The 54,652-nt window shown below is 66.5% G+C and carries 55 protein-coding genes and 2 tRNA genes (1 of these 57 cut by a window edge); 31 read left to right on the top strand and 26 right to left on the bottom strand.

From position 1 onward, the window contains the following. Nucleotides 1–607: 607 nt before the first annotated feature. Nucleotides 608–2,713 carry a phosphoglycerol transferase I gene (locus ACM2ZB_RS16940; RefSeq protein ID WP_416056316.1) on the bottom strand — a complete coding sequence of 702 codons (2,106 nt, stop codon included), beginning with the start codon at nt 2,711–2,713 and terminating at the stop codon, nt 608–610. A gap of 232 nt (nt 2,714–2,945) precedes the next feature. Further along, nucleotides 2,946–4,589, bottom strand: coding sequence for an ABC1 kinase family protein (locus ACM2ZB_RS16945; protein ID WP_416058571.1), 1,644 nt, complete (start codon nt 4,587–4,589; stop codon nt 2,946–2,948). A gap of 225 nt (nt 4,590–4,814) precedes the next feature. Between ACM2ZB_RS16945 and ACM2ZB_RS16950 the strand changes: the two genes are divergently transcribed. Beyond that, nucleotides 4,815–5,744, top strand: coding sequence for a DUF808 domain-containing protein (locus tag ACM2ZB_RS16950; protein WP_416056317.1), 930 nt, complete (start codon nt 4,815–4,817; stop codon nt 5,742–5,744). A gap of 183 nt (nt 5,745–5,927) precedes the next feature. Here ACM2ZB_RS16950 and ACM2ZB_RS16955 read toward each other — a convergent pair whose 3' ends face one another. Further along, on the bottom strand, nt 5,928–7,466 hold the full coding sequence (locus ACM2ZB_RS16955; RefSeq protein WP_416056318.1) for a diguanylate cyclase domain-containing protein: 1,539 nt from the start codon (nt 7,464–7,466) through the stop codon (nt 5,928–5,930). A 104-nt stretch (nt 7,467–7,570) separates the two neighbouring features. Here ACM2ZB_RS16955 and ACM2ZB_RS16960 point away from each other — a divergent pair, with 104 nt between their 5' ends. The 3 genes from ACM2ZB_RS16960 to ACM2ZB_RS16970 all read left to right on the top strand — a co-directional run bounded on the left by ACM2ZB_RS16960 (nt 7,571) and on the right by ACM2ZB_RS16970 (nt 9,466). Further along, a complete protein-coding gene (locus tag ACM2ZB_RS16960; RefSeq protein ID WP_416056319.1) occupies nt 7,571–8,206 on the top strand; it encodes an NAD-dependent dehydratase in 636 nt (211 codons plus the stop codon). Then, nucleotides 8,206–8,919 carry a helix-turn-helix transcriptional regulator gene (locus ACM2ZB_RS16965; protein WP_416056320.1) on the top strand — a complete coding sequence of 238 codons (714 nt, stop codon included), beginning with the start codon at nt 8,206–8,208 and terminating at the stop codon, nt 8,917–8,919. Before ACM2ZB_RS16960 ends, ACM2ZB_RS16965 begins: the two co-directional genes overlap by 1 nt. A 160-nt stretch (nt 8,920–9,079) precedes the next feature. Next, a complete protein-coding gene (locus tag ACM2ZB_RS16970; RefSeq protein ID WP_416056321.1) occupies nt 9,080–9,466 on the top strand; it encodes a VOC family protein in 387 nt (128 codons plus the stop codon). A gap of 36 nt (nt 9,467–9,502) precedes the next feature. On the opposite strand, the gene ACM2ZB_RS16975 is transcribed toward ACM2ZB_RS16970, so the two are convergent. The 5 genes from ACM2ZB_RS16975 to pdhA form a co-directional block, all read right to left on the bottom strand. Then, entirely contained in the window at nt 9,503–10,453 is a 951-nt protein-coding gene (locus tag ACM2ZB_RS16975; RefSeq protein WP_416058572.1) for a hypothetical protein, read from the bottom strand. A gap of 264 nt (nt 10,454–10,717) precedes the next feature. After that, nucleotides 10,718–12,097 carry a dihydrolipoamide acetyltransferase family protein gene (locus ACM2ZB_RS16980; RefSeq protein WP_416056322.1) on the bottom strand — a complete coding sequence of 460 codons (1,380 nt, stop codon included), beginning with the start codon at nt 12,095–12,097 and terminating at the stop codon, nt 10,718–10,720. After that, nucleotides 12,094–12,447, bottom strand: a complete 354-nt coding sequence (locus tag ACM2ZB_RS16985; RefSeq protein ID WP_313440943.1) for an SH3 domain-containing protein — start codon at nt 12,445–12,447, stop codon at nt 12,094–12,096. Before ACM2ZB_RS16985 ends, ACM2ZB_RS16980 begins: the two co-directional genes overlap by 4 nt. A 1-nt stretch (nt 12,448) precedes the next feature. After that, nucleotides 12,449–13,516 (bottom strand): alpha-ketoacid dehydrogenase subunit beta, encoded by a 1,068-nt coding sequence (locus ACM2ZB_RS16990; protein ID WP_079223931.1) that lies wholly within the window; start codon nt 13,514–13,516, stop codon nt 12,449–12,451. Continuing rightward, nucleotides 13,509–14,591 carry a pyruvate dehydrogenase (acetyl-transferring) E1 component subunit alpha gene (pdhA, locus tag ACM2ZB_RS16995; RefSeq protein WP_416056323.1) on the bottom strand — a complete coding sequence of 361 codons (1,083 nt, stop codon included), beginning with the start codon at nt 14,589–14,591 and terminating at the stop codon, nt 13,509–13,511. The genes ACM2ZB_RS16990 and pdhA overlap by 8 nt, the downstream gene beginning before the upstream one ends. Before the next feature lie 324 nt (nt 14,592–14,915). Here pdhA and ACM2ZB_RS17000 point away from each other — a divergent pair, with 324 nt between their 5' ends. The 4 genes from ACM2ZB_RS17000 to ACM2ZB_RS17015 all read left to right on the top strand — a co-directional run bounded on the left by ACM2ZB_RS17000 (nt 14,916) and on the right by ACM2ZB_RS17015 (nt 19,978). Continuing rightward, the gene (locus ACM2ZB_RS17000; RefSeq protein ID WP_416056324.1) at nt 14,916–15,791 is read left to right on the top strand and encodes a tryptophan 2,3-dioxygenase; all 876 of its coding nucleotides are present in this window, start codon (nt 14,916–14,918) and stop codon (nt 15,789–15,791) included. 180 nt (nt 15,792–15,971) lie between these two features. Next, the gene (locus ACM2ZB_RS17005; RefSeq protein ID WP_416056325.1) at nt 15,972–17,471 is read left to right on the top strand and encodes a peptide MFS transporter; all 1,500 of its coding nucleotides are present in this window, start codon (nt 15,972–15,974) and stop codon (nt 17,469–17,471) included. Between the two features lie 17 nt (nt 17,472–17,488). Continuing rightward, the gene (locus tag ACM2ZB_RS17010) at nt 17,489–18,088 is read left to right on the top strand and encodes a thioredoxin family protein (RefSeq protein WP_416056326.1); all 600 of its coding nucleotides are present in this window, start codon (nt 17,489–17,491) and stop codon (nt 18,086–18,088) included. 750 nt (nt 18,089–18,838) lie between these two features. Then, on the top strand, nt 18,839–19,978 hold the full coding sequence (locus ACM2ZB_RS17015; RefSeq protein ID WP_416056327.1) for a hypothetical protein: 1,140 nt from the start codon (nt 18,839–18,841) through the stop codon (nt 19,976–19,978). Between the two features lie 45 nt (nt 19,979–20,023). On the opposite strand, the gene ACM2ZB_RS17020 is transcribed toward ACM2ZB_RS17015, so the two are convergent. Next, nucleotides 20,024–20,263 carry a hypothetical protein gene (locus ACM2ZB_RS17020; protein ID WP_313440931.1) on the bottom strand — a complete coding sequence of 80 codons (240 nt, stop codon included), beginning with the start codon at nt 20,261–20,263 and terminating at the stop codon, nt 20,024–20,026. Between the two features lie 573 nt (nt 20,264–20,836). Then, nucleotides 20,837–21,331, bottom strand: coding sequence for a MarR family winged helix-turn-helix transcriptional regulator (locus ACM2ZB_RS17025; RefSeq protein ID WP_313440930.1), 495 nt, complete (start codon nt 21,329–21,331; stop codon nt 20,837–20,839). A 129-nt stretch (nt 21,332–21,460) separates the two neighbouring features. Between ACM2ZB_RS17025 and hppD the strand changes: the two genes are divergently transcribed. After that, complete coding sequence (gene hppD / locus ACM2ZB_RS17030; RefSeq protein ID WP_416056328.1) at nt 21,461–22,573, top strand: 4-hydroxyphenylpyruvate dioxygenase; 1,113 nt, start codon at nt 21,461–21,463, stop codon at nt 22,571–22,573. Nucleotides 22,574–22,674: 101 nt separating this feature from the next. Further along, nucleotides 22,675–23,973 carry a homogentisate 1,2-dioxygenase gene (gene hmgA, locus ACM2ZB_RS17035; RefSeq protein WP_416056329.1) on the top strand — a complete coding sequence of 433 codons (1,299 nt, stop codon included), beginning with the start codon at nt 22,675–22,677 and terminating at the stop codon, nt 23,971–23,973. 272 nt (nt 23,974–24,245) lie between these two features. Here the strand turns inward: hmgA and ACM2ZB_RS17040 are convergent, their stop codons facing one another. Next, a complete protein-coding gene (locus tag ACM2ZB_RS17040; protein ID WP_416056330.1) occupies nt 24,246–24,797 on the bottom strand; it encodes a hypothetical protein in 552 nt (183 codons plus the stop codon). A gap of 124 nt (nt 24,798–24,921) precedes the next feature. On the opposite strand from ACM2ZB_RS17040, the gene ACM2ZB_RS17045 reads away from it, so the two are divergent. Together ACM2ZB_RS17045 and ACM2ZB_RS17050 are read left to right on the top strand one after the other, a co-directional pair. Continuing rightward, the gene (locus ACM2ZB_RS17045; protein WP_313440923.1) at nt 24,922–25,560 is read left to right on the top strand and encodes a hypothetical protein; all 639 of its coding nucleotides are present in this window, start codon (nt 24,922–24,924) and stop codon (nt 25,558–25,560) included. Nucleotides 25,561–25,634: 74 nt separating this feature from the next. Beyond that, nucleotides 25,635–26,588, top strand: coding sequence for a sodium:calcium antiporter (locus ACM2ZB_RS17050; RefSeq protein WP_416056331.1), 954 nt, complete (start codon nt 25,635–25,637; stop codon nt 26,586–26,588). Between the two features lie 48 nt (nt 26,589–26,636). On the opposite strand, the gene ACM2ZB_RS17055 is transcribed toward ACM2ZB_RS17050, so the two are convergent. From ACM2ZB_RS17055 to ACM2ZB_RS17090, 8 genes are all read right to left on the bottom strand, one after another. Continuing rightward, nucleotides 26,637–27,026, bottom strand: a complete 390-nt coding sequence (locus tag ACM2ZB_RS17055; protein WP_164075525.1) for a Na+/H+ antiporter subunit G — start codon at nt 27,024–27,026, stop codon at nt 26,637–26,639. Next, the gene (locus ACM2ZB_RS17060) at nt 27,023–27,307 is read right to left on the bottom strand and encodes a K+/H+ antiporter subunit F (protein ID WP_006399171.1); all 285 of its coding nucleotides are present in this window, start codon (nt 27,305–27,307) and stop codon (nt 27,023–27,025) included. Before ACM2ZB_RS17060 ends, ACM2ZB_RS17055 begins: the two co-directional genes overlap by 4 nt. Beyond that, nucleotides 27,304–27,810: a Na+/H+ antiporter subunit E gene (locus ACM2ZB_RS17065; RefSeq protein ID WP_416056332.1), complete on the bottom strand. Its 507-nt coding sequence runs from the start codon at nt 27,808–27,810 to the stop codon at nt 27,304–27,306. The genes ACM2ZB_RS17060 and ACM2ZB_RS17065 overlap by 4 nt, the downstream gene beginning before the upstream one ends. Continuing rightward, on the bottom strand, nt 27,807–29,342 hold the full coding sequence (locus ACM2ZB_RS17070; RefSeq protein ID WP_416056333.1) for a monovalent cation/H+ antiporter subunit D: 1,536 nt from the start codon (nt 29,340–29,342) through the stop codon (nt 27,807–27,809). Before ACM2ZB_RS17070 ends, ACM2ZB_RS17065 begins: the two co-directional genes overlap by 4 nt. Continuing rightward, nucleotides 29,339–29,716, bottom strand: a complete 378-nt coding sequence (locus tag ACM2ZB_RS17075; RefSeq protein WP_416056334.1) for a Na+/H+ antiporter subunit C — start codon at nt 29,714–29,716, stop codon at nt 29,339–29,341. Before ACM2ZB_RS17075 ends, ACM2ZB_RS17070 begins: the two co-directional genes overlap by 4 nt. After that, a complete protein-coding gene (locus tag ACM2ZB_RS17080) occupies nt 29,716–32,547 on the bottom strand; it encodes a monovalent cation/H+ antiporter subunit A (protein WP_416056335.1) in 2,832 nt (943 codons plus the stop codon). Before ACM2ZB_RS17080 ends, ACM2ZB_RS17075 begins: the two co-directional genes overlap by 1 nt. Before the next feature lie 353 nt (nt 32,548–32,900). Further along, entirely contained in the window at nt 32,901–33,386 is a 486-nt protein-coding gene (locus ACM2ZB_RS17085; protein ID WP_313440914.1) for a DUF962 domain-containing protein, read from the bottom strand. Between the two features lie 208 nt (nt 33,387–33,594). Beyond that, entirely contained in the window at nt 33,595–34,521 is a 927-nt protein-coding gene (locus tag ACM2ZB_RS17090; RefSeq protein ID WP_029379835.1) for a phosphoribosylaminoimidazolesuccinocarboxamide synthase, read from the bottom strand. Between the two features lie 141 nt (nt 34,522–34,662). On the opposite strand from ACM2ZB_RS17090, the gene ACM2ZB_RS17095 reads away from it, so the two are divergent. From ACM2ZB_RS17095 to yegS, 5 genes are all read left to right on the top strand, one after another. Beyond that, nucleotides 34,663–34,992, top strand: coding sequence for a J domain-containing protein (locus ACM2ZB_RS17095; protein WP_079223907.1), 330 nt, complete (start codon nt 34,663–34,665; stop codon nt 34,990–34,992). A gap of 30 nt (nt 34,993–35,022) precedes the next feature. After that, nucleotides 35,023–35,700: a ribulose-phosphate 3-epimerase gene (gene rpe, locus ACM2ZB_RS17100; protein WP_108770252.1), complete on the top strand. Its 678-nt coding sequence runs from the start codon at nt 35,023–35,025 to the stop codon at nt 35,698–35,700. 12 nt (nt 35,701–35,712) lie between these two features. Beyond that, on the top strand, nt 35,713–36,195 hold the full coding sequence (locus tag ACM2ZB_RS17105; protein WP_313440967.1) for a GNAT family N-acetyltransferase: 483 nt from the start codon (nt 35,713–35,715) through the stop codon (nt 36,193–36,195). Between the two features lie 159 nt (nt 36,196–36,354). After that, nucleotides 36,355–36,807 carry a hypothetical protein gene (locus tag ACM2ZB_RS17110; protein ID WP_416056336.1) on the top strand — a complete coding sequence of 151 codons (453 nt, stop codon included), beginning with the start codon at nt 36,355–36,357 and terminating at the stop codon, nt 36,805–36,807. A 74-nt stretch (nt 36,808–36,881) separates the two neighbouring features. Next, nucleotides 36,882–37,814: a lipid kinase YegS gene (gene yegS / locus ACM2ZB_RS17115; RefSeq protein ID WP_416056337.1), complete on the top strand. Its 933-nt coding sequence runs from the start codon at nt 36,882–36,884 to the stop codon at nt 37,812–37,814. Nucleotides 37,815–37,822: 8 nt separating this feature from the next. On the opposite strand, the gene ACM2ZB_RS17120 is transcribed toward yegS, so the two are convergent. Both ACM2ZB_RS17120 and ACM2ZB_RS17125 read right to left on the bottom strand, forming a co-directional pair. Continuing rightward, on the bottom strand, nt 37,823–38,401 hold the full coding sequence (locus ACM2ZB_RS17120) for an ankyrin repeat domain-containing protein (protein ID WP_416056338.1): 579 nt from the start codon (nt 38,399–38,401) through the stop codon (nt 37,823–37,825). Between the two features lie 297 nt (nt 38,402–38,698). Continuing rightward, nucleotides 38,699–39,535 carry an ankyrin repeat domain-containing protein gene (locus ACM2ZB_RS17125; RefSeq protein ID WP_416056339.1) on the bottom strand — a complete coding sequence of 279 codons (837 nt, stop codon included), beginning with the start codon at nt 39,533–39,535 and terminating at the stop codon, nt 38,699–38,701. Nucleotides 39,536–39,660: 125 nt separating this feature from the next. Here ACM2ZB_RS17125 and ACM2ZB_RS17130 point away from each other — a divergent pair, with 125 nt between their 5' ends. From ACM2ZB_RS17130 to ACM2ZB_RS17160, 7 genes are all read left to right on the top strand, one after another. Beyond that, a complete protein-coding gene (locus ACM2ZB_RS17130; protein WP_416056340.1) occupies nt 39,661–42,042 on the top strand; it encodes an XVIPCD domain-containing protein in 2,382 nt (793 codons plus the stop codon). A gap of 168 nt (nt 42,043–42,210) precedes the next feature. Then, nucleotides 42,211–43,686, top strand: a complete 1,476-nt coding sequence (gene trpE, locus ACM2ZB_RS17135; protein ID WP_416056341.1) for an anthranilate synthase component I — start codon at nt 42,211–42,213, stop codon at nt 43,684–43,686. Between the two features lie 70 nt (nt 43,687–43,756). Further along, nucleotides 43,757–44,536, top strand: coding sequence for an SIMPL domain-containing protein (locus tag ACM2ZB_RS17140; RefSeq protein WP_416056342.1), 780 nt, complete (start codon nt 43,757–43,759; stop codon nt 44,534–44,536). Between the two features lie 2 nt (nt 44,537–44,538). Continuing rightward, entirely contained in the window at nt 44,539–45,126 is a 588-nt protein-coding gene (locus ACM2ZB_RS17145) for an anthranilate synthase component II (protein ID WP_014038739.1), read from the top strand. 16 nt (nt 45,127–45,142) lie between these two features. After that, the gene (trpD, locus tag ACM2ZB_RS17150) at nt 45,143–46,174 is read left to right on the top strand and encodes an anthranilate phosphoribosyltransferase (protein WP_313440904.1); all 1,032 of its coding nucleotides are present in this window, start codon (nt 45,143–45,145) and stop codon (nt 46,172–46,174) included. A gap of 74 nt (nt 46,175–46,248) precedes the next feature. Further along, nucleotides 46,249–47,043, top strand: a complete 795-nt coding sequence (gene trpC, locus ACM2ZB_RS17155) for an indole-3-glycerol phosphate synthase TrpC (RefSeq protein WP_416056343.1) — start codon at nt 46,249–46,251, stop codon at nt 47,041–47,043. Further along, nucleotides 47,040–47,756, top strand: a complete 717-nt coding sequence (locus ACM2ZB_RS17160; RefSeq protein WP_416056344.1) for a haloacid dehalogenase-like hydrolase — start codon at nt 47,040–47,042, stop codon at nt 47,754–47,756. The genes trpC and ACM2ZB_RS17160 overlap by 4 nt, the downstream gene beginning before the upstream one ends. 81 nt (nt 47,757–47,837) lie before the next feature. Here the strand turns inward: ACM2ZB_RS17160 and ACM2ZB_RS17165 are convergent, their stop codons facing one another. Further along, nucleotides 47,838–48,599, bottom strand: coding sequence for a sulfite exporter TauE/SafE family protein (locus ACM2ZB_RS17165; protein WP_416056345.1), 762 nt, complete (start codon nt 48,597–48,599; stop codon nt 47,838–47,840). Nucleotides 48,600–48,693: 94 nt separating this feature from the next. Beyond that, entirely contained in the window at nt 48,694–49,383 is a 690-nt protein-coding gene (gene crp, locus ACM2ZB_RS17170; protein ID WP_079225401.1) for a cAMP-activated global transcriptional regulator CRP, read from the bottom strand. A 149-nt stretch (nt 49,384–49,532) separates the two neighbouring features. On the opposite strand from crp, the gene speD reads away from it, so the two are divergent. Beyond that, on the top strand, nt 49,533–50,327 hold the full coding sequence (speD, locus tag ACM2ZB_RS17175) for an adenosylmethionine decarboxylase (RefSeq protein WP_006473908.1): 795 nt from the start codon (nt 49,533–49,535) through the stop codon (nt 50,325–50,327). Nucleotides 50,328–50,495: 168 nt separating this feature from the next. After that, the gene (locus ACM2ZB_RS17180; RefSeq protein ID WP_108747533.1) at nt 50,496–50,816 is read left to right on the top strand and encodes a DMT family transporter; all 321 of its coding nucleotides are present in this window, start codon (nt 50,496–50,498) and stop codon (nt 50,814–50,816) included. 118 nt (nt 50,817–50,934) lie between these two features. On the opposite strand, the gene coq7 is transcribed toward ACM2ZB_RS17180, so the two are convergent. Beyond that, nucleotides 50,935–51,579: a 2-polyprenyl-3-methyl-6-methoxy-1,4-benzoquinone monooxygenase gene (gene coq7, locus ACM2ZB_RS17185; protein ID WP_313440901.1), complete on the bottom strand. Its 645-nt coding sequence runs from the start codon at nt 51,577–51,579 to the stop codon at nt 50,935–50,937. A gap of 196 nt (nt 51,580–51,775) precedes the next feature. Here coq7 and rplM point away from each other — a divergent pair, with 196 nt between their 5' ends. Both rplM and rpsI read left to right on the top strand, forming a co-directional pair. Beyond that, nucleotides 51,776–52,204, top strand: a complete 429-nt coding sequence (gene rplM / locus ACM2ZB_RS17190; protein ID WP_006398837.1) for a 50S ribosomal protein L13 — start codon at nt 51,776–51,778, stop codon at nt 52,202–52,204. A 2-nt stretch (nt 52,205–52,206) separates the two neighbouring features. Beyond that, nucleotides 52,207–52,599, top strand: coding sequence for a 30S ribosomal protein S9 (gene rpsI, locus ACM2ZB_RS17195; RefSeq protein ID WP_005411311.1), 393 nt, complete (start codon nt 52,207–52,209; stop codon nt 52,597–52,599). Between the two features lie 283 nt (nt 52,600–52,882). Here rpsI and ACM2ZB_RS17200 read toward each other — a convergent pair. Then, a tRNA-Gln gene (locus ACM2ZB_RS17200) sits at nt 52,883–52,956 on the bottom strand. Nucleotides 52,957–53,014: 58 nt separating this feature from the next. Continuing rightward, nucleotides 53,015–53,091 (bottom strand) — tRNA-Met (locus ACM2ZB_RS17205). 121 nt (nt 53,092–53,212) lie between these two features. On the opposite strand from ACM2ZB_RS17205, the gene ACM2ZB_RS17210 reads away from it, so the two are divergent. The 3 genes from ACM2ZB_RS17210 to bfr all read left to right on the top strand — a co-directional run. Next, nucleotides 53,213–53,833, top strand: a complete 621-nt coding sequence (locus ACM2ZB_RS17210; RefSeq protein ID WP_313440900.1) for an RNA pyrophosphohydrolase — start codon at nt 53,213–53,215, stop codon at nt 53,831–53,833. A gap of 108 nt (nt 53,834–53,941) precedes the next feature. Continuing rightward, nucleotides 53,942–54,148 carry a bacterioferritin-associated ferredoxin gene (locus ACM2ZB_RS17215; RefSeq protein ID WP_313440899.1) on the top strand — a complete coding sequence of 69 codons (207 nt, stop codon included), beginning with the start codon at nt 53,942–53,944 and terminating at the stop codon, nt 54,146–54,148. A gap of 143 nt (nt 54,149–54,291) precedes the next feature. Beyond that, on the top strand, nt 54,292–54,652 hold the 5' portion of the coding sequence (gene bfr / locus ACM2ZB_RS17220) for a bacterioferritin (RefSeq protein WP_005414691.1). Its footprint extends 110 nt past the window's final position; the window shows 361 of its 471 coding nt (coding positions 1–361); it begins with the start codon at nt 54,292–54,294; its stop codon lies beyond the right edge, outside the window.

Below are 54,652 nucleotides of genomic sequence, written 5' to 3' on the forward strand. Positions count from 1 at the left end.
AACCGGACCCACCCCGCCTTCGACAGACTTCGGCGATCTGTCGGAGAACGGGGTCGGATCCCGTTGCTGCGCAACGGGCTCTGACCCCAATTGAATTTCGATTTCAATTCGAAATATTCGATTCCGATTGAGATTCATCCACGCATGGCGTGGATCTACTGGCCGCCGGCCAACTGTCGAAGGCGGGGCACTGTGGGTTTGCGGGGTGTGAGCGGCATGGATGCGGCGACCAAGCCCCCATGGTGAAGTGACCTCCTCAACCGGACCCACCCCGCCTTCGACAGTTTCCTGCGATCTGTCAGAGCACGGGGTCGGATCCCGTTGCTGCGCAACGGGCTCTGACCCCAATTGAATTTCGATTTCAGTTCGAAATAGTCGATTCCGATTGAGATTCATCCACGCATGGCGTGGATCTACTGGCCGCCGGCCAACTGTCGTAGGCGGGGCACTGTGGGTTTGCGGGGTGTGAGCGACATGGATGCCGCGACCAAGCCCCCATGGACGGGTTTACGGCGTCCCCGCAAACCCACAGTGCCCCGCCATCCCACGGAATGCCCGCTGTTGCTTCTGCAGGTACAGGGCTGCAAGCCCTGCAAAAAAAGAACCTTTACCCCCGCGGTCGGCCGCGCGAGGGCACCAACGCAAACGTATCCACCGCCAGCTTCTCGGCATGGTTCAACCACGCCCGGATCTCCAGATCATCCACCTCGTGGTCCAACCCGAACGACACGTTGATCTTGCCGTCCGCATCCGGCTGCACCCACTGCTGCGCCAACACCACCTTGCGCTGGGACGACACCGCTTCGATCCAGAAACCACGGTCCGGCCGCGTGCTCGCCACCAGCTGCAGCATGTACTGGCCCGCACGCGTGCGGCGGCCCTTCTGGGTGATCATGTGGGCCTGGCGCACGCTCGGGCGCGGGCCCTGGAATGCGTCCAGCGGGGCGTCCACCGCAATGCCACCGCGCAGGTCATCATCGCGGAACAGCTTGATGCCGTTGTCGCGGTTCACCAGCAGGGCGCACCAGTCACCATCGGCCGAGCCATCCTCGAACGCGGTACAGCGGTCCACATAGGCCAGAGTGTTGTCCGGGTCGGCATCGTCGAACTGGCGCGAGGTGTTTTCCAGGTAGACCGATTTCAGGCCCCAGTCCTTGTCGTACTCCAGCAGCACCGGCGGCTGAACGTGCTGCAGGCCGACCACCACCTGGTCATCGCCGTCGATCTTCAGCTCGCGGGTCGGTTCGCCCAGCCACAGCGAGCGGGCGAAGGCCAGGTACTGCGGGTAATCGCGGCCGCCTTCGCGCTGGGTGGCGACGCTGGCACTGGGCGCGCGCTGCGGGTCGACCAGCGAGCGGCCGAAGCCCATGGTCTTCAGGTTCGGGTCCAGCAGGCTGAGCAGGGTTGCGCCGGAATCCAGCGTGGTGCCGGCGTCGGCGGCAAGCTGGCGCGGGGCGATGCCGTCGCCCAGGAACAGCAGCAGGTTCTCGCGCTTCTGCTTGGTCAGGATGTGGGTCAGATCGTTGGGCATCGCCAGGTGGTCCGAGGCGATCACGATCAGCGTGTCCTTGCCGTACGGGCTGGCCTGGATGCGCTGCACCAGCTGCGAGATCAGGCGGTCGCTGCACTTGAGTGCATTGAGCATGTTGATGTTGCCGTACTGGCTATCGTAGCGCTGGCCCTTGCAGGCCACCGGCAGGTGGCCGGCCGGGTGGTGGGTGTCCATGGTCAGCGTGGTCAGCATGAACGGCTCGCCCTTGCGCGAAAGCTGTTCGAAGCGCTGGTAGGCGGTGTCCAGCAGCACATCGTCGTGCACGCCCCACGGCGAGTAATGCACGCGGCCGATCTTCTTCTGCTGCTTGAACCAGTCCAGGTCGTGCACTTCATCAAAGCCGTGGCTTTCCAGGAACTGGCCCTTGCCGGCGAAACGGCCGCTGGCGCCGCCCAGGTAATGGTTGGTGTAGCCCTGCTGCTTCAGGTAGTCGCCCAGGCACACGGCCTTGGGCAGGAAGCTGCCCATGCGGTCCATGCTGTTCTCATCACCCTGGGACGTGGTCAGCGGTACGCCGCACATCGACGACACCAGGCCGGCGATGGTCCAGCCACTGCCTTCGGCCGAGGCCAGCCCGCGCACATCCAGCGATTGCGAGGCCAGGCGGTTGAGGTTGGGCATCAGGCCGGGAAAGACGTTCTCGTCCAGGTAGGTGCGTTCCAGGCTTTCGCCATAGATCCAGACGATGTTGCGCGGGCGCTGCAGCGCGTCGGTGGGCACCTGGTACTCGGGGGCGATACGGGCGAAATCGACCGGGCGCAGCTGCTGGTACAGGCGCTGCCCATCGCGTGCCAGCGGGCTGACCATGATCGTGGTGATCCACACCACCGCAAAGCCTGCAAACCAGGCGCCGCCACGGCCGGGGCGGCGCCAGCGCTTCACCCGCGTGGCGAACAGCGGCAGCAGCGAAACCACGATGAGCGCGATGTAGCCGGCGATATAGCCCTTGAAATCGGCGATGCCGGCGCCTTCCATGTCGGCGCCCAGATGATAGAGCGTTGCTGCGTTCAGACCATCGCCGGACAGCTTGTCGATCAACCACCACGTACTGAGCAGGAGCAGCAGCAGCGAGAACGTGCTCGCCTTCCACCACACCCATTTATCGGAGGCGAGGAACAGCCAGGCCAACAGCAACAGCGACAGCAGCAGGATCCAGAGCATAAGCAGCTTCGGCAGTGACGGGAGGTGGTGATGGACGTCGTACCGACGCGTGTCCATCCGACCAGCGCTGCCACAAGCACACGTGCATGACAGGCTGATGACCCGATAGTGCATGCACGAACCTGACTGAAATGTTTGTTCGTTACATGAGGTGAAAACGCGCTCCGCAGGTAAATCCAGCGTGAAAAACACTGCGCGATTTCATTAAGAAACCGCGCGATCTCCCGCTTCTTCAACGATGCCCGCGTTCCTCACGCGCACGTGCACGCCTGTCGAACAGCAATGCACTGGTGACGATGCCCAGGCCCAGCACCACGCCGATCAGCATCAGGAACAGGGCGATGGCGGGATAGCCGAAGAGGTGCCAGCCGGTCTCCAGCTTCATCATCAACGACGCGGCCATGATCAGCGCGGCGCTGATGATGCCGGCGGCGACGCGGTTGGCGATCTTCTGCAGGTTTTCCATCAGCCGCGATTCTTCCAGGCCGGTCACCTTCATCTGCAGGCGGTTTTCGGCCAGCAGCGCCATGATGTCCGACAGCTTGCGCGGTCCGTCGCGCAGCAGCTGCTGCAGCTCCATCGCTTCGCTGGCCAGGTTGGCCGCCGACAGCGATTTCTTCAGGCGCGCACGCATCACGTGCTGCAGCTGGCGTTCGACGATGCGTCGCGTATCCAGGTCCGGCGCCAGCAGGCGGCAGACGGTTTCCAGGTTCAGCAGCGCCTTGCCCAGCAGGCTCAGCTCCGGTGGCGTGCGCAGCCCGCAGGAGGTGGCGATGCGCACCAGGTCCAGCACCACGCGGCCTTCGGAGAAACTGCCATTGGCGGCATAGCGCGCGATCAGCTGGCCGGTCTCGCGCAGATAGCGCTCTTCGTCGAAGGCCTCCAGCCGCGTGCTGATGCTGATCAGGTCGTCGGCCACTTCTTCGCCGCGGCCATCGACGGCAGCGAACAGGATCTTCAACAGGCGCTCGCGCAGGCGCGGTGGCATGTGCGCGACCATGCCCAGATCGAAGATCGCCAGGCGGCCCTCGGGCGTGACCCGCAGGTTGCCCGGATGGGGATCGGCATGGATTTCGCCATGCACGAAGATCTGGTCCAGGTAGCCGCGGATCAGCGCCGCGGCCAAGGGATCCATGGCCTGCTCGGTACGGCGTACCTCGGGAATCGCATCCACGCGCACGCCGCTGGCCAGTTCCATGGTCAGCACGCGGTGGCTGCTGAAATCCCACACCGGCTGCGGCACCCACAGCCGGCGGAACGGCTTGAGGTGGCGGCCGAAGCGGGCCAGGTTCTCGGCCTCGGCGTGGTAGTCCAGCTCCTGCATGAGGGTCTTGGCGAATTCATTGAGCCAGTCGCGCAGGCGCACGCGGCGGCCGATCTGGGTCAGATGGTCCGCGGCCAGGGCGAAGCTGCGCAGCACTTCCAGATCCGAGCGCAGCTGGGCGGCCACTTCGGGCTTCTGCACCTTCACCGCCACCTGGCGGCCGTCGTGCAGCACCGCACGATGCACCTGGGCGATGGACGCGCAGCCCAGCGGTTCGGGGTCGAAGGAGGCGAACAGCTTGTTCACCCCGGCGCCCAGCTCCTGTTCGATGATGGCGTGGATGCGCGCGACCGGAATCGGCGCCACGTTTTCCTGCATGCGCTCCAGCGCGGTGGCGAATTCGGCCGGCACCATGTCCGGCCGGGTGGACAGCATCTGCCCCAGCTTGACGAAGGTGGGCCCCAAGGCCTCCAGGTCGCTGACGAACTGTTCCGGATTGCCATCGGCGGGCACATCGGTATGGCTGCCGGCGGCGTCCAGGTTCATGCCGGAAAACACGCCGGAATGACGGTAGCGCATCAGCAGGCGCAGGATCTGGCTGCGCCGGTTCATGCCCTTGACCAGCGGGGGATTGGCCGGGGCGGTGGACGGATTGCTCAAGCGGAACTCCTTGGGCGGTGCGCTGCTCTGGTAGCGCCGGGCCATGCCCGGCGGACGTGCCCGGCAGAAGGGGGGACCGTGCCAGTGTCCCTGCTGTGCGGTAGGCACACGGTGAACCCGCTTCCGCAGCAGGCACCGGATCAGTCAGAATCCGTCCATTCCCTCTTTGGATCCCCCATGGCCGGTGCCAGCCTGTTCGCCCTGCTCGACGATATCGCCACCCTGCTGGACGATGTCTCGATCCTCACCAAGGTCGCTGCGAAGAAGACCGCCGGCGTGCTGGGCGACGATCTGGCGCTGAACGCGCAGCAGGTGACCGGCGTCAATGCCAACCGCGAACTGCCGGTGGTGTGGGCGGTGGCCAAGGGCTCGCTGGTGAACAAGGTGATCCTGGTGCCGGCGGCGTTGGCGATCAGTGCGCTGGAAGCCTGGCTGCACAGCCGCGGCTGGAACGTGCCGCTGATCGTGCCGCTGATGATGCTCGGCGGTGCTTTCCTGTGCTTTGAGGGCGTGGAGAAGCTGGCCCACCGCTTCCTGCATTCGTCCGACGAGGATGCCGAGCACCAGGCCGAGCGGCGCAAGGCGCTGGCCGATGCGCAGGTGGACATGGTCGCGTGGGAAAAGGACAAGGTGAAGGGCGCCATCCGCACCGACTTCATCCTGTCGGCCGAGATCATCGTGCTGACCCTGGGCGTGGTCGCGGCGGCCGCTTTCACCCAGCAGCTGCTGACCCTGACCGTGGTGGCGCTGGCGATGACGGTGTTCGTCTACGGGCTGGTGGCCGGCATCGTGAAGCTGGATGACGTGGGCCTGTACCTGTCGCGCAAGGGCGGCGCCTTGGCGGCATTCGGTCGTGGGCTGGTGGTGTCGGCGCCGTGGCTGATGAAGTTCCTGTCGGTGGCCGGCACCATCGCCATGTTCCTGGTCGGCGGCGGCATCCTGGTGCACAACGTGCCGGTGCTGCACCACGCCGTGCAGGGCATGGGAGGCGAAGGGCAGTGGGGTTGGCTGATCAGCGCCGCGGCCAACATGGGGGTGGGCATTGTTGCCGGCGCCATCGTGCTGGCGGCAGTGACCGGATTCCAGAAGCTGCGAGGGAAGCTGTAGAGCCGGGCCCACGCTCGGCTGCCGTTCGGCGCTGCGCGCCGCCGCCCGAGCATCGGCTCGGGCGCTACAGCTGGGGCGCCCTGGTTCTTGTAGAGCCGAGCCCACGCTCGGCTGCCGCTCGGCGCTGCGCGCCGCCGCCCGAGCATCGGCTCGGGCGCTACGGTGGTCCGGCGTGCTGCGGGATCACCCCGCCTGCACCCGGTTCTTGCCCTGGCGCTTGGCCGCGTACAACGCATCATCGGCGCGCCGCAGCAGGGCCTCGGCGTCATCGCCGGCTTGCCATTGCGCCAGGCCCGCACTGAAATGCACCGGCACGCGCTGGTCCTGCACGGTCAGTACGCGGTGCGCCAGCGAGCGCTGCAGGCGCTGCACCGTGGCCATGCTGTCCGCGCCCGGGGTTTCGGGCAGCACCAGAACAAACTCATCACCGCCCAGGCGGGCGATGCCATCGGTGGCGCGCAGCAGCAGGCGGCACACCGATACCAGGTGCTGCAGCAGCGCATCACCGCCGGCATGGCCATGCACGTCGTTGGTCTGGTGGAAATCATCCAGGTCGATCACCGCCAGCCCCAGCGGCGTGTTGTTGCGTGAGGCACGGGCCAGTTCGCGTTGCAGCAGTTCATCCAGCCCACGCCGGTTCAGCGCCTGTGTGAGTGGGTCGATGCGGGCCAGGTCACCGGCTTCACGCAGTTCCTGTTCCAGTTCGGTGATGCGCTGTTCGGCGCGCTCCACTTCCTGCCGCGCGCTGGCCAGGTGGTCACGCGCCTGCGCGGCCTGCTGCTGCACCTTGCCGGTGTCATGCATCACTTCCTGCAGCAGGTGGTTGAGGTCGGCAATGCTGCGTGCTTCGCGCAGCTGCAACGCGTAGCTGCCGATGCGGTCATGGTATTCACCGGTGCTGGCGGCCATGCCATCCATGCGTTCGATAAAGTCACCCATCAGGCTGCGCATCGCTGCCTTGGAATCGTCGATGCCCTGGCGCAGCAGGCCCTGCCTGTAGATCACTTCGCGCAGCTCGGCACGGGTGCGTTCCACTGCCTCGGCTTCCAGCGGCCCGGCCAGCAGCTGGCGCACGGCGGCGATCTGCCCCTGCAGCCAGCTGCGGTCATCCAGCAGCTCGCTTACGTTTTCCAGCAGCAGCGCGAACAGTTCCAGCAGCAGGGCCTGCTGTTCCTGCCAGCTTTCCGCGCGCACGCCCACCTGGTGGCCCAGTTCGCGCACGCCCTGCTCGATCGGCTCCAGCGCGGCGCCCGGCTGCCATTGCCGCAACTGCGCAGCCAGTGCCTGGGCCTGCTCGCGAAGGTCCGGGTCGTGCTGCAGCAGCGATACCACCGCACCGCCCAGCAGCAGGCGCAGCTGTTCGGACAGGCGCAGGCTGTCGGGCTGGCCATCGGGCGAATGCTGTTCGATGGTGCGGATGTACTTGTCGATCAGCTGGCGCATCGCCCGGCCGTAGCGCGGCCAGTCGGCGCTGGCCTGGGCCGACTGCAGTCGGTCGCCCATGTCGCCCAGTTCGCCAGGCAGGGTGGCCATGCCGTTGGCGAAGGCGGCCAGCAGCGGCTCGGGCGCGTCGGCAGCGGCAAACAGCTGCTGCAGGGCCACGCCTGTGCCGCCCTGCAGCACCACCCGGTCGCCACGGCCATCGTCGGCCACCGCGCGCACGCGTGCCGGCGGCCCCAGGGCGGTACCGGGGGCAGGGCGGTGGTCGGGCTGGTCCGTCATGGAAAAATCCTGGGGCTGGCAGGGGCTGGTGACAGCATATCGGCGCGGCCGGCGGCGGCTTGAACGGCTACGATGGGCGACAGGATGCCGCAGTGGAGGTGGGGATGCGCGTGATGTTGCTGGGGGCGACCGGCCTGGTGGGCGGGCTGGCCCTGCCGATGCTGCTGGACGACCCGCTGTGCCGCGCCGTGGTGGCCCCGACCCGGCGCCCGCTGGGCCTGAGCCACCCGAAACTGCACGCTCCCGTGCTGTCGTTCGATGCGCTGCCTGATGCGCCGGACTGGGCCCAGGTGGACACGGTGATCTGCGCGTTGGGCAGCACGATGGCCCAGGCGGGCAGCCGCGAGGCCTTCTACCGGATCGACCACGATTACCCGCTGGCGTTCGCCCGCCTGGCCCGCAGCCAGGGCGCACGCACCTTCGTGCTGAACTCCGCAGCCGGGGCCAACCCGGGGTCGGCCCTCTTCTACAACCGGGTGAAAGGTGAGCTGGAACGCGACCTGCGGGCGTTGGACTTCGCCTCGCTCACCCTGGTGCGGCCTGGCCTGATCGGCGGGCAGCGGCAGCAGGTGCGCCGTGGCGAACACTTTGCCCTGCAGGTGCTGGGGGCGTTGGGGCCGGTGCTGCCGCGGGCGTGGCGGATCAATCCGGCGCCCAGGATCGCCCGCGCGCTGGTGGATGCGGCGCTGGCGCCGCCGCCGGGCGAACACGTGGTGGCTTCGCGCGCGCTGGTCGGCTGATGTCGCGTTCGCTGCGCCTGACCCAGTTGCTGCAGGTCCTGCGCCGGTACCGCCGGCCGGTCTCCGGCCAGGCCTTGGCCGACGCGCTGGGTGTCAGCCTGCGCACGCTGTACCGCGATATCGAGGTGCTGCGTGAGCAGGGCGCCGATCTGCGCGGCGAGGCGGGCGTGGGTTACCAGCTGATGCCAGGCGATGTGCTGCCACCGATGACCTTGCCGCCGGCCGAGATCGATGCGCTGGTGCTGGGCCTGCGCTGGGTGGCCGCGCGTACCGAACCGGCGCTGGCCGAAGCGGCCCGCGATGCCCTGGCCCGCATCGCCCACGTGCTGCCGGCCGCACGCCGCGAAGCACTGCGTGACAGCGGCCTGCGGGTGGGCCCTTCGCGAGCGGCGGCCAAGGTATCGCCGGCGCGACTGCAGGCGGTACGCGAAGCGGTGGGCGCGCAGCAGCGGCTGCGGTTTGCCTATGAGGATGCTCACGGGCAGCGCACTGAGCGCGTGGTCTGGCCGTTCGCGCTGGGCTACTTCGATGAAGTGGTGGTGCTGGCGGCGTGGTGTGAGGGACGCGAGGACTTCCGCCATTTCCGCCTGGACCGCATCCGGCAGGTACGCACGCTGGAGGACCGCTACCTTGTGCCGCGCGCCACCCTGCTGCGGCGCTGGCAGAAGGCGCAGGGCATCGCCCCGGACTGGCTGGATCTTGCTGCTTCGTAGAGTCGAGCTTGCTCGACTGCTCTTCACAAAGATCAAGAGCAGTCGAGCAAGCTCGACTCTACCGGGGCAGGAGCAACTTCCGGAGCACGCTCGACACTGCTGACAGGATCTGTCAGCAGGGGGGTACCACCCTGAGCGCTCCCAACAACGGAGGTTCCCCATGTTCAAGCCCAGCACCCTGCTGCAGTATGTGCGCGATGTCGCTGCCAGTGCCATGTTCTACAGCGGCATCCTCGGTACACCCCCGGTTGAACAGTCGCCCGGGTTCGCCCTGTTCCTGCTGGGCGATGGCGCCGCCCTGGGCCTGTGGCAGCGCGATGGCGTGCTGCCACCAGTTACCGCCGAAGCGGGCGCGGCCGAGTTGGCGATGGTGGTCGCCAACGCTGCTGAAGTGCAGCAGCTGCACGATGCATGGCGCGGGCTGGGGGTGCAGATCACCCAGGCGCCGGTCACCCTGGAATTCGGCCACACCTTCGTCGGCGTCGATCCCGATGGCCATCGCCTGCGTGTCTACAGCCGCGCCGAGGGCATGGTCGCTCGCGATTGAATCAGGGAGGGAGCCGCTACGTGCCGGCTCCTGGACCTACCCTTGCTTCTGCGCTGCTTCGATGACGATTGAAAATGTCTTGTCGTCTTCCGAATCCCACTCAACGGCCAGCTGGGCCAGCTCTCCGACCACATCGCGGCCGGGATTGGACCGCCTGAGTTCCTTGATGAACTGTCGGACCTGGCGCGGCGTTAGTTCACTGCCCGGATAGTTGAAGAGATTGAGCGCAGCATCTGAAGAGACGTCCAAGAGGTCGGGCGCGAGGATGGAATAGGCTTTGATGTAGAGGGAGAGCGGAATATCCGACAGGAAGTTCTCGGCTGCACGCATGATCGACGGGTCATGTGGCGGGTTCCGAACGAATTCCCTCATGACCGCAAGGACGACGTCTATCGACGGTGGTTTCGTCAGGGGTCTGTAGAAGTGGTTGGCGTATGCACGGTCACCTTCGTGGGTGACCGCAGCATCCGATAGCGTTGCCAGCGTCGTGATCCAGACGTCAGCGTCCAGCGGGGTAGCCGGTTCGGCGTGTCCTTGTTGATCGGCACTGGGGATGACCGCCCGGACGAAGGGCTCGCCGTTGCGCCATGACTGCAGACGGGATTCGATAATTGCGTACACCTGCTCCTGTTTGTCCCACATAGCGTCCGGCGAAGGCATGGCGTCTTGGGGGAACAGCGAGAAGAAGTCCGAAAAGTAGGGAGCTGTCGTGCAGAAGTAGCGAACGGTGAACTCCAGCAATTCCGGGTCGAACGCAGCGCCAGGGATTTCGTCCTGGAAGGCAGCTTCGATGCATGCCAGGGTATCTGCCGGCGAGGGGGCGGCTGCCACCGTAGAGCCGACCGATGCGTCAAGGAAAGCGTGATTTCGGGCGAGCCAGCGCAGGAAGATGATGCCAAGGACCCAGTTCGTGTCTGACGGATCCTCATCCCTCGTCAACCGTAGGAAGAATGGAGAGTCGCGGAAAGAATCATTGCCCGCCTTCATGAATTCTTCGAGTGTGGGTGGTGTCTCAGGCATGGAAACTCGACTTCTGCAGAGGGGCTCAATGCTATCGAGATACTCTTGGGAATCCATGCAACTATTCTCAAAATGCTCCCTTGCGCTCTCGCCCGATCGTCGGAGAGCCCAGTAGATCCACGCCATGCGTGGATGGAGCGCGAATGAGCAGCCATAAAAAAACGCCGGGCAGTGCCCGGCGTTTCTCCAATTCATGTGCCAACCAAGGTTGGCACCCACCGATCAGCTTGATCAGCTGGCCAGTGCCAGATCATCCATCATCGCGCGCAGGAAGCGGGCGGCTTCGCCCCCCGTAGCTGCGCGGTGGTCGAAGGTGACCGACAGCGGGATGACCTTGTGCGCTTCCACGCCACCCATCACCGGAGTCATCTGGTGGCGGGCACGCCCGGCACCGACGATGGCCACGCACGGCGGCACCACGACCGGGGTCGCGTAGCGGCCGGCGAACATGCCGAAGTTGGACAGCGAAATGGTGTAGCCGCTCAGTTCCGAGGCCGCGATCGAACGGGCTTCCACCTGCTCGCGCAGGCGGTTGACGCCTTCGCGGATGCCGCGTGCATCGAGCATGTCGGCGTTGCGCAGGGCCGGCACGAACAGACCGTCGTCGGTGTCCACGGCAATGCCGATGTCCACCTGGGCGTGCAGGGTGCGGGTCAGTGCTTCGCCATCGAACCAGGCGTTCATCGCCGGCACCTTCTGCGCGGCGACCACGATCGCACGCACCAGGCGGGCGGTGACGTCGTTGCCCGGCAGCCACGCGTGGATGTCGGCGTCGTCGTTCAGCGTGGTCGGCACGACTTTGCTGTGCGCGTCGGCCATCACCCGCGCCATGTTGCGGCGCACGCCCTTCAGCGGTTCCGGCTGGCCCTTGGCGACCACGCCCGGCGGCTGGGTGCGCATCGGCTTGCCGGCGGCGGACAGCGGGGTGCGGGCTTCGCTCTGCACCGGGGCGGCCACCTGCGCCGGGGCCGGCGCGGCATACGCGGCGGCAGCGGCCGGTGCCGGGGCGGCGCCCAGCTTGGCGGTGCCGTTGGCGGCGGCCTGCTTGACGTCGGCCATGGTCACCGCGCCATCGGCGCCGGTGGCGCGCACGCGGGCCAGGTCCACGCCCAGCTTGCGTGCGGTGGCACGCACGGCCGGCACGGCCTTGACGCCACCGACGGCCACGGCCTGTTCGGTGTGCACGGCGTTGGAGCTCTGCATGGCGCCGACCACGGTGCCGGCGTCATCGCGCTCGGCCTTTTCTTCGGCAGCCACCGGGGCGGCAGCAGCCGGCAGCGGCGGCGGGCTCGGTGCGGCCGGAGCCGCCGGGGCGTGCCCGTGGCTGTGGCCGGTGTCCTGGCCATCGGCGCGCTGCGGCAGGTTCGGGTCGATCTCGAAGCTGGCCAGCACCGCGCCGGTCGGGATGATGTCACCGGCGGCGCCGGACAGCTTCAGTACCTTTCCGGACACCGGCGAGGGCACTTCCACCACGGCCTTGGCGGTCTCCATCGACACCAGCGGCTCGTCCAGCTTGATCACATCGCCTTCCTTCACGAACCACTCGACGATGGTCGCGTCCGGCAGGCCTTCGCCCAGGTCGGGCAGGTTGAAGTTCTTGGTCTGGCTCATTTGCAGTTCTCTTCCAGCAGTTCCAGTTCGCGGGCCGGCAGCCAGCCCGTCGCGCCGTTGGCGCGCTCGGACCACCACCACCCACCATGTTCGTGGTGCAGCTTCACCATCTCGCCGTTTTCCACATCCAGCTCGCGGGCGTCGTAGTCGCGCAGGGCTTCGGCGCGACCATCGTCCAGCAGCTGCAACCAGGCGACGGGCGCCCATCCAGCGCGCCCATCGTTGGTGCGTACCCAGGCAAACGCCGGCCATTCCTCGTCACGTACACCGACTTCGACGATCTGGCCGGTGCGGAACCGGAGCGGGTTGGGATATTGGCTGCGGTAAGCCCCAAGGAGGCGCGCCCGCATGTCAGCCTGCCGCCACCGCGCGCTTGGCCGCGGTAACGATCCGGTCCACGCTGGGCAGGTACTTCATTTCCAGGCGGAACAGCGGAATGTGGGTGTCGTAGCCGGTGACGCGCTCGACCGGTGCCAGCAGGTCGTACAGCGATTCCTCGGCCAGGCGGGCGGCGATTTCCGCGCCGAAACCGGCGGTCTTCGGGGCTTCCTGCACGACCACGCAGCGGCCGGTCTTGGCCACCGATTCGGCGATGGTGGCGAAGTCCAGCGGACGCAGCGTGGCCACGTCGATGACTTCGGCGCTGATGCCTTCGCCGGCCAGCTTGTCGGCCGCTTCCAGTGCTTCCTTCACCTGTGCGCCCCAGGCCACCAGGGTCACGTCGGTGCCATCGCGCAGCACGAAGCACACGTCCAGCGGCAGGGCTTCGCCGTCATTGACGACCACTTCCTTGTACTGGCGGTAGATGCGCTTGGGCTCCATGTAGATCACCGGATCGGGATCGCGCATGGCGGCCAGCAGCAGGCCATAGGCACGCTGCGGGCTGGACGGCAGCACCACGCGCAGGCCCGGCACGTTGGTGAAGATCGATTCGTTGGCTTCGCTGTGGTGTTCCGGTGCGCGGATGCCACCGCCCCACGGCACGCGCAGCACCATCGGGCAGTGCAGGCGGCCACGGGTACGGGTACGCAGGCGCGCGGCGTGGCAGATGATGTGATCCACCATGGGGTAGACGAAGCCGTCGAACTGGGCTTCGGCCACCGGCTTCATGCCCTGTGCGGCCAGGCCGACGGTGAGGCCGGCGATGGTGGTTTCATCCAGCGGGGTGTCGAGGATGCGCTGTGAGCCGAAGCGCTGCTGCAGGCCGGCGGTGGCGCGGAACACGCCGCCGTTGACGCCCACGTCCTCGCCCAGCACCAGCACCGACGGGTCGTGTTCCAGCTCCCAGGCCAGGGCCTGGGTGATGGCTTCGATCAGGGTGATGGGGGTAGCGGTCATTGCGATGTCTCCACCGGCGACAGCGGCGCTGTCGGCGGCATTGGCCTGGGAAGCGGATGCGCCCGTCTTGATGTCATCCATGGCGCTGCTCCAGGGCAATGGCGGCCGCGCGCTGGGCCAGCAGGTCCGCCGGCGGGTCTGCGTAGAGGAAGTCGAACATGGCCTCGACCGGCTGCACCGGGGTGTTGAGGTACTGGTTCACTTCCTCGTCCACCTTGGCGGCGCACTGCTCCACCCAGGCCTTTTCCTCTTCTTCGCTCCACACGCCCTGGGCGGTGAGGTACTTGCGCAGGCGCAGCATCGGCTCACGGGTCCAGGCGTCCTTCACTTCGGCGTCGTCGCGGTAGCGGCGGGCGTCGTCGGCGGTGGTGTGGTCGGACAGGCGGTAGGTCATCAGTTCCAGCACGGTGCCGCCTTCGCCGGCCAGGCCGCGTTCGCGGGCCTGTTCCATTGCTGCCAGCACCGCGATCAGGTCATTGCCGTCCACCTGCAGGCAGTGCAGGCCACCGGCCAGGCCCTTCTGGGCCAGGGTTTCAGCGCCGGTCTGGGCCGAACGCGGCACCGAGATGGCCCAGCCGTTGTTGACGATGCACAGGATCAGCGGGAGCTTGTAGGCACCGGCGGAATTGAGCGCGGCATAGAAGTCGGTCTTGGAGCTGCCGCCATCGCCGCACACCGCCACCGCGATCTGCGGCTCGTTGTTGAGCTTGAACTTCAGCGCAGCGCCGGCAGCGTGCAGGCACTGGGTGGAAATCGGCACGCAGAACGGGAAGTCCTTCACCGCGTTGCCGGTGTAGTCGTTGCCGCGCTCGTCGCCGCCCCAGTACATCAGCACGTCGTACGGGCGCACGCCACGCATGAACATGGCGCCGTATTCGCGGTAGCTGGGCGCGAACACGTCGCCCACCTTCATCGCTGCGCCGATGCCGACGTGCGCGGCCTCGTGGCCCAGGCAGGCGGCATAGGTGCCGAGCTTGCCGGTGCGCTGCAGGGCGATGGATTTGCTGTCGAACGTGCGTACGTACAGCATCTGCTTGAACAGCGGCACCAGGACCTTGGGGTCGCGCAGCGACGCGGGCAGGTCGTCACGGACGAGCTTGCCGTCCGCGTCCAGGTACTGCAGGTATTCGATCTTGAACTCAGCGGCAACCGTCATTGCGTACTGCACCTTCGACAGAGAAGTTACAAATGATATGAATCGCCATGTTAAGGATTGCGTACGAAATAGCCTTCCTGCGGCGCAACACGGGGATTCCCCTTTGTACCCCTGGCGACGGCTCGGGGGCCAATAACAACAACGTATTCAGTCGTTGCTGCAAAGCATCAGAATACGCCTTCGGCTGACTGCCGGCGCAACGGCGCAAACGGTTCCACGCGCAAGCGCGGTTCCACAGGCCGACCGGACGCCCCGGTACGGTGCGGCGGCTGCCCGCGCGGCAGGCAACGCGCTACCCTTGCCGCCCCTGATCTGGTCCCGCCCATGTCCGTCGACAACAACCAACGCGATCTCGAAGCCGGCATCCACACCGACCTGCAGGGGCGGCTGACCTACGGCGGCTACCTGCGGCTGGACCAGCTGCTGGCCGCGCAGCAGCCGTTGTCCAACCCGCCGCACCACGACGAGATGCTCTTCATCATCCAGCACCAGACCTCGGAGCTGTGGCTGAAGCTGCTGGGCCATGAGCTGCGCGCGGCGATCGGCTTCCTGCAGCGCGATGAGGTCTGGCAGTGCCGCAAGGTGCTGGCCCGCAGCAAGCAGGTGCTGCGCCAGCTGACCGAGCAGTGGTCGGTGCTGGAAACGCTGACCCCGTCCGAATACATGGGCTTCCGCGACGTGCTGGGCCCGTCCTCGGGCTTCCAGTCGCTGCAGTACCGCTACATCGAGTTCCTGCTGGGCAACAAGAACGCGCAGATGCTGCAGGTGTTCGAGCACGACGTGGACGGCCAGGCGCAGCTGCGCACCGTGCTGGAAGCGCCGAGCCTGTACGAGGAATTCCTGAAGTACCTGGCGCGCTTCGGCCACGATATCCCCGACCTCTACCGCGACCGCGACTGGACCCAGCCGCACGTGTCCGATGACAGCCTGCAGCCGGTGTTCGCCCGCATCTACCAGGACACCGACCGCTACTGGCGCGAGTACTCGCTGTGCGAGGACCTGGTGGACCTGGAAACCGCCTTCCAGCTGTGGCGCTTCCGCCACATGCGCACCGTGATGCGGGTGATCGGCTTCAAGCGCGGCACCGGCGGTTCGTCCGGGGTGGGCTTCCTGCGACAGGCGCTGGAGCTGACCTTCTTCCCCGAGCTGTTCCAGGTGCGCACCAGCCTGCAGGCCGCGCCCCCGCCGGATACGCCCTGACCCCCATTCAGCGTGGCCGCTGGCGGCCGGCTGGATCGTTTCAGATGCAAGTTCAGCGAGCAGGTCGTGACCTGCCTCAAACGGCGTGTATTTGACGTGAACGCCGGAAGTCGGTGATCCTCGCGCGTTGCTCCAGCGCACATCGGATGTGCCGTCCATCCACCGAACCAGGAAACCCGCATGAGCCTAAACGCCACTGCGAACACCCCAGAGCCGGCGCTGCCGGACTTCAAGACCACGCTGGGCCACCCGCGCCCGCTGTGGATGCTGTTCATGACCGAGTTCTGGGAGCGCTTTGCGTTCTACGGCATCCGCTGGGCCTTGGTGCTGTACATCGTCTCGCAGTTCTACAGCGGCAATGCCGCCGGTGAAGGCGATGCCAGCCGCATCTACGGTGCCTACCTGGCCCTGGTGTACGCCGCGGCGATCTTCGGCGGCTACGTGGCCGACCGGGTGCTGGGGTACCAGCGTTCGATCCTGACCGGCGCGATCATCATGGCCGCCGGCCTGTTCATGATCTCGCTGCCGCAGGAGCACATCTTCAAGCTGGGCCTGGCCACGATCATCGTCGGCAACGGCCTGTTCAAGCCGAACATCTCCACCATGGTGGGCAAGCTGTACGGCCTGAAGGACGAACGCCGCGACTCCGGCTTCACCATCTTCTACATGGGCATCAACATCGGCGCGATGATCGCCCCGGTGCTGACCGAATGGCTGGCGCGCAAGGTGTTCGGCACCTCGGAAATGCCGTCGTACAAGGTTGTGTTCATTGCCTCGGGCGTGGGCATGCTGATCTCGCTGGTGTGGTTCTACATCGGTCGTGCCGGCCTGAAGGGCATCGGCGCACCGCCGGCCGGTGCCGAAGGCTTCGGCCGCATCATCATGGTGCTGGTCGGTGCCGTGGTCGCCATTCCGGTGGCCTACTTCCTGCTGGCCACCGGTGCTACCGCGCTGGCCTGGATCCTGGGTGCGATGTTCACCGCCCTGGCCATCCTGCTGCTGGTGGAAGGCATCCGCGAGGGCAAGGTGCAGCGCGACCGCGTGATCGCCATGCTGATCATCTTCGCCTTCAACGTGATGTTCTGGATGTTCTTCGAACAGGCGGGCAGCTCCTTCACCTTCCTGGCCGAAAACATCGTCAACCGCCAGTTGGGTGACTGGACCTTCCCGACCGCGTGGTTCCAGTCGGTGAACTCGGTGGCCATCATCACCCTGGCCCCGATCATTGCCTGGATCTGGGTGGCCATGGGCCGCGCCAATCCGTCCATCCCGCGCAAGTTCGGCCTGGGCCTGCTGTTCAACGGCGCGGCGTTCGCCCTGCTGATGTTCGCCCTGTCGCAGATGGTCGTGGACGGCAAGATTCCGTTCTGGACCCTGTTCATGGTCTACGTCATCCAGTCGGTGGGTGAGCTGTGCCTGTCGCCTATCGGCCTGTCGATGGTGACCAAGCTGGCCCCGGTGCGTCTGGTCGGCTTCGGCATGGGCGGCTGGTTCCTGTCCACCGGCATCGGCAACAACCTGTCGGGCATCTTCGCCGGCGCGGTGTCCGGTGAAGGCGGCATGACGATCGAATCGGCCCTGAAGGGGTATACCTTCGGCTTCTGGGCTCTGATCGGCTCCGGCGTGGTGCTCTTCCTGATCGCCCCGCTGATCAACAAGCTGATGCACGGCGTCAAGTAAATGAGAGGGTAGTGGGCATGCGTACAACGGTCGGTGGTGTGGTGGCAGTGATGTGTGCGGCGCTGATCGGCGCCTGTTCGCAACCCCCGCCCCCGGCCCCGGCCGAACCGACGCAGCCTGTGGATACCCGCCCCACCGAGCCACCGGTCGCTGACCCCAGCGAACCGGTGGCCTCGGGCAACACCCCGGCGGCCGCCGACATTGCCGCCATTGCTGGCCTGGGCGCGCAGTTCGACCCGGGCCGCAACCCGGCCGACGATCTGGAATCGGCCAAGGTCGAGGCCCAGCGCGGCAAGAAGCGCATCCTCCTGGAAGTGGGCAACGCCGACTGCGCGCCCTGCCAGGTGCTGGACGAGGCGGTGGAAGGCAACGGCGACCTGCGCCGCTTCCGCGATGCCAACTACGTCTGGGTAAAGGTCAACGACAGCCCCGCCAACCGCAACGCAGCCTTCCTCGGCCAGTTCCCGGCGATGGACGGCGACTACCCCTACCTGCTGGTGCTGGACGCCGATGGCACCCTGCTGGTGCCGCAGTCCACCGCGGACATGCACAAGGGCAAGACGGTGAACACCGCACGCGTGGAAGCGTTCCTCAAGCAGTGGGCCCCATCGCGCTGAGCGCACGCCCCCTGTAGTGCCGAGCCATGCTCGGCAGCGGCCGCCACAGTCCGCGCGCCGAAGGCCACGCCCCCTGTAGTGCCGAGCCATGCTCGGCAGCGGCCGCCACAGTCCGCGCGCCGAAGGCCACGCCCCCTGTAGTGCCGAGCTATGCTCGGCAGCGGCCGCCACAGTCCGCGCGCCGAAGGCCACGCCCCCTGTAGTGCCGAGCCATGCTCGGCAGCGGCCGCCACAGTCCGCGCGCCGAAGGCCACGCCCCCCTGTAGTGCCGAGCCATGCTCGGCAGCCGCCACCACAGTCCCCACGCCGAAGGCCGCGCCCCCTGTAGTGCCGAGCCATGCTCGGCAGCCGCCGCCACAGTCCCCACGCCGAAGGCCACGCCCCCCTGTAGTGCCGAGCCATGCTCGGCAGCCGCCACCACAGTCCCCACGCCGAAGGCCACGCCCCCTGTAGTGCCGAGCCATGCTCGGCAGCCGCCACCTCAGTCCCCACGCCGAAGGCCACGCACCCCTGTAGTGCCGAGCCATGCTCGGCAGCAGCCGCCACAGTCCGCGCGCCGAAGGCCACGCCCCCCTGTAGTGCCGAGCCATGCTCGGCAGCCACCACCACAGTCCCCACGCCGAAGGCCACGCCCCCTGTAGTGCCGAGCCATGCTCGACAGCCCGCCCGCCCTACAGAACCCCCTGCTGCGGCCGCTAACGGCAAGGACGTCAGTCGACAGGATCGTCGGCTGCCCCTACCGGAGCGCCCATGCACAGCGACCACGCCCAACGCCTGCCCGACACTGCCAGTGAACCGGCTGACGCGGCTGCACCCGAAGGCGTGAGCCTGCCGCCGCAGGAAGCCTTGCTGGATGACGCCAGCACCGGCGAAGACACCGTCGATCTCGCCCCACCGCGCCACCGCCTGCCGCAGATCGCGCTGCCGGACAACGTGGTGCTGAAGGGCGCGGTGCAGAAGCTGGTGGAACAGAAGGCCCGCCTGGACCGCTTGGCCGCCGATGGCCAGCTGGCCGGCCTGCTGCCGCCGGAGTGGCAGGGCAACGGGCTGCGCGCGATCGACTTGCCCAGCTTCGTGCAGGGCGTGCTGCCGTTCCTGCAGCCGGGCGAACGCGGCGAGACCGCACCGGCCCGCCTGCCGGTGCGCCACGTGCTGGGCGACGACAGCCGTTGGGGCGTGCACGACGTGACCGAACCGAAGTCGCTGGCCTGGTACCTGGCCAGTGATGACCGCGCCACCGCCGGCAGCAAGGACGTGGCCGAGGCCTACCTGGTCGGCGCGCTGGGCCTGGCATGGATGCAGGAAGGGCGCAGCCGCCCGGGCTTCCTGCGCGCGATGGACCAGGACAGCCTGGCCGCGCGAGTGACCATGCTGGGCTACCCGCCGCCCGGCGAACTGGCCCTGTACAGCGTGACCGCCCACGGTCAGGCGCAGATCTGGTGCGTTTATGGCCGGCGCAAGCTGCGCCCGCTGGTGGCGCCGTGGCTGAGCGTGCCGTTGCTGGCCGCCTACGGCGTACCGGCCCCGGTCGCCTGGCCCGGCAGCTTCCCGCCGGTGGATGCCGTGGCCGAAGCCATTGCCGCCGCCCGCCCAGGCAGGCTGCTGCCGGAAGTGGACCTGGGCAAGGTCGTGGCGAAGATCGCCGAAGACACCGCAGCGGACGCCTGGCAGCCGGTCAGCCTGCTGCAGCTCAACACCTGGTCGCCGCGCTGGACGTTCTTCCTGGGCACCTTCGTCGGCCTGCCGTCGCTGCTGCTGGTGGCCGCCGCCCTGGCCCTGCCGGGTGCGATTGAAGCCGCCACCGTGGCCGCCTCGCTGGGCTTTGCCGGCGGCGCCATTGCCGCCCTGGCCGTGCCGTGGATCCATGCGCGGCGCAAGCACCTGAGCTGAGCGCCGCGGTCACCGGCATCGCCGCCCCCCACGCAGGGCGTGGAGCTACTCCCGCACCACCCGCAACGCCGCCGCGTACGCCTTGGCGAAGCTGGTGAAATCGCGCAACCGGTTCAACGACAGCAGAAACCCGGGCGGGCAGGGCTTCAGGCGATGGTGTTCGAACCACGCATCGGCGATGGATTCCACCGTCGCCAGCGCCTCATCGATGCGTTGCAGATCACCGTCGTGATCGACAGCGGAAGGCACGGGCGCCGGATCTTTACGACGGCGGGGCTTGGACATGGCGCGGGATTCCTGCCTGGATCAACGGGCGTTCACTCCCGGCAACGGAGCCCCGCTGCCCGCCCACCCTCAAGCGCGACGCGCCGATTCGTCCAATAGGAAAAAGCACTCGATCGAAGCCGATTGATAGCCCAGCCCTGTCAAACAGCACCGAAACGAGCCAATCGCGAAACTTCAAGCGCTAGCCGCGTCATAACCAGCCGCAGCCAACCCAGTCCGTCCCGGCCGCCAAGCCCTAAAGAGTGCGCAGCAACCGTCACCGCAACGCCGCTTCACAAGCCGACCGCGACAAACCACAGGATCATCAGCAAGGGGTCAGAGCCCGTTGTGCAGCAACGCGATCCAACCCCGGATCACCCGACAGATCGCGTGAAACTGTCGAAGGCGGGGTGGGTCCGGTTGCAGGGGCGTGAGCCGCATGGATGCGGCGACCGAGCTTACATGGACGTACTTGCAGCGTCCCCTGCAGCCGGATCCACCCCGCCTCCCCAGGAAGCCAGCTTCTGCTGTTGAAGTTGCCGGCCAGCGGCCGGCACTACCGGGGACCGGGGCAGAGCCCCGGAAACAAACCCCTCAGACGCCTTCGCCCATCCGCTCCAGGCCATCCCCCGCCAACCGCAGGATCAGCTTCTCCAGCACCTGCTCTTCTTCCTCGCTCAGCACCGACATCAGCTTGCGGGTGATCTCGATCACCATCGGCGCGATCGTCTCGTACACCTCGAACCCCGCCGCCGACAGCGCCAGCACCGAACGCCGGCGATCATCGCCGTGTGTCTCACGCTTGATGAAACCGCGCTCCAGCAGCCGCGCCACCGCCCGGCTGACCGCCACCTTGTCCATCGCCGTGCGGTCGGAGACCTCACTGGCCGACGACCCCGGGTACAGCGCCAGGATGGTGATCACCCGCCACTCGGGAATGGCCAGGCCATAGCGGTCGCCATAGAGCTTGGCGATGTTGCCGCTCACGCGGTTGGACAGCACGCTCAGCCGGTACGGCAGGAACTGTTCCAGGTCGAGCAGGACGTGCGAGGCGCGCACGCGGGTGGAGGCGGGATCGGCTGGGCTCATGCTGCGGTGCACCTTGCTGGTGGTTTCAAGTGTAACTATAAGTGGTATGTCCGGACCCTGCATTCTCGCCGGGTCCACCCTAGCCCGCACCTGGTTTGTACCGATGCGGTACCGATTCGGAGCCACGCCATGAATACCGCAGTCCCGACCGCCTCGCACCCGAACCCCGGTATGCAGGTCACCACCTTCGAAAACCCGATGGGCATCGACGGCTTCGAGTTCGTCGAATTCGCCGCCCCGGCCGGCCGTGGCCAGGAGCTGCACGAGTACTTCCGCAAGATGGGCTTCAGCGCGGTGCTCAAGCACAAGCAGCGTCCGATTACCGTCTATCGCCAGGGCGACGTCAACTTCCTGGTCAACGAGGACCCCGATTCCTTCGCCGCCGACTTCGCCGAAAAGCACGGCCCCTGCGCCTGCGGCTTCGCCATCCGCTTCAAGAAGCCGGGCCAGGAGGTCTACCAGACCGCCCTGGGCAACGGCGCCGAAGCCATCGCTTTCAAGCCGGACAGCAAGGCCGTCAACGCCCCGGTCATCAAGGGCATCGGCGATTGCATGCTGTACCTGGTGGACCGCTACGGCAGCGCCGGCAGCGTCTTCGATGGCGACTACGAAGTGATCGCCGGTGCCGACCTGCACCCGGCCGGCTTCGGCCTGACCTTCATCGACCACCTGACCCACAACCTGTACTTCGGCAACATGCAGCAGTGGTCGGATTACTACGAGCGCCTGTTCAACTTCCGCGAGATCCGCTACTTCGACATCAAGGGCCTGAAGACCGGCCTGGTGTCCAAGGCGATGACCGCACCGGACGGCATCGTGCGCATCCCGCTGAACGAATCGTCCGACCCGAAGAGCCAGATCAACGAGTACCTGGACGCCTACAAGGGCGAGGGCATCCAGCACATCGCCTGCTTCACCGAAAACATCTACGAGACCGTTGAAGCGATGCGCGCGCAGGGCGTGGACTTCCTCGACACGCCGGAAACCTACTTCGACGTGATCGACCAGCGCGTGCCGAACCACGGTGAAGACGTGGCGCGCCTGGCGAAGAACAAGATCCTCATCGATGCCGATCCGGAAACCCACCAGCGCAAGCTGCTGCAGATCTTCACCCAGAACTGCATCGGCCCGATCTTCTTCGAGATCATCCAGCGCAAGGGCAACGAAGGCTTCGGCGAAGGCAACTTCACCGCGCTGTTTGAAAGCATCGAGCGCGACCAGATCCGCCGCGGCGTGCTGTAACGTTCATCGGCAGCGCCGGGCCACGCCCGGCGGCTGCTCACCCGTAGAGCCGAGCCATGCTCGGCTGCTTTCCGTTCCGGCATCGCGTTCCAGGAGCCACCATGTCCACCGCCCTCACCGCCCGCGGCTACCAGTCCGGTTTCGGCAACGAATTCGCCACCGAGGCCGTGGCCGGCGCGCTGCCGGTCGGGCAGAACTCGCCGCAGAAGGTGGCCCACGGCCTGTATGCCGAACAGCTGTCCGGCACTGCCTTCACCGCGCCGCGCGGCAGCAACCGCCGCAGCTGGCTGTACCGCATCCGCCCGGCGGTGACCCACGGCGAGTTCACCCCGTTCGCGCAGTCACGGCTGCAGTGCGATTTCGGCGCGCAGCCGGCCTCGCCCAACCAGCTGCGCTGGAGCCCGCTGCCGCTGCCGGAACTGCCGACCGATTTCGTCGAAGGCCTGTACACGATGGGCGGCAACGGCGCGCCCGACGCGCATGCCGGGGTCGGCATCCATCTGTACGCCGCCAACCGGGACATGGTGGGCCGCTACTTCTACAACGCCGATGGCGAACTGCTGATCGTGCCGCAGCTGGGCGGCCTGCGCCTGCTGACCGAAATGGGCGTGCTGGAGATCGAGCCGCAGCAGATCGCGGTCATCCCGCGCGGCGTGCGCTTCCGCGTGGAGCTGCCTGACGGCCCCAGCCGTGGCTACATCTGCGAAAACCATGGCGCGCTGCTGAAGCTGCCGGACCTGGGCCCGATCGGTGCCAACGGCCTGGCCAACCCGCGCGACTTCGAAACTCCGCACGCCGCGTTCGAGGATGTGGATGGTGATTTCGAGCTGATCGCCAAGTTCGACGGCCGCCTGTGGCGTGCGCCCATCGACCATTCGCCGCTGGATGTGGTGGCCTGGCACGGCAACTACGCACCGTACCGCTACGACCTGCGCCGCTTCAACACCATCGGCTCGATCAGCCACGATCACCCGGACCCGTCCATCTTCCTGGTCCTGCATTCGCCCAGTGATACGCCGGGTACCAGCAACATGGATTTCGCCATCTTCCCGCCGCGCTGGCTGGTGGCGCAGAACACGTTCCGCCCGCCGTGGTTCCACCGCAACATCGCCAGCGAGTTCATGGGCCTGGTGCACGGTGCCTACGACGCCAAGGCCGAAGGCTTCGTGCCGGGTGGCGCCTCGCTGCACAACTGCATGAGCGGCCATGGCCCGGATGCGCCCACCTTCGACAAGGCGTCCAATGCCGATCTGTCCAAGCCGGACGTGATCAAGGACACCATGGCCTTCATGTTCGAAACCCGCGCGGTGATCCGCCCGAGCGCGCAGGCCTTGGCTGCCGGCCACCGCCAAGGCGATTACCAGCAGTGCTGGAACGGCCTGCGCAACAATTTCCGTTGATTCACCGCATCCACGCATGGCGTGGATCTACTGGCGGGATGCGGCATCCACGCATGGCGTGGATCTACTGGCGGGATGCGGCATCCACGCATGGCGTGGATCTACTGGCGGGATGCGGCATCCACGCATGGCGTGGATCTACTGGCGGGATGCGGTATCCACGCATGGCGTGGGTCTACTGGCGGGATGCGGTATCCACGCATGGCGTGGATCTACGGGGCGATCCGGTCGTGATGGTGTAGATCCACGCCATGCGTGGATGCTTTGGCGACCTACGCCGTGGCCGCGAAGGCGTCGCAATGCTCCATCGGCAGCGCCTCCAGCAGGCGCTGTCGCACGCGCTGGCAGTAACCTTCCGACGTCATGCCCGGCAGCACCTGCAGCGCCGCCTGCAGTACACGCAGTACTTCGGTTTCCGCGCGGGCCTGCTGCAGGTCGCGGAACAGCGCGGCCGCCTGCGGGTGCCGCTGCATTTCCAGGATGCCCAGCAGGTAGATCCGCGCGGACACCAGCGAGCGGCGGCGCTCGACCGGCGCCGGTGCCGCGACGGGCGCAGGCACGGCAGGCGCGGGCGGGGGAGCGACACGTTGTGTCGTTTCCGGCATGGGAGGGGGCGCCGCTTTGGCCACCGGCCCGGTTTCCAGATAGCCGCCCTGGATCAGCTGGATCACCATTGCCGGTGCTTCCTGGCCCATCAGCCCGGTCAGGTCGGCGATGCTGCGCTGGCCATCGCACAGGATCAACAGCCGGCGCTGGCGCATGTCCAGCGGCGCACGGTGGGCCTGCAGCGCAGTTCGGGCGAGGTCGGTCTTGCGCGGTTGCATGGAAAGGACAGCCAAGTCGGTGCACGCCGAGCCTGAACGAGCGCCATGAAACGGCGATGACAATGCAGCGCCTGCACGCGCGCTGCGCTAGCGTGCCAGCACCCCGTGCCAAGGAACCGCACCCATGAAACACCTGCCCATCGCCGGCCTGCTGCTGTTGTCGCTGGCCGCCTGCAACCGCACCGCCGACGCCCCCGCCGAGGCCTCTGCCCCGGCCAAGGACACGGCCGCCGCCACCGCACCGGCCGATGCCGACCTGGCGCCGACGTCCCCGGCCGACCCGCGCACTGACAGCCCGGCGCGGCTGGATGGCTTCGGCGGTGCCCGCCTGGGTGCGTCCATCGCCGATGTGCGCAGTGGCTTCGGCGCGCCCCTGCAGGTCATGAACCTGGATGCGACCGGCAAGCCGCTGCCGGATAATGACAACGACGAAGAATGCTATTACCTGCGCCCGCAGGGGGCCGATGAGCCACGCCTGATGATCGAGGGCCGCAAGCTGGTGCGCTATGAGGTGTTCAGCACCGGCATCGTCGCACCGGGCGGCGGCAAGGTCGGCATGACCCTGGGCGAACTGCAGCTGCTGTACCCCGAGCGCGCCGACGTCGGTCCAGACAAGTACGACGACAATACCCAGCATCTGCGCGTGCGCCCGGCCCAGGAAGGCGCGGGCATCATCGATTTCGAGGTGGCACCCGACGGCAAGGTCAACGGCTGGCGGGTCGGCCAGACCCCGCAGGTGGATTACGTGGAAGGCTGCCTGTAACCACCACGACCGCGGCTCACCCGCAACGGGTGGGCCGCGCGTAGAATCGCGCCACGACCGCTGGGGAGTGCTCGATGATCGCCATCTCGATTGCCTGGTTCCTGCTTGGCCTGCTGCTGCTGGCGCTGGGCGGCGAATCCATCGTCAAGGCCGTGTCCGGCCTGGCCCAGCGCTTCGGCGCCAGCGCCTTCACTGCCGGCCTGCTGCTGCTCGGCGTGGCAACGTCGTTGCCGGAACTGGCGGTCAATGCGCGCGCGCTGGCCATGGGCCAGCCCGAGCTGGCGCTGGGCAACGCCATTGGCAGCAGCGTGGCCAATCTGGGCCTGACCTTGGCGTTGGCCGCCATCGCCGCGCCGCTGCTGCTGCGCGCGCGGCTGCAGGGGGTGCTGTGGTGGTCGCTGCTGGGCGCCGCCGTGCTGCTGATCGTGTTCGGCTTGGATGGGCGCCTGCAGCGCTGGGAAGCCGGCGTGCTGGTGGCTGCGTTCGTGCTGGTGCAGGCGGTGCTGCTGCGCCGGGGCCGCGCTGAAAGCGCCGAAGTGCAGGCGGCCATTGCCGAATCCGCACTGAGCCGTACCAGCCTGCCGTTGAACGTGCTGCGCGTGCTGTTCGCCGCCTTGACCCTGTACTGGGGCGCGCGCCTGGTGGTGGGTGCGGCGGCGGACTTCGGTACCGCGCTGGGCTGGACCCCGCTGCTGGTCGGCCTGCTGCCGGTGGCCATCGGCACGGCGCTGCCGGAAGTGGCCGCGGCCATCGCCGCCGCGCGGCGCGGCCATGGCGACATGGTGCTGGGCCACGTGCTGGGCTCCAGCGTGGTCAACCTGCTGCTGGTGATCGGCGCGATGGGCCTGCTGCAGCCGCTGGCCCTGCCGGCGTCCTTCGTGCGGCTTGAACTGCCGGCGCTGCTGGCCTTTGCCCTGGTGCTGTACCCGATGCTGCGCGGCGACCTGAAGATCAGCCGCGTTGAAGGCGCGGTGCTGCTGGGCGCATTCGTGGCGTGGCTGGGGCTGGAGATCGCCCTGGTCCTGTAGATCCACGCCATGCGTGGATATCGAGCCATGCCGGCCAGCGGCCGGCACCTACCGGTTCTGCGTGGCGTCCTCTTCCCGCGCCGGTTCCGGCGGCGGCAGCTGCTCTTCCTTGGCGCGCTCGTTGCCGGGCAGGCTGGGGCGGGTTTCCATCAACAGCGACAGCGCGGCCTTGGCCATCATGTGTGCGCTGATGGGGGCGGTGATGAACAGGAACACGGTGATCAGCAGCTCGCGCGGCTGCGGGTCCTGGCCCAGGAAGATGTGGTAGCAGACCGAGCACACCAGCACGCAGCCCACGCCCAGCGTGCTGGCCTTGGTGGGCGCATGCAGGCGCTTGAAGAACGTCGACAGTTTCACCAGCCCCAGTGCGCCGACCAGGATGAAGAAGCAGCCAAACAGCAGCAGCACCGACAGGGCGATCTGGATGAAGGTGATCATTCGACAATGTCCCGGCGCAGCACGAACTTGCTCAGCACCACGGTGCTGCCGAAACCGAGCATGGCAATGACCAGGGCCGCTTCGAAGTAGATGGCCGAGTTCAGGTACATGCCGAACAGCATCAGTTCGGCGATGGCGGTGACCGACAAGGTGTCCAGCGCCAGGATACGGTCGGGCACGGTCGGCCCGCGCAGCAGGCGCCAGGTGGCCAGCAGCATGGCCAGGCCGACCACGTGCATGCACACCACCAGGGTGGTCTGGATGATCTGGAATCCAGTCATGGGAAGATCTCCATCAGCGGGGCTTCGTAACGGCGCTTGATCGTGTCGATCAGTTCCTGCGGGTCGTCCAGGTGCAGCACATGCACCAGCAGGTACCTGCGGTCATCGCTCAGGGCGGCCGACACGGTGCCCGGGGTCAGGGTGATCATGCTGGTCAGCGCGGCGATGCCGTGGATGTTGGCGATGTCCAGCGGCAACCAGATGAAGCCCGGGTGGATGTTCTTTTCCGGGCCCAGCACCTGGATGGCCACGCGGATGTTGGACATCAGGATGTCCCACAGGGTGACGAACAGCAGCTTGGGCACCGGCCGCAGCGTGCCGATGCGGGCGAATTCGCGGTCCAGGCGCGCGGCGAACAGCGGCACCACCACGCCCAGCAGCAGGCCCAGCAGGGCCTGGCCCAGGGTGAAGCTGTCGGACATCAGCAGCCAGAACGCCACCACCATCACGCTCAGTGCGGGCGAGGGGAAGACGCGGCGGCGGAGGGAACGCTTGGCGGTCATGGCTGGCGGATCTCCGGCGGGGTCGCGCGCAACTGCTGCACGTAGTCAACCGGCTGCAGCAGCTGGGCGGCGATGGCATCGGTGTGGCGCATCAGCGGCGCGGCGCCCAGGGTCATGCCCACGCCATAGGCCAGCAGCAGGCAGGCGGCATACAGTTCAATGCGGCGCAGCGGTGCCTTGCGCGGCGGCGGCGCGTCCGGGTCGGCTGCGGGCACACGCCAGAACAGACGGATGCCACCACGGGTCAGGCCCATGATGACCAGCAGGCTGCTGACCAGCACTGCCGTCCACACCGCGCCGGTGTATTGGGCGGGCATGCCGGCCAACAGCGCGGCCTTGGCCAGGAAGCCGGACAGCGGCGGCAGGCCGGCCACCGACACTGCCGCAATCAGGAACAGCACGGCCGGCGTTTCCTTGCCCGGCATCGGCGCCACCACTTCCTTGCGGTCGCTGGCGCCGCCACGGCGGCGGCGGATCAGGTCGGCCACCAGGAACAGCGCCGCCGCCACGAAGCTGCTGTGTGGCAGGTAGTACAGGCCCGCCGACAGCACCTTCGGGGTGCCCACCGAGAAAGCGATGAACAGCGTCGCCGCCGAGACGATGACCAGATAGGAGATCAGCACGCGCAGGCGCGCTGCGGCCAGTGCGCCCAGCCCGCCCAGCACCAGGGTGGCCACGCCGGCCCACAGCAGCCAGTCGCGGCCATAGCCGGCCATGGCCCCGGCATCCTCGCCGAACCACAGCATCTGCACGCGCAGCACGGCATACAGGCCGACCTTGGTCATGATCGCGAACAGCGCGGCCACCGCAGCCGGGGCACGGGCATAGGATTCGGGCAGCCACAGGTACAGCGGCATCAGTGCGGCCTTGGCGCAGAACACCAGCAGCAACAGGCCCATCGTGGCCTTCACCAGGGTCAGCTGTGCGGGCGGCACCTCGGCAATGCGCTGCGACAGCTCGGCCATGTTCAGCGAGCCCAGCGAGGCGTACAGCAGGCCCAGCGCGATCAGGAACAGGGTCGATGCGGTGACGTTGAACACCACGTAGTGCAGGCCGATGCGCATGCGCAGGCCACGGCCACCGCTGAGCAGCAGGCCGTAGGAGGCGATCAGCATCACCTCGAAGAACACGAACAGATTGAAGATGTCGCCGGTCAGGAACGCACCGTTCAGGCCCACCAGCTGGAACTGGAACAGCGCGTGGAAGTGCGGTGCGCGCCGGTCCCAGCCCGAGCAGGCATGCATCAGGCAGGGAATGGCCAGCAGCAGGGTGGTCAGCAGCATCCACGCCGACAGGCGGTCGGCCACCAGCGCGATGCCCAGCCGTGCCGGCCAGTCACCCAGCAGGTAGACGTTGATGTCGCCACCGGCGGTCTGCGCGAACAGCACGCCCACGGCCACGGCCAGCGCGGCCATGGCCGACCAGGCCACGCTGCGCTGCACCTTGGGCCCGTAGCGGCGGTGTTCGACGAACAGGGACAGCGCTGCGCCGAGCAGGGGAACCAGGATCGGCAGGATCACCAGATGGTTCATGCCTGGTCCTCGCCCCGACGCGGCGGTGCGTCTTCATCGGGTTCATGCGCATCCACGTGGTCGCTGTGGTTGTCGCTGCGGCTGCGCATGGCCAGCACGATGGTCACTGCGGTCATCGCGAAGGCGATGACGATGGCGGTCAGCACCAGCGCCTGCGGCAGCGGGTCGGTGTAGTTGCCCAGGTGGCTGTCCAGCCCATCCTGCAGCACCGGCGCCTTGCCCTGCACCACGCGGCCGCCGGCAAAGATCAGCAGGTTGGTGGCATAGGACAGGAAGGTCATGCCGAGGATCACATCGAAGCTGCGCGCGCGCAGCAGCAGGTAGATGCCGATGGCGGTCAGCACGCCGATCGCGGTGGCCAGGGCCAGTTCCATCAGTGCATCTCCCCGGTGCGGGCCGAACGGCGTTGCAGGTCGATCTCGCCTTTGCGCGCGCTGCGGGTGCGCGAAGGCTTCACGGTGGCCATCATCGACAGCATCAGCATGGCGCCACCGAATACCACCAGGTACACGCCGATGTCGAAACCAATGGCGCTGGCCAACGGCACATCGCCGATCAGCGGCAGGTGCAGGTCCAGGTGGCCACTGGTCAGGAACGGCACGCCGAACAGCATCGAGGCGCTGCCGCTGAGCAGGGCGATCAGCAGGCCCATGCCGATGCAGCGGATGTAGTCGAAGCCGAAGCGCGATTCCACCGAGGCGGTGCCCTGGATCACGTACTGGATCAGCAGCGGCACGGCCAGCACCAGGCCGGCGATGAAGCCGCCCCCGGGGGCGTTGTGGCCGCGCAGGAACAGGAAGATCGATACCGTCAGGGTGAGCGGGAACATGATCTGGGCCAGATCGGCCGGTACCGGCAGCTTGATCGGCGGGCCGGGCATGATCTGTTCCGGGGCCATGCGCGTGCGCCGCAGCAGGGCGTGCACGACCAGTGCGGCGATGCCGAACACGGTGATCTCGCCGAAGGTATCGAAGCCGCGGAAGTCGACCAGGATCACGTTGACCACGTTCTGGCCGTAGGCTTCCGGCAGGGCGCGGGCGAGCATCTCACCGGCCATGGTGTTCGGGGGCAGGGTCATCGCGCTGTAGGCCAGCGCGCCCAGGCCGGCGCCGGCGATGATCGCGATGACCGCATCGCGGCGCTTGCGCCAACGCGGCCGCTCCGGCCCGGACTGCGCGGGCAGGTAGTTCATGCCCAGCAGCATCAGCACCAGGGTCACCATTTCCACCAGCAGCTGGGTCAGGGCCAGGTCCGGCGCGGACAGGAACACGAAGGTCAGCGCCACCATCAGGCCGACGCCGCCCACCAGCAGCACCGCCAGCAGGCGCTGCTTGTAGATGCGCAGGGTGGCCACGGCGCAGGCCATCATCACCAGCCACAGCGCCCAGCCCAGCAGCGGGATCGGCTGCGGCCGGGTCCAGTTGGGCGAGGCCGGGTTGGCGATGTAGGGCGCGGCGGCCACGGTGATGGCCACCAGTACCAGGCCCAGCAGCATGCGCTGCAGGCTGCCGTTGGCAATGCCGTTGGTCAGGCGCATGGCCAGTGCGGAAACGGTGTCCAGCTGTGCGTGGAAGACGTTGCGGCCGGTGGCGGTGTTCTGCACGCCATGCAGGTTGATCAGCTTGCGCAGGCCGAAGTACAGGGCCACGCCGCCGACCACGCCCACCGCGCTCATCGCCAGCGGCAGGTTGAAACCGTGCCAGACCGACAGGCTGTATTCGGGCATGGCGCTGCCCAGGATGGAACCGGCCGCGGCGTGCAGCACCGGCGCCACGGTCAGCGCCGGGGCGATGCCCACCGCCACGCAGATCACCACCAGGATCTCCACCGGCACCTTCATCCAGCGCGGCGGCTCATGCGGTACACGGTCCAGATCGTGCGGCCCCGAGCCGAAGAAGGTGTCGTGTACGAAGCGCAGGCTGTAGGCCACGCCGAACACGCCGGCCAGCAGCGCGGCGATCGACACGGCCGTGCGCATGGTGCCGGGGCCGCCGCCGGCGGTCAGCGCCTCGGCAAACAGCATTTCCTTGGACAGGAAGCCGTTGAGCAGGGGAATGCCAGCCATCGCCAGCGAGGCGATGATCGCCAGCGCGCTGGTGAAGGGCATCAGCTTCCTCAGCCCGCCCAGCTTGCGCATGTCACGGGTGCCGGTCTCGTGGTCGATGATGCCGGCGGCCATGAACAGCGAGGCCTTGAACGTGGCGTGGTTGAGGATATGGAACACGCCGGCGACCACCGCCATCGGCGTGGACAGGCCGAACAGCAGGGTGATCAGGCCCAGGTGGGAAATGGTCGAGTAGGCCAGCAGGCCCTTCAGGTCGTGCTGGAAGATCGCGTTCCAGGCGCCGATCAGCAGGGTGAGCGCACCGATGCCGCTGACGGTATAGAAGAACAGGTCGCTGCCGGCCAGCGCCGGGTGCAGGCGTGCCAGCAGGAACACGCCGGCCTTCACCATGGTGGCCGAGTGCAGGTAGGCCGACACCGGGGTGGGCGCGGCCATCGCGTGCGGCAGCCAGAAGTGGAACGGGAACTGCGCGCTCTTGGTGAAGATGCCGGCCAGCACCAGGAACAGGGCATAGGGGTAGAGCGCACTGGCGCGGATCTGTTCGCCGGCGGCCAGCACCACGTCCAGGTCGAAGCTGCCCACGATGCGGCCGATCAGCAGCACGCCGCCGAGCAGGGCCAGGCCACCGCCGCCGGTGATCACCAGCGCCATGCGCGCGCCTTCGCGGGCGTCCTTGCGGTGCGACCAGAAGCCGATCAGCAGGAACGAGCTGATGCTGGTCAGTTCCCAGAACACCATCAACAGCAGCAGGTTGCCCGACAGCACCATGCCCAGCATGGCGCCCATGAACAGCAGCAGGTAGCAGTAGAAGCGGTGCGCGTTGTCCTGGCTGCTGAGGTAGTAGCGCGCATACAGCACCACCAGCGCGCCGATGCCCAGCACCATGCCGGCGAACATCCACGCCAGGCCGTCCAGGCGCAGGGCGAAATCCAGGCCGATCTGCGGCAGCCAGGGCACCAGGGTGCGCACCACCTGGCCATCAAGCACGGCCGGGGTCAGCCAGCCAAGGATGGCCAGCCCGCCCAACGGCGCCAGCGCCGCCAGCCAGGCAGCTGTCGAGCGCGGACTACGGGGGAAGGCCGCAACAGCCACTGCCATCAGGAACGGCAGGGCCAGCAGCAGGGGCAGGCTGGGGAGCATGCAGGGAATCCATGATTCACGAGCAGGTCATTGAGTCTAACAGTCAGCCAAATGTCGCCGAAACCCATGTAACGGCTACAAACGGCATGTAACGTGCGCTATTCATCTTTTTTTGCGGTGCGGCATGCCCAATCCGGGCCTTGCGGCGTGTGGTCGCCGGCTTTGCCGGATCGGCTCCCTACGCCCGCGCATGGGGCCCTGCGCGCCCACGTGGCAACGGCTGGGGGCTGCAAGAGCGACGCGCGCGCAGGCGATGGCCGCCTGTGCAACGCAGGCTGTCAGGTCGTTTGTGCAGCAGGGGTGAGGGGCGGGGCCCGTTCAGGAAACGGCGGTCCGGACTACCGCCTCGGTGGTCAGTAGCGCCAGTCGAGCTTGCGGTAGGCCTTGGCCATCACCCAGGCCGGGCCGATCAGCAGGTAGGTCAGGTCGGTCAGGAAGCTGGGCTTGCGGCCCTCGAACTTGTGGCCGATGAACTGTGCGATCCAGGCCACCACGAACACGCCCACCGCCAGCCAGAACAGGTTGTGCAGGCCGATTTCGGCCTCCAGCAGGCGGCACAGGCAGCCGAACACGAAGAACTGGATGAGCATGCCGATGCCCAGCGGGCGCGACAGTTTGTTGTAGAAGCACCAGGCGCTGAACATCGCGAAGGCCGCCCAGATGCCGTACTGGAACCAGGTGATCAGCGGCGGTACGCACCACAGCAGGGCCACCACCGACCACAGGATTGCCGGCACGGCCACCACGTGGATGCGCTGGTTGATCACGTTGCGGTGGTCGTCGGAATAGCTGGCGAAGTAGCGGTCGATCGGCCGCGCAAGCTGGGTGGTGGTCTGCATGCTGCCAGCATACTCCGGCCCGGGCCGGCAGTAGAGCCAGGCCATGCCTGGCTGCGGATTGGCCAGGGTTGCCGGCCAGCGGCCGGCACTACCCCGGGCCGGCAGTAGAGCCAGGCCATGCCCGGCTGCGGATTGGCCAAGGTTGCCGACCAGCGGCCGGCACTACCCCAAAATGAAACGCCCCCGGCCAGGCCGGGGGCGCAGGGGATCAATCGACGCTGATCCCGGCCAGGCGCTGCAGCGCCTCGGCGTACTTGGCGCGGGTGCGCTCGATGATCTCAGCCGGGATGGTCGGGCCCGGGGCGGTCTTGCCCCAGTCCAGCGTCTCCAGGTAATCGCGCACGAACTGCTTGTCGTAGCTCGGCGGGCTGGTACCCACTTCGTACTCGTCGGCCGGCCAGTAACGCGAGGAATCCGGCGTCAGCATCTCGTCCATGATGTACAGGCGGCCATCGGCGTCGGTACCGAACTCGAACTTGGTATCGGCCAGGATGATGCCGCGCTCGCGGGCGTAATCGGCAGCGAACTTGTAGATGCGCAGGGTGGCATCGCGCACGCGCTCGGCCAGATCGGCGCCGACCTGCTTCACCATCGCATCGAAATCGATGTTCTCGTCATGGTCGCCCACGGCGGCCTTGGTCGAGGGAGTGAAGATCGGCTCGGGCAACTGCTCGGCCTGGCGCAGGCCGTCGGGCAGGTCGATACCGCTCACCTTGCCGGTGCGCTGGTAGTCCTTCCAGCCGCTGCCGATCAGGTAGCCGCGGGCGATGGCTTCCACCGGCACCGGCTTCAGCTTGCGGGTGACCACCGCGCGCTTGGCGTACAGGGCCGGGTCTACGCCCTCGGGCAGCACGCTGGCCACGTCGATGCCGGTCAGGTGGTTGGGCATCAGGTGTGCGGTCTTGGCGAACCAGAAGTTGGACACCTGGCAGAGCATCTCGCCCTTGCCCGGGATCGGGTCGGGCAGGACCACGTCGAACGCCGACAGGCGGTCGGTGGCCACCATCAGCAGGTAGTCGCCCGGCGGGGTCCCTGCAGGCAGCCGCTCGCGCGGGATATCGAACACATCACGCACCTTGCCGCGATGGCGCAAGGGCAGGCCGGGGAGATCGGATTGCAACAGCGTGGTTGGCACGGGCACTCCTGGGGCGTTGTCGATACGGCTGCCCAGCGGACCCGGCGGGCCCGCTGACCAGCGGGCGGCCTAGTGTAAAGCGGTCCGGGCCCGCTGTGACGTAAAATGAGCGTCCATTTCGTCGGCCGACCCCGGAGCGCCATGCGCTGGTACGGAAAACTGCTCGGTTTCATCGCCGGCGCCCTGCTGTTCCGGCCCAATCCGCTGTTCGGGGCGGTCATCGGCCTGCTGCTCGGCCATGCCTTCGATTCGGACTGGTTCCGCCTGAACAAGGAAAACCCGTACCGCGAGCTGGGGCTGACCTCCGAGGCCACCGATGCCGAGGTCGAACGGGCCTACCGCAAGCTCATTTCCCAGTACCACCCCGACAAGCTCGGCGGCGCGGCCCCCGAGCTGCAGCAGCAGGCCGAGCAGAAGTCGCGGCGCATCAATGCCGCCTACGACCGCATCAAGACGCTGCGCAAGCGCTGACCCCTTTCCCTCGTCCCCAAGGCCCCGGCCATGTCCAACTGCCTCATCGCCCCGTCCATCCTGTCCGCCGATTTCGCCCGCCTGGGCGAGGAAGTGGACAACGTCCTGGCCGCCGGTGCGGACTGGGTCCACTTCGACGTGATGGACAACCATTACGTGCCCAACCTGACCATCGGCCCGATGGTCTGCCAGGCCCTGCGCAAGCACGGCGTGACCGCGCCCATCGACGTGCACCTGATGGTCGAGCCGGTGGACCGCATCATCCCGGACTTCGCCGAGGCCGGTGCCACCTACATCAGCTTCCACCCGGAGGCCAGCCGCCACCCGCACCGCACCATCCAGCTGATCCGTTCGCTGGGCTGCAAGCCGGGCCTGGTGCTGAACCCGGCCACCCCGGTGGACATCCTGGACTGGGTGCTGGATGACCTGGACCTGGTGCTGCTGATGTCGGTCAACCCGGGCTTCGGTGGCCAGGCCTTCATTCCCTCGGCGCTGGACAAGCTGCGCGTGGTCCGCCAGAAGATCGATGCCAGCGGCAAGGACATCCGCCTGGAGATCGACGGTGGCGTGAAGGCCGACAACATCGGCGCGATCGCCGCCGCCGGCGCCGATACTTTCGTGGCGGGCTCGGCCATCTTCAACGCCAAGACCAGCTACCAGGACGTGATCGCGCAGATGCGCGCGAATGTCGCTGCAGCGAGGGGCTGAGCCATGGGAACGGTGGCCGTGTTGAACATCCGCCCGGCCACCGTGGCCGATGCCGGTCTGATCCTGCAGTTCATCCGCGAACTTGCCATCTACGAGAAGGCCGAGCATTCGGTGCAGACCGATGAGATCGGCATTGCCGAAAGCCTGTTCGGCGCCGACGCCACCGCCCGCGCATTGATCTGCGAAGCCGACGGCGAGGCCATCGGCTATGCGGTGTACTTCTACAACTACTCTACCTGGCTGGGCCGCAAGGGGATCTACCTGGAAGACCTGTACGTCAGCCAGGAAAAGCGCGGGGCAGGTGCCGGCAAGGCGCTGCTGAAGTACATCGCGCGGCAGGCCGTGGCCGAGGGCTGCGGTCGCTTCGAATGGTCGGTGCTGGATTGGAACACCCCGGCCATCGAGTTCTACACCGCCGCCGGTGCCACGCCGCAGGACGAGTGGACCGTGTACCGGCTGCAGGGCCAGGCGCTGCACGATTTCGCCAACGGCTGAAGCAAAAAAAAAAGGCCGCGCCAAACACCGGCGCGGCCCTGCTGCATTCGTGGGAGGCTGATCCTGCCTCCATCCGTCTTCCCTGCTATGGCCTTCCATTCTCCGGGCCGGGCATGACACCCGCATGACACGCTGGTTGCGGCGGAGAACCACGCTGCGATGACCCATCCCACCCAGGACGTTCTGCTCGAAGACTGGTTCCTGTTCGCGGTCGAGGACGCGCTTGTCATCGACACGGACTTCATCAACGAGGAAGCGCGCGGGAACCTCTGCAGCTTCTCGCCCGCTGAGGGCTGCGAACCGGATGCTGGCGCGCTGGCGGCCTTCGTGCGCCGCGTGGCGGCGCATCGCGCTCTCGAGCTGGACGGCCATCCCATGCGTTTCTACTGCTGGCACGACGCGCAGGCGCGGCAGCTGCGGCTGAGCCTGGTGTCCACGGCGCACGGCCGGTTGCCGTTCGGTTGCGTGCACGAGACTACGCCCGATGTTGACTGCGTGGTACGCGCGATTGTGGAGCAGGACTGGCTGAATCCCTCTTATGGCGCGTACATCGACGTCGGCGAGGAGACCGCTCCGCAATCGCTGCAGGTGGCCGTCATCGCGCTGCCCTGAACGGTTGCCCGCGGCATTCACCGGCCGCGAACGCGCGATTGATAGCCTGTGCCACCCCCACTGGAAGCACCTGCATGACGACCCCGCGCTGGCGCCTGATACTCAACGGAAAATCCGCTGGCAATGACGACCTGCGCAATGCGGTTGGCCACTGGCGCGGGCAGGGCGTGCAGCTGGAAGTGCGGGTGACGTGGGAAGAAGGCGATGCCGAACGCTACGTGGCCGAAGCCATCGACCACGGCGTGGATGTGATCGTGGCGGCTGGCGGCGACGGTACGCTCAGTGCCGTCGCCGAGACCCTGGCCCATCGCGAAGAATCGGCCGACGCATTGCCGTCGCTGGCTCTGGTGCCGATGGGCACGGCCAACGATTTCGCCACCTCGGCCGGCATTCCCACCGAGCCCAAGGATGCGTTCGCACTGATCGCGCAGGCGCCGGCCAGGCCCATCGATCTGCTGCGCGTCGACGCCGATGGCAAGCGCTGGTGGTGCGCCAACCTGGCCAGCGGTGGCTTCGGGACCCAGGTGACGGTGGAAACCGATGCAGGCCTGAAGAAGATGCTGGGTGGGCTCGCGTATGTCATCACCGGCATCGCCAAGCTTGGCCGCATCGAGCCGATCAGCGCACGGTTGTCGGGACCGGATTTCGCCTGGGAAGGCGGCTTCATCGCCCTGGGTATCGGCAACGGCCGCCAGGCCGGCGGTGGCCAGCAGCTGTGCCCGCAGGCACTGATCGATGACGGCCTGCTGGACGTCACCGTAGTGCCCGAACTGGATGGCGAGGTGGCCGCAACCATTGGCCAGATGCTGACCGGTGGCAAGGAAGCGGCACTCGATCGCGTGGCGACCCGCGCGCAGCTGCCGTGGCTGCAGATCGACGCGCCGCAATCGTTGACGCTGAATCTGGATGGCGAGCCGGTGCAGGCGCAGCGCTTCCGCATCGACTGCGTGGCGGGCCGGGTGCGCATGCACCTGCCGGCGGACTGCGAGCTGCTTTCCGGCGGCTGAGCCGCAGCCTACAGCAGGGGGATGTCTTCTTCCCTGCTCGGGAACTTGAAGGCCTCGCGCTTCCTGCGGATGTGCTCTGGCATAGGCGGCCGCGGGATGTTGCGGTCAGCCAACCACTGTTGGCACTTCTTCTGCCAGGGCAGGTTGTCGGGCGTGGTGATTTCCCAATAGATGTCCTCGACCATCACCTGTCGAGGCGATTGGGTGGTTCCATCGATGGGTGGCAGGGAAATTGTCGGGTCGGCCCCATGTTCGAGCAACCAGTAGGCGTAATCGAACCCTCCTCTGCCTGTGTATAGGCTAAGAACGGTGTCGTTCTTGCCTAGGTTTGGTTCGTTGACGCGGGCCCCGTTTTCAACCAGAAGCTGGATATTCTTCCACTGGTTGCCGCTGATGAAAGCCTGATACATCAGCGTTTCATGGTTGGAGTTGCGTGTGTTCGGATCTCCTCCGTGCTTGAGCAGAGCATCGAGGAAGCGCGGGTCGTCCATTTTTGCCGCATAGACCATTGCGTTGTCGAAGTTGATCAACTGCCCGTTCATCTGCTTCGACTCGCGGGTGTTGGGGTCTGCGCCGACATCGAGCATCGAGCAGGACTTTGAGTCCTTCGATGCTGCGGGCTCGTAGCGGCCATGCGATCAGAGGAATTCCGTCGCGCGATGAAAAGGTCTTGTCCGGATCGACGCCTTCCTCTTTGACGATGTGACGTATGGCATCGGAGTCGCCGCTTTCGGCGGCAATCGCCAGCTGTAAAGCTCTGCCTTCGAAGTAGCCGTCAGCACCGTGTAGTGACTGCGGAACGCACGCCGAAAGAAGAATCAGAACTGTTGCCAGGAGGGTAGGCCGATCGAGATGTCGCAGGCGAACATCCATGTCAAAAATCCTTACAGCAGTGGGATATCTTCTTCCCTGGTCGGGAAACCAAATGCTTCACGCTTGTCCCGAATTCCCTTGGGCATGGGGGGGCGAGGTATGTTCCGTGCCATCAGCCATTGTTGGCACTTCTTCTGCCAGGGAAGCAGGTCGGGCGTAGTGATGCCCCAGTAGATGTGTTCGGCAACAAGCATACGGTCAGGTTCGCCGGTTGAGGACGTGAGCATTACAGTGGGATCAGCGCCATGCTCCAGGAGCCAGTAGGCATGCTCGAATGCCCCGCGAGTTGTATACCAGCTGATGACGGTGTCGGCACTGCCTCGATTCTGCTCGTTGACGTCAGCGCCGTTCTCGACCAGAAGTTTGACGTTTTCCCACTGATTGCCCGCAACGAACGCCTGAAACAAGAGGGTCTCGTTGGCAGAGTTGCGCGTGTTGGGGTCACCTCCGTGCTTCAGTAGAAGTTCGAGGAACCGGGGGTCGTCCATCTTGGCTGCGTAGACCATGGCGTTGTTGTAGCCAAGCCTGCGCCCGTCAACCGTCTTGTAGGCGCGTGCGTTCGGATCGGCACCGTTGTCCAGCAGCGCCTGTAATCCGTCGAGATTTCGCGCGCGGAGCGGCCAAGCCAGCAGGGGGATTCCGGCATCACGTGCGAAGATTCTGTCGGGATCTACACCGTCGTCTTTCATCAGTCGACGGATGGCATCTGAATCACCATTCTCAGTTGCTGCTGCGAGTTCCAGATCCTTCCCCGCAAAATACTGTTCTGCGCCATGGCTTGATGACAGCGCGCATCCGCTCGCTACCAGCAGCGCAGCACATAGTGAGATGAGGAGGATCTTCTTCACACTTCCAAATACATGAATGGGCATATTGAGTCCGCAGGCGCAGCTTGACGCGTGACATTAGCAAACGGTTCTGATAATCGATAACTGTCGGGATATTCCCGCCCGCAAGGTGAATGGAGTGTGTCATGACGGATCACGACATCGAGGCGCGCGTACGCGCAATCCAGGAGCAGCGCGAACTCGTGGGCCAACTACGAGCAAGTGGCAACGACACGCAGGCAGACCGTCTGCAGGAGACGTACCACGCGCGGGAGATGTCCGGGCTTGCCTCCGACGTGTATCAATCAGCCCGGCATTCCGGTGAGCCACCGGCAGGTTGGATCCGTGCAAGCACCGATCCGGCTGCATTGCGCACGGCGGGGATCGATCTGACCGACGACGCCATCCGTAAGATGCTGCAGCCGCCTGAGTCGGGTTTCCGCGCCGAGATCTACATCCCCGACAAGCGCGTCTTCGGCGAGGAGGCCAGACCCGTCGTGGTATACAAGGGATCCACGGGTGAGATTCTCGACCCGCTGGCGCCCAATGGAAAACGCGAATCCGGCGGTGAGGACTTCCTCAACAATGGTCAGCAGGGGATTGGCATGCGCAGCGACTACTATGATCGCGCGATGTCATTGGCGACACTGTTGAATGATCGCATTGGTAACAACTTCGAAATAGCCGGCCATTCTCTCGGCGGCGGCATGGCTTCCGCCGCTTCCGCCGTCACCGGCGCACGCGCCACCACGTTCAATGCCGCGGGCCTGCATCCGGCAACGCCATCGCGGTACGCCAAGGACAACGGCCTGCCGACCTTCGACACGCAGCAGACGGTGCACACCTACCAGACCACCGGTGAAGTGCTGAACGATGTGCAGAACGGCATGCACCGGCTCAGCGAGCAGCAGCGCCGCGGCTACGGCTTGCTGGCCAACGAGCTGGGCATGGTGCTGAAGGACCCGGTCATGCAGAAGGTCGTCGGCGAGAAGCTGCGCGAGATGCTGCCGCCAGGTGCGCAGACCGCTGCAGCACAGTTCATCGAGCAGCTGGCGACCCAACCGGGTCAGCAGGCGCTGCGCGATATTCCGCTTGCGGCTGGGCGCCTCGAACTGCTGCTCGAGGCCAGGACGCGCGATGCGCAGGGCGTGCTGGTTGACCGCCCGCATACCGCGGCACCCAGCCAGGTCGCGGAGCTCGCCGGCCCGATATCCACCGTGCTGCATTCCACTGCCGTCGGCATGCACATCGGCCGCCGGGCGGGCGAGCAGGTTGAAAAGGCAGGCGCCGTCGCCGCCCAGGTATTGGACAGAACCGGTGATGGCGTCGAACGCGGCTTGAAGACCGAAGGCATGGCCATCGGTCAGATGGTGAACATGGGCTCGGCCAGCCTGCAGGTGAGCACGCGCGCGGCCAGCACGGTGATCGCTTCGGGGCGCGAACTGACCGGCAGCATCGAAGCCACGGCGCACCGGGTGCACTCGCAGGCCGGTGCCGGTGGCTTGTCCGCACTGTCGTGGGTGGCTGGCCATATCGGCATGGACAAGGTGGCCGACAAGCTGACCAGGCAGGCCGAGGCCGTTCGCGACCAGGGTGAGCAACATGCGCAGCACGCGACAAAGCAGGCCCATGCCGCCGCCGCGGGCGTCCGCGCGACGGGCGACCGCGTAGCCGCCGCCATCAACCACGATGGGCAGTGGGTGGCGGGCAAGCTGCAGAACGGGTTTGCCACGGCAGGCGCGCATGTGGATCGCGGCTATGACTTCATGGCGTCCCACGTGAAAGGCATCACGGCCACAGCGCCGGTCACGCTGGCCACCGTGGGCGGTGCAACAGCGGGCGTCGTAACAGCGGCTGCCACGCACGTGCCGACCGGCAATCTGCCGCAGGACATCGTGAAACTGCACAACCTGGACCAGTCCGCACGCGTGGTTCGCGGGATCGGCGCGGCGTTCAGCGAGGCGACGGCCCGCCATGGCATGGACCCGACCGTCATTCCCAGCCTGGATTCGGCGCTGATCTCGCAGGAGGCCGCCGCGCGCAAACTGATCGAGCAGCAGCCGAGCATGGCGCCTGCCGGTGACGGCCGACCCGCCAGCCACACGCCAGAACCCGCGCCCCGGACAACGGGCATCGATCATCCCTCCCATGCCGGCAATCCCCTGTTCCTCGGCGCCCAAGCCGGCGTCCACGCCCTGGACCGCGCCCATAACCGGGTGCCCGACCTGCAGAGCGACCAGCTGGCTGGCGCGTTGGCGGCCCAGGCCAAGCGTGACGGGTTGGAGACCATCTCCCATGTGGTCCTCAGCGGCGACCATGCACGGGCCTTTGCCGTCGACACCGCCGACCTAAACGCCCCGCACCGGCGCCATGCGCATGTCGAGGTGGCCCAGGGCATGGCCCAGCCGCTGGCCGTGAGCACGGCCCAGGTGGATGCCCTCGTCGCTAACCGGTCCGCGGCCGTGGAACAGGGGCTGGCCCAGCAGCAGGTGCAGGAGTCGCAGGAGCAGGCGCGACGCATGGCCTGACCCGGTGCCCGGGCGCCGGGGTTTCACTCCCGGCGAAGCTGCGTTACAGTCATTGGGTGTCCAGCCTGACGACCCCGCATACCCTTTCTTCCGCACGCCGTTGGTGGCGATGGTGGCCCGTTGCCGTCGTCCGCCCCCATAACGCTGTGTCCCGGAAGGAAAGTCGTCTTGAATTCGCTCGCTCAGTTTCAGCAGCAGGCCGCTGAAGGCCACACCCATATCCCCGTCGTCCGCGAAGTGTTGTCCGACCTGGACACGCCGCTTTCGGTCTATCTGAAGCTCGCCGACGGCCCCAATACCTACCTGTTTGAATCCGTCGAAGGCGGCGAGCGCTTTGGTCGTTACTCGATCATCGGCCTGCCGGCGCGCCGCGTGTATGCCTTCCACGGCCACACCCTGACCGTGCGTGAAGACGGCCAGGTGGTGGACACCCGCGAGGTGACCGACCCGTTCGCCGAGGTCGAGGCGCTGCGCAGCGCCCACTCGGTGCCGAAGCTGGATGGCCTGCCGGGCTTCACCGGTGGCCTGGTCGGCTGGTTCGGCTTTGAATGCATCGGCTACATCGAGCCACGTCTGGCCCCGCCGGCTAACCGCGATGAGCTGGGCACGCCGGACATCCTGCTGCTGGATTCCAACGAACTGGCGGTGTTCGACAACCTCAAGGGCCGTCTGTACCTGATCGTGCACGCCGACCCGCGTGTCGAGGGTGCGTTCGAGCAGGCCCAGGCCCGCCTGGATGCGCTGACCGCCAAGCTGCGTGCGCCGGGTGCGGGCTATCCCGCGCCGCTGACCAGCGACGTGCTGGACGAATCCGATTTCATTTCCGGCTTCACCCGCGAAGGCTTCGTCGATGCGGTCCAGCGCAGCAAGGAATACATCCGCGCCGGCGACATCTTCCAGGTGGTGCTGAGCCAGCGCCTGAGCGTGCCGTTCAAGGCGCGCCCGGTGGACGTGTACCGCGCGCTGCGTGCACTGAACCCGTCGCCGTACATGTATTTCCTGGATGTGGGCGACCTGCAGGTGGTGGGTTCGTCACCGGAAATCCTGGTGCGCCTGCAGGATGGAGAAGTGACCGTGCGCCCGATCGCCGGCACCCGCCCGCGCGGCGCCACCGTCGAACAGGACCTGGCGCTGGAAGCCGAACTGCTGGCCGATCCGAAGGAGCGCGCCGAGCACCTGATGCTGATCGACCTCGGCCGCAACGATGCCGGTCGCGTGTCCAAGGCCGGCACCGTGGAAGTGGGCGAGCAGTTCGTGATCGAACGCTACAGCCACGTCATGCACATCGTCAGCGAAGTGACCGGGCAGCTGCAGCCGGGCCTGAGCTACGCCGACGTGCTGCGCGCCACGTTCCCGGCCGGCACGGTCAGCGGCGCGCCTAAGATCCGCGCGCTGGAAGTGATCCGCGAGCTGGAGCCGATCAAGCGGAATGTCTACGCCGGCAGCATCGGCTACATCGGCTGGCACGGCGATGCCGATACCGCCATCGCCATCCGCACCGCGGTCATCAAGGATGGCCGCCTGTACGTGCAGGCTGGTGCCGGCATCGTCTACGACTCGGACCCGGACAAGGAATGGGACGAGACGATGAACAAGGGCCGCGCGCTGTTCCGTGCCGTCGCCCAGGCCGCCAAGGGCCTGTGAGCCTTCCCGTGCCGTGGCCCGCGCCGCGGCACCTTCCGCTGCTGTTCCCGTTCAAGACAAGGAGTACCGCATGAAGCTGCTGAGCGCATTGCTGTGGTCGTCGCTGCTGGCCACGATGGCCCCGTCTGCATGGGCGCAGGCCAACACCATTCCCTCGCAACCGCATCTGCTGGTGAAGGGGCAGGGTACCCGCACGGTCATGCCCGACCGGTTCGGCCTGCAGCTGAACATCGAAGAGACCGACATGGATGCCGATGCGGCGCGACGCCGCGTACAGGACAACGTCGCCCGTGTGCTGGCACTGTTCAGGCAGCACAAGGCGGTGGACGGCAGCGTACGCGCGGACAACCTGCGCATCGGCCCGGCAACGCGCTATGAGCAGAGCCGGCAGGTCTTCATCGGTACCCGCGTGTCGCGTCAGCTGCGTGCCAGCTTCGCCAGTGTGAAGGCGATGCAGGACGTGCTGGGTGCGCTGAAGGCCAATGAGAACGTGCAGGTCAGCAGTGTCGCCCCGACCTACTCGGACGAAGTGGCGCTGCGCCGCGAGCTCAAGGGCGAGGCTGCGGCCCAGACCCGCGAGTCCGCGCAGGGCCTGGCCAAAGCCTATGGCACCCAACTCCGTGGGCTGTACAGCATTTCCGATGTGGCGCCGAATTTCGCCTACGGCATCCAGGCAGGCAGCTGGCCCAGCCGTGGTGACCTGGTAACCCCGCCATCGCCGCCCGCGCCGGAGGCGCCGATGAACAGCATCGAGGGCACCGGTTCGAACGTACGCGAATCCATCGAAGCCGGCCCCATCACCTACACCGAAAACGTGTACGCCATTTTCCTGATAAGCGACGGAACCTGACCATGTTGTGGATGATCGACAACTACGACAGCTTCACCTACAACCTCGTGCAGTACCTGCAGACGCTGGGCGCCGAGGTGAAGGTGGTGCGCAACGATGCGATGAGCGTGGACGAGATCGCCGCGCAGAAACCCGAGCGCATCGTCATCTCGCCTGGCCCGTGCACGCCCAACGAAGCGGGCGTGTCGCTGGAGCTGATCCAGCGCCTGGGCCCGACCACGCCCATCCTCGGCGTCTGCCTGGGCCACCAGGGCATCGGCCAGGTGTACGGCGGAACGGTCATCCGCGCCGGCAACATCATGCACGGCAAGACCTCGCCCATCCGCCATGAAGGCAAGGGCGTGTTCGCCGGCCTGCCGGACCGTTACCAGGCCACCCGCTACCACTCGCTGGTGGTGGACAAGAACAGCCTGCCCGATGTGCTGGAAGTAACCGCCTGGACCGAGAACGACGACGGCTCGATCGAAGAGATCATGGGCCTGCGCCACCGCCAGTTCCCGGTGGAAGGCGTGCAGTTCCACCCCGAATCCATCCTCACCGAACACGGCCACGCCCTGCTGCGCAATTTCCTGCAGCGTCCGGCGGCCTGATCCAAGGAGCATTCCCATGAGCTTCTCCCCCCAGGAAGCCCTGCAGCGCACCATCGAACACCGCGAGATCTTCTTCGACGAAATGGTCGACCTGATGCGGCAGATCATGCGCGGCGACGTGTCGCCGATGATGACCGCCGCCATCCTCACCGGGCTGCGCGTGAAGAAGGAAACCATCGACGAGATCGCCGCGGCGGCCACGGTCATGCGTGAGTTCGCGCTGGCGGTGCCGGTGGCTGACAGCACCCACCTGGTCGATATCGTCGGCACCGGTGGCGATGGCTCGCACACCTTCAACATCTCCACCTGCGCGATGTTCGTCGCCGCTGCCGCCGGTGCGCGCGTGGCCAAGCACGGCAACCGCAGCGTGTCGTCCAAGTCCGGCAGTGCCGATGCAGTCGAAGCGCTGGGCGCGGCCATCGAGCTGCAGCCGGCGCAGGTGGCCGCTGCAATCGAGCAGACCGGTATCGGCTTCATGTTCGCGCCGATCCACCATCCGTCGATGAAGGTCGTGGCGCCGGTCCGCCGCGAGATGGGCGTACGCACCATCTTCAACATCCTGGGCCCGCTGACCAACCCGGCCAGCGCGCCGTCGGTGCTGATGGGCGTGTTCCACCCCGATCTGGTGGGCATCCAGGCACGCGTGCTGCGCGAGCTGGGCACCGAGCGCGCCATGGTGGTCTGGGGCCGCGACAACATGGACGAGATCTCGCTGGGCGCCGGCACCCTGGTGGGCGAGCTGCGCGATGGCAAGGTGCGCGAATACGAGATCCACCCGGAAGACTTCGGCATCGCCATGTCGGCCAGCCGCAACCTGCGCGTGGACAGCCCGGAGCAGTCCATCCAGATGCTGCGCGCGGTGCTGGACAACACGCCGGGCCCGGCGCTGGACATCGTCGCCCTGAACGCCGGTGCCGCCCTGTACGTGGCCGGCGTGGCCAGCGACATCGGCGACGGCCTGGCCCGTGCCCGTGCCGCCATCGCCAACGGCAGCGCCCGCCAGCGCCTGCAGCAGTACGTTGATACCACCCGCGCGCTGGTTGCCTGAGCGCGCGGTTCAGCCTGACCCACCCGATGGCCGATAATGGCCGTCCTCACCGCCCCCGCACCGAACCGACGACGATGAGCGACATCCTGCAGACGATCCTGGCCCGCAAGGCCGTAGAAGTGGCCCAGCGCCGCGCCCAGCGCCCGCTTGAGGCGCTGCAGGCCGCCGTGGCCAGCGCCCCGCCGGTACGTGGCTTCGTGCGCGCGTTGCAGGCGGCGGTGGCCAACGGTGACCCGGCGGTCATCGCCGAGGTGAAGAAGGCCAGCCCGTCCAAGGGCGTGATCCGCCCGGACTTCCGCCCGGCCGACATCGCCGTCAGCTACGAATTCGGCGGCGCCAGCTGCCTGTCGGTGCTGACCGACGTCGATTTCTTCCAGGGCGCCGACGCCTACCTGCAGCAGGCCCGCGAGGCCTGCACGCTGCCGGTGCTGCGCAAGGACTTCGTGATCGACGCCTACCAGGTGTACGAGGCGCGCGTGCTGGGCGCCGACTGCATCCTGCTGATCGTGGCCGCGCTGGACGACACCCAGCTGGCCACCCTGTCCGAACTGGCGCTGTCGCTGGGCATGGACGTGCTGGTGGAAGTGCATGACATCGACGAGCTGGAGCGCGCCCTGCAGGTGCCGGCGCCGATGATCGGCATCAACAACCGCAACCTGCGCACCTTCGAGGTGTCGCTGCAGACCACCCTGGACATGCAGAAGGCCGTGCCGCGCGACCGCCTGCTGGTGACCGAGAGCGGCATCCTCGGCCCGCAGGACGTGGCCCTGATGCGCGATGCCGGCATCCACGCCTTCCTGGTGGGCGAGGCCTTCATGCGCGTGGAAGAGCCGGGCGAGGGTCTGCGTCAGCTATTCTTCGCAGCATGACAACGCACTATCCAACGCCGCGCGAGGATGCGCCGCTGGTGGTCTTCGACTTCGACCACACCCTCTACGACGGCGATTCGGGCACCCACCTGTTCGCCTCGCTGATCAAGCGCAACCCGCTGCGCATGCTGGCCGCGCTGCTGGTCACCCCGATCGCCGGGCCGCTGGTGGCGATGCTGCCGACGCGGCGTACCGGCATTTCGGTCTATGTGTGGATCGGCAGCTTCGGCCTGCACCGGGCGCGTGACTTCAACAAGGTCATCGACGCCTACGTGCTGCGCAACGAAGCGCAGATGCGCGCCAAGCTGCTGCCGCAGGCGCTGGAGGTGTTCGCTGCGCACCGCGCCAAGGGGGACCGCGTGGTGGTCGCCACCGGCGCACCGCCGGAGCTGGCCCGTGCCATCCTGGCCTTCGTGGCCCACCAGGATGTACCGGTGATCGGCACCGAAGTCGGCCCGCGCCTGGGCGGGGTCGGCCCGACCCGGCACTGCCACAACGAAGAAAAGATGCGCATGCTGCGCGAGCGCGGCTACGGGCAGATCGATATCGCCTATTCGGACAGCACGGCCGACCTGCCGCTGCTGCTGGCCGCCAAGTCGCCGGTGGTGGTGAACCCCAAGCCGGGCAAGGTGGACTTCTTCCGCCGCGTGCTGCCGGCCGGTACCCGCATCCTCAACTGGGGTTGCGTGGACCGCGGCGGCGACAAGGCCTGATCCGAGCCTGTTGTAGAGCCGAGCCATGCTCGGCTGCTTCCCCACCAGAAGCAGCCGAGCATGGCTCTACAGGTCCTGTGCTCAGCGCCCCAGGTACCCGAACACCGCATGGCCGATCTGGAACAGGCTGATGCCCAGCACCAGCACGCCCACCGCGATCAGCACCCAGCGCTCCTTCAGCCGCTTCACCAGCAGCGCGGCCACGGGCGCGGCCATCATGCCGCCAATCAGCAGGCCGGCGACGATCTGCAGGTGCTGCAGCCCCATCGACAGCAGGAAGGTGGCTGAAACCGTCAGGGTGACCACGAATTCGGCGGCGTTCACCGTGCCGATGGTGGTGCGCGCCTGGCCGCCACGGGCGAGCAGGGTGGAGGTGGCCACCGGGCCCCAGCCGCCGCCGCCACTGGCGTCCAGGAAGCCAGCCACCAGGCCCAGTACTGGCACCCGCTTCACTTCGCCCTTGGGCATCAGCCGGCCGGCAGCGCGGGCCAGGATGATGATGGCCAGCACCAGCAGATAGAGATAGATCAGCGGGCGGATCACTTCGCCCGGCAGCTGGGTCAGCCCGTAGGCTCCGATGGCGCCGCCCAGTGCGCCGGGCAGGGCCAGGCGGAAGAACAGCCGGCGGTCGACATTGCCGGCCACCAGGTGCGATACGCCCGAGGCGCCGGTGGTGAACACCTCGGCGGTATGGATGGCTGCGCTGGCCTGCGCCGGCGGAATGCCCATGGCCAGCATCACCGACGATGACACCAGGCCAAAGGCCATGCCCAGGGCACCATCGACCAGCTGTGCGCCCAGGCCGATGAGGATGAACCACCAGAATTCGCTGCTCAGTTCCATGTACCGAGCCTAGCGGATGCAGGTGTGCGGGGCGTGCGATGGCATGTCGCACGTCCCCGGACCCGCCGGGCCATGCCCGGCGAACGCAGGTTTCTCAACGGGTTCCGTACAGCACCACGGTCTTGCCGCGGGCATGCAGCAGGCCATCGGTCTGCAGCTTCTTCAGCACGCGGCCGGCCATTTCACGCGAGCAGCCGACCAGGCGCGCCAGTTCCTGGCGCGACACGCGCAGCTGGCTGCCCTGCGGGTGGCTCATCGATTCCGGCTCCTGGGCCAGATCGTGCAGGGTGCGCACGATGCGGTCGGTCACATCCAGGAAGGCCAGGCGGCTGGCCTTGCGGCTGGTATCCAGCAGCCGCTTGGAAATCTGCTGGCCCAGCGCGTACAGCAGGCGCGGGGCATCGGCTGAGAGCGGGCCCAGGAACAGCTGGTGCAGGCGCTCGTAGCTGATTTCGGCCAGTTCACAGGCGGTACGCGTGCGCAGGATCACCTCGCGGCGGTCCGATTCCACGAACAGGCCCATCTCGCCGACGAACTCGCCAGCGCCGAAGTAGCCCAGCACCAGCTCACGGTCGTCATCTTCCTCGGCCATGATCGAGACCGAGCCGCTGATGACGTAATACAGGGTTCCCGCCGGGTCTCCAGGGCGGAAGACGTCGGTCCGGGTGGGGTAGCGCCGCCGGTGGCTGTGCGCCAGGAAGCGATCAATAGTTGCGATGTCCAAGGCCAATGGGCTGCTAGCTAGGCGCACGGTTGACACGATAGGGGCGCTCCCTCTGCGCATGAACGGATTCACAGGTTCGATGGCGGAGCTTAACCAGCGCACCTGTTAAGGGCAAATAGTGTGCCAGAGTCATCAGCACTTCACGTTCCCCCCAGCGACACTTTGCCTCATAATTCATCCTTTCCCTTCTTACACAGGAATCGACCGCCGTGGTCAAGCCGTTGCCTCGCCTGAGGCTGCAGGGTTTCAACAACCTCACCAAGGCGCTGAGCTTCAACATCTATGACGTGTGTTACGCGCGCACCGAAGAGGAGCGTCAGCGTTACATTGAATACATCGATGAAGAGTACAACGCCGACAGGCTGACTCAAATCTTGACCGATGTCGCCGAGATCATCGGCGCCAACATCCTGAACGTGGCCCGCCAGGACTACGATCCGCAGGGTGCTTCGGTGACGATCCTGATCTCCGAAGAGCCGGTGATCGACAAGAAGCAGGCCGGCAAGGAGCTGATCTCCGACGCCGTGGTCGCGCACATGGACAAGAGCCACATCACGGTCCATACCTACCCGGAAACCCATCCGCAGGAAGGCATTGCGACGTTCCGCGCCGACATCGACGTGGCCACCTGTGGCGTCATTTCGCCGCTGAAGGCCCTGAACTACCTGATCGAAAGCCTCGAGTCGGACATCGTGATCATGGACTACCGTGTCCGTGGCTTCACCCGCGATGTGAAGGGCAAGAAGCACTACATCGATCACAAGATCAATTCGATCCAGAACTTCCTGGCCAAGAACATCAAGTCGCGTTACGAGATGTTCGACGTCAACGTCTACCAGGAAAACATCTTCCACACGAAGATGCACCTGAAGGACTTCGACCTGGACCAGTACCTGTTCGAGGAAAAGGCCAAGAACCTGTCGTTCAAGGAACGCATGAAGATCGAAGCGCTGCTCAAGCGCGAGATCGAAGAGCTGTTCCACGGCCGCAACCTGTCCGAGTAAGACCCCGTGCGCGATGCCCCGCGGCATCGCCACCCAGGCGGGACGACCCGCCCCGTGGAACACGCGCTCTGCGCAAATGAAGTTCCACGGTGATGTACCGACCCACGGCCCGGTGTGAAAACACCGGGCCGTTTTGTTTTTCTTCAAAAAGGTAAGGAGCCCCCACCCATGCCCTGGATCTACCTGCTGCTGGCCGGCCTGTTCGAGATCGGTTTCGCCCTTGGAATGAAGTACTCCGAAGGCTTCAGCAAACCCCTGCCCACCGCCGCGACGGTGGTATCGGCCCTGATCAGCCTGTACCTGATGAGCCAGGCGATGAAGAGCATCCCGGTCGGCACGGCCTACGCCATCTGGACCGGCATCGGCGCCATGGGTGTGGCGGTGCTGGGCATCTTCCTGTTCAACGACAGCGCTTCGCCGGCCCGCCTGGCCTGCGTGGGCCTGATCGTGGCCGGCGTGATCGGCCTGAAGCTGGTGTCGCCCAACTGAAAGGTGGGGTCGGATCCTTTTCCCGATGGGAAAAGGCTCTGACCCCTGCAGGTGGCGCGATCCATCGTGGGGTCAGAGCCCTTTCCCGATGGGAAAGGGATCCGACCCCGGACTGGGCCTACAGCCGATAGGCGATGGTCTTCATCACCTTCGATGCCAGCGCCATCGCGCCCGGAATCGGGAAGGGCAGGCGGCGCGCGCCGGCCTGTTCAGCGTGGTCGGCGTGGCGGGCCTCGTCTTCCTTCATCACCCGGATGACCGCGCGGCTGCGCAGATCGCCGGCCGGCAGGTCGACCAGGTGCTCGTCCAGGTGGGCTTCCACCTGGTGCTCGGTTTCGACCACGAAGCCCAGGTTCCAGCCATCGCCGCGCAGCCCGGCCAGGGTGCCGATGGTGTAGCTGCCGGCGTACCACAGTGGGTTGAACAGGCTGGGGCGGCTGTCCAGCTCGGCCAGCCGGGTGGCGCACCAGGCCAGGTGATCGGTCTCTTCCTGGGCCGCTTCCAGCAGGTGTTCACGGGTGGCCGGGTCGCGGGCCACCGCGGCCTGGCCGAAGTACAGGCCCTGCGCGCAGACCTCGCCGACGTGGTTGATGCGCATCAGGCCCGCGGCGTGGCGGCGCTCGGCGCGGTCCATGCCGGGTTCGTCGGTCTCCGCAGCCGGGTAGGGGCGCGATGCCGGCGGGTTGCCGAACACCGTGTCCAGGGCGCGCTGCGCCTCGGTCAGCAGGTGGTCCAGCGGGGTGGTCTGGCGGAGCACGGTCATGGCGGCATGGGTGGGGCGGGGGACCCCCGATTCTCGCCCGGCCCCGGCCCCCTGCCAACCCGGTACAGGGGCTGGCTTGCACCCGGCGGCCGGGGTGAGTACAATCCCGCCTCTTACGTCTCACCTTTTCACAACGCGTGGCAGAGTTCCGGCGAGCCTTTCGCCGCAATGAGCCCGACCTAACCTAGAGTTCTTCATGAGCACTTTCACTGCCAAGAACGAGACCGTCCAGCGCGACTGGTACCTCGTCGACGCCGAGGGCAAGACCCTGGGCCGTCTCTGCACCGAGCTGGCCCGCCGTCTGCGTGGCAAGCACAAGCCGGTCTACACCCCCCACGTTGATACCGGCGACTACCTGGTCGTCATCAATGCAGAAAAGATTGTCGTCACCGGCAAGAAGCTGCAGGACAAGATGTATCACCGTTTCACCGGTTACATCGGCAACCTGAAGACCGAATCCCTGGCCCAGGCGCTGGAGCGTCACCCGGAGCGCGTCATCGAGACTGCCGTCAAGGGCATGCTGCCGAAGGGCCCGCTGGGTCGCCAGATGTACCGCAAGCTCAAGGTCTACGCCGGCACTGAGCATCCGCACGCCGCACAGCAGCCGCAGGTTCTGGATATCTAATCATGGCTATCACTCAAAACTACGGCACTGGCCGCCGCAAGTCCTCCACCGCTCGCGTGTTCCTGCGCAAGGGTTCGGGCAACATCACCGTCAATGGCCGTCCGCTGGACGAGTTCTTCGGTCGTGAGACCGCGCGCATGATCGTGCGCCAGCCGCTCGAGCTGACCAAGAACACCGAAAGCTTCGACATCCTGGTCACCGCCGCTGGCGGCGGCACCACCGGCCAGGCCGGTGCGATCCGTCTGGGCATCGCCCGTGCTCTGGTCGAGTACGACGAAACCCTGAAGTCCGAGCTGCGCAAGGCCGGCTTCATGACCCGTGACGCCCGTGAAGTCGAGCGTAAGAAGGTCGGTCTGCACAAGGCCCGCCGCGCCACCCAGTTCTCCAAGCGCTGATCCATCGCGCCTGGTTGGGCTCCTTTGGGAGCCCGCTGGTTGAAAAAGCAAAAGCCCGGCTTCGGCCGGGCTTTTGTCGTTCCGGGGTCGTGCATTTCCTGGCTGCCGGCCAGCGCCGGCACTACCCGTCTTTTTGCATGTCCGACCCCGGGGTTCTCTCTGGAGAGGAGCCCCCTTGATGTTCAAGGGGGCGCGCCGACAGGCGCGGGGATAAGGTGGAATGCGTGACCAAATTAAAAAGAAAAAGGCCTGATCTTTTGATCAGGCCTTTTTCTTTTTAATTTGGCTGCCCCTGATGGATTCGAACCACCGATGCCTGAGTCAGAGTCAGGTGCCTTACCGCTTGGCTAAGGGGCAATGTAACGTGGAACTATTTTCTCACTTTTCACGCTGAAAAACAACTTGATTTTCAGTGTGGTGGCTATGGGTGGACTCGAACCACCGACCCCAGCATTATGAGTGCTGTGCTCTAACCGGCTGAGCTACATAGCCTTGGTGAGCCCGCTATTCTGCTCATGTGTATCGGGCCTGTCAACACTTTTGTATCGTGCTTGTGGGCCGACAGACGGCATGGGATAGTCCCGACCAGTAGATTTTCTTAGGAGTCCGCATCGTGATCGATCCGGACGGCTATCGACCGAACGTCGGCATCGTGCTGATGCGGCAGGACGGGCAGGTGTTCTGGGCACGACGCGTGCGCCGGGATGGCTGGCAGTTCCCGCAGGGTGGGATGAACACCGACGAGACCCCGGTCGAGGCCATGTATCGTGAACTGCAGGAAGAGACCGGCCTGCTGCCCGAGCACGTTGAAGTGCTGGGGGCGACACCGGGCTGGCTGCGCTACAAGCTGCCGGCCCGGGCCATCCGTCGCAATGAGCGGCAGGTCTGCATCGGCCAGAAGCAGGTCTGGTTCCTGCTGCGCCTGACCGGCGATGAATCGCATGTGCGCCTGGACCATACCGACTCGCCCGAGTTCGACAACTGGCGTTGGGTGGATTTCTGGTACCCGGTCGAGCACGTGGTGATGTTCAAGCGCGGCGTCTATGCCCGCGCCCTGCGACACCTGGCGCCCCTGGCGCGGGGGGTGGCCGGGCAGGGGGTGACGGCCATGCCCAAGACCGCGGCCGAGGCCTGGATGCCGGGCAACACCGCCGGCCACGACCGCCCGCGCAAACGCCCGCGCAGCAAGGGCTACTGGCCCCGCAAGGCGCAGGGTGAGGGGCCGGCCACCTGAGCGGCTGAACGGTAGCGAGAATGGTTCAGGTCTCTGATTGACAACCATTCTCGTTTCCATTGGAATAGCGCTCAGGCCGCTTCTGGCCTGCCAGCCCGGTTCCCGCCTGTGTACGTCTGCATCTGCAACGGAGTCACCGACCACCAGATCCGCGAAGCCGCCAGCAATGGCGTCACCACGGTGGCCGAGCTGACCATGCGTACCGGTTGCGGCGCCACCTGCGGTTCCTGCCTGGACATGGCCGGCGACCTGCTGGCCAAGGCCATGGCCACCCACGACCTGCCGTTGCCGGTACTCGGCCTGCAGGCCGCCTGAGCCGCGCCTTCGCGGCGCGTTGACGCCGCCCCCGTTCTTCCTTCATTGCTGGCCGCACAGGCCAATGCGCACGATTCGCGTTCCTTCACGGGCGCGCGCAAGGCGCTAAAGTGCCTGCGTTTTCAGCGTGCAGGAGCATTCCCATGAAGGGCGATACCAAGGTCATCGAATTCCTCAACAAGGTCCTCTACAACGAGCTGACCGCGATCAACCAGTACTTCCTGCACGCCAAGATGCTGAAGAACTGGGGCATCAAGGAACTGGCCGAGCACGAGTACAAGGAATCGATCGACGAGATGAAGCATGCCGACATGCTCGCCGACCGCATCCTGTTCCTGGAAGGCCTGCCGAACTTCCAGGCACTGGGCAAGCTGCGCATCGGTGAAAACCCGACCGAGATCCTGCAGTGCGACCTGTCGCTCGAACGCGATGGTGTGGTGACCCTGCGCGAGGCTGTGGCCTATGCTGATTCGGTTGGCGACTACGTCAGCCGCCAGCTGTTCG

The organism is Stenotrophomonas maltophilia (assembly GCF_047782825.1).
Taxonomy (GTDB): Bacteria; Pseudomonadota; Gammaproteobacteria; order Xanthomonadales; family Xanthomonadaceae; genus Stenotrophomonas.

Bases quoted from the DNA above. Each gene is read 5' to 3' on its own strand.
- ACM2ZB_RS16940 (WP_416056316.1), bottom strand. From the start codon at position 2,713: ATGCTCTGGATCCTGCTGCTGTCGCTGTTGCTGTTGGCCTGGCTGTTC.
- ACM2ZB_RS16945 (WP_416058571.1), bottom strand. From the start codon at position 4,589: ATGAACCGGCGCAGCCAGATCCTGCGCCTGCTGATGCGCTACCGTCAT.
- ACM2ZB_RS16950 (WP_416056317.1), top strand. From the start codon at position 4,815: ATGGCCGGTGCCAGCCTGTTCGCCCTGCTCGACGATATCGCCACCCTG.
- ACM2ZB_RS16955 (WP_416056318.1), bottom strand. From the start codon at position 7,466: ATGACGGACCAGCCCGACCACCGCCCTGCCCCCGGTACCGCCCTGGGG.
- ACM2ZB_RS16960 (WP_416056319.1), top strand. From the start codon at position 7,571: ATGCGCGTGATGTTGCTGGGGGCGACCGGCCTGGTGGGCGGGCTGGCC.
- ACM2ZB_RS16965 (WP_416056320.1), top strand. From the start codon at position 8,206: ATGTCGCGTTCGCTGCGCCTGACCCAGTTGCTGCAGGTCCTGCGCCGG.
- ACM2ZB_RS16970 (WP_416056321.1), top strand. From the start codon at position 9,080: ATGTTCAAGCCCAGCACCCTGCTGCAGTATGTGCGCGATGTCGCTGCC.
- ACM2ZB_RS16975 (WP_416058572.1), bottom strand. From the start codon at position 10,453: ATGAAGGCGGGCAATGATTCTTTCCGCGACTCTCCATTCTTCCTACGG.
- ACM2ZB_RS16980 (WP_416056322.1), bottom strand. From the start codon at position 12,097: ATGAGCCAGACCAAGAACTTCAACCTGCCCGACCTGGGCGAAGGCCTG.
- ACM2ZB_RS16985 (WP_313440943.1), bottom strand. From the start codon at position 12,447: ATGCGGGCGCGCCTCCTTGGGGCTTACCGCAGCCAATATCCCAACCCG.
- ACM2ZB_RS16990 (WP_079223931.1), bottom strand. From the start codon at position 13,516: ATGGATGACATCAAGACGGGCGCATCCGCTTCCCAGGCCAATGCCGCC.
- pdhA (WP_416056323.1), bottom strand. From the start codon at position 14,591: ATGACGGTTGCCGCTGAGTTCAAGATCGAATACCTGCAGTACCTGGAC.
- ACM2ZB_RS17000 (WP_416056324.1), top strand. From the start codon at position 14,916: ATGTCCGTCGACAACAACCAACGCGATCTCGAAGCCGGCATCCACACC.
- ACM2ZB_RS17005 (WP_416056325.1), top strand. From the start codon at position 15,972: ATGAGCCTAAACGCCACTGCGAACACCCCAGAGCCGGCGCTGCCGGAC.
- ACM2ZB_RS17010 (WP_416056326.1), top strand. From the start codon at position 17,489: ATGCGTACAACGGTCGGTGGTGTGGTGGCAGTGATGTGTGCGGCGCTG.
- ACM2ZB_RS17015 (WP_416056327.1), top strand. From the start codon at position 18,839: ATGCACAGCGACCACGCCCAACGCCTGCCCGACACTGCCAGTGAACCG.
- ACM2ZB_RS17020 (WP_313440931.1), bottom strand. From the start codon at position 20,263: ATGTCCAAGCCCCGCCGTCGTAAAGATCCGGCGCCCGTGCCTTCCGCT.
- ACM2ZB_RS17025 (WP_313440930.1), bottom strand. From the start codon at position 21,331: ATGAGCCCAGCCGATCCCGCCTCCACCCGCGTGCGCGCCTCGCACGTC.
- hppD (WP_416056328.1), top strand. From the start codon at position 21,461: ATGAATACCGCAGTCCCGACCGCCTCGCACCCGAACCCCGGTATGCAG.
- hmgA (WP_416056329.1), top strand. From the start codon at position 22,675: ATGTCCACCGCCCTCACCGCCCGCGGCTACCAGTCCGGTTTCGGCAAC.
- ACM2ZB_RS17040 (WP_416056330.1), bottom strand. From the start codon at position 24,797: ATGCAACCGCGCAAGACCGACCTCGCCCGAACTGCGCTGCAGGCCCAC.
- ACM2ZB_RS17045 (WP_313440923.1), top strand. From the start codon at position 24,922: ATGAAACACCTGCCCATCGCCGGCCTGCTGCTGTTGTCGCTGGCCGCC.
- ACM2ZB_RS17050 (WP_416056331.1), top strand. From the start codon at position 25,635: ATGATCGCCATCTCGATTGCCTGGTTCCTGCTTGGCCTGCTGCTGCTG.
- ACM2ZB_RS17055 (WP_164075525.1), bottom strand. From the start codon at position 27,026: ATGATCACCTTCATCCAGATCGCCCTGTCGGTGCTGCTGCTGTTTGGC.
- ACM2ZB_RS17060 (WP_006399171.1), bottom strand. From the start codon at position 27,307: ATGACTGGATTCCAGATCATCCAGACCACCCTGGTGGTGTGCATGCAC.
- ACM2ZB_RS17065 (WP_416056332.1), bottom strand. From the start codon at position 27,810: ATGACCGCCAAGCGTTCCCTCCGCCGCCGCGTCTTCCCCTCGCCCGCA.
- ACM2ZB_RS17070 (WP_416056333.1), bottom strand. From the start codon at position 29,342: ATGAACCATCTGGTGATCCTGCCGATCCTGGTTCCCCTGCTCGGCGCA.
- ACM2ZB_RS17075 (WP_416056334.1), bottom strand. From the start codon at position 29,716: ATGGAACTGGCCCTGGCCACCGCGATCGGCGTGCTGACCGCCATCGGC.
- ACM2ZB_RS17080 (WP_416056335.1), bottom strand. From the start codon at position 32,547: ATGCTCCCCAGCCTGCCCCTGCTGCTGGCCCTGCCGTTCCTGATGGCA.
- ACM2ZB_RS17085 (WP_313440914.1), bottom strand. From the start codon at position 33,386: ATGCAGACCACCACCCAGCTTGCGCGGCCGATCGACCGCTACTTCGCC.
- ACM2ZB_RS17095 (WP_079223907.1), top strand. From the start codon at position 34,663: ATGCGCTGGTACGGAAAACTGCTCGGTTTCATCGCCGGCGCCCTGCTG.
- rpe (WP_108770252.1), top strand. From the start codon at position 35,023: ATGTCCAACTGCCTCATCGCCCCGTCCATCCTGTCCGCCGATTTCGCC.
- ACM2ZB_RS17110 (WP_416056336.1), top strand. From the start codon at position 36,355: ATGACCCATCCCACCCAGGACGTTCTGCTCGAAGACTGGTTCCTGTTC.
- yegS (WP_416056337.1), top strand. From the start codon at position 36,882: ATGACGACCCCGCGCTGGCGCCTGATACTCAACGGAAAATCCGCTGGC.
- ACM2ZB_RS17120 (WP_416056338.1), bottom strand. From the start codon at position 38,401: ATGCTCGATGTCGGCGCAGACCCCAACACCCGCGAGTCGAAGCAGATG.
- ACM2ZB_RS17130 (WP_416056340.1), top strand. From the start codon at position 39,661: ATGACGGATCACGACATCGAGGCGCGCGTACGCGCAATCCAGGAGCAG.
- ACM2ZB_RS17140 (WP_416056342.1), top strand. From the start codon at position 43,757: ATGAAGCTGCTGAGCGCATTGCTGTGGTCGTCGCTGCTGGCCACGATG.
- ACM2ZB_RS17145 (WP_014038739.1), top strand. From the start codon at position 44,539: ATGTTGTGGATGATCGACAACTACGACAGCTTCACCTACAACCTCGTG.
- trpD (WP_313440904.1), top strand. From the start codon at position 45,143: ATGAGCTTCTCCCCCCAGGAAGCCCTGCAGCGCACCATCGAACACCGC.
- trpC (WP_416056343.1), top strand. From the start codon at position 46,249: ATGAGCGACATCCTGCAGACGATCCTGGCCCGCAAGGCCGTAGAAGTG.
- ACM2ZB_RS17160 (WP_416056344.1), top strand. From the start codon at position 47,040: ATGACAACGCACTATCCAACGCCGCGCGAGGATGCGCCGCTGGTGGTC.
- ACM2ZB_RS17165 (WP_416056345.1), bottom strand. From the start codon at position 48,599: ATGGAACTGAGCAGCGAATTCTGGTGGTTCATCCTCATCGGCCTGGGC.
- crp (WP_079225401.1), bottom strand. From the start codon at position 49,383: ATGCGCAGAGGGAGCGCCCCTATCGTGTCAACCGTGCGCCTAGCTAGC.
- ACM2ZB_RS17180 (WP_108747533.1), top strand. From the start codon at position 50,496: ATGCCCTGGATCTACCTGCTGCTGGCCGGCCTGTTCGAGATCGGTTTC.
- coq7 (WP_313440901.1), bottom strand. From the start codon at position 51,579: ATGACCGTGCTCCGCCAGACCACCCCGCTGGACCACCTGCTGACCGAG.
- rplM (WP_006398837.1), top strand. From the start codon at position 51,776: ATGAGCACTTTCACTGCCAAGAACGAGACCGTCCAGCGCGACTGGTAC.
- rpsI (WP_005411311.1), top strand. From the start codon at position 52,207: ATGGCTATCACTCAAAACTACGGCACTGGCCGCCGCAAGTCCTCCACC.